Origin of the sequence: Nocardiopsis synnemataformans (genome assembly GCF_965343085.1) — a bacterium.
Classification (GTDB): domain Bacteria; phylum Actinomycetota; class Actinomycetes; order Streptosporangiales; family Streptosporangiaceae; genus Nocardiopsis; species Nocardiopsis alborubida.
The window spans coordinates 1-57,252 of sequence record NZ_CBDRFA010000009.1; the positions used below are offsets into that span (position 1 = coordinate 1).

At 73.1% G+C, this 57,252-nt stretch carries 49 protein-coding genes and 1 CRISPR repeat array; of the genes, 28 read left to right on the forward strand and 21 right to left on the reverse strand.

Annotated elements, in window-relative coordinates; genetic code table 11:
• Positions 1–76 precede the first annotated feature (76 nt).
• Positions 77–658, reverse strand: a complete 582-nt coding sequence (locus ACSIH6_RS06935) for a hypothetical protein (protein WP_435107395.1) — start codon at positions 656–658, stop codon at positions 77–79.
• 720 nt (positions 659–1,378) lie between these two features.
• The gene (locus ACSIH6_RS06940; protein WP_435107396.1) at positions 1,379–3,016 is read right to left on the reverse strand and encodes a BCCT family transporter; all 1,638 of its coding nucleotides are present in this window, start codon (positions 3,014–3,016) and stop codon (positions 1,379–1,381) included.
• Positions 3,017–3,251: 235 nt separating this feature from the next.
• On the opposite strand from ACSIH6_RS06940, the gene ACSIH6_RS06945 reads away from it, so the two are divergent.
• The 4 genes from ACSIH6_RS06945 (at position 3,252) to ACSIH6_RS06960 (ending at position 6,711) form a co-directional block, all read left to right on the forward strand.
• Complete coding sequence (locus ACSIH6_RS06945; RefSeq protein WP_435107397.1) at positions 3,252–4,154, forward strand: TetR/AcrR family transcriptional regulator; 903 nt, start codon at positions 3,252–3,254, stop codon at positions 4,152–4,154.
• A gap of 161 nt (positions 4,155–4,315) precedes the next feature.
• Entirely contained in the window at positions 4,316–5,215 is a 900-nt protein-coding gene (locus ACSIH6_RS06950; protein WP_435107398.1) for a beta-keto acid cleavage family enzyme, read from the forward strand.
• Between the two features lie 48 nt (positions 5,216–5,263).
• Positions 5,264–6,253, forward strand: a complete 990-nt coding sequence (locus ACSIH6_RS06955) for a 3-hydroxyacyl-CoA dehydrogenase NAD-binding domain-containing protein (protein ID WP_435107399.1) — start codon at positions 5,264–5,266, stop codon at positions 6,251–6,253.
• Entirely contained in the window at positions 6,250–6,711 is a 462-nt protein-coding gene (locus ACSIH6_RS06960; RefSeq protein ID WP_435107400.1) for a thioesterase family protein, read from the forward strand. The genes ACSIH6_RS06955 and ACSIH6_RS06960 overlap by 4 nt, the downstream gene beginning before the upstream one ends.
• Before the next feature lie 14 nt (positions 6,712–6,725).
• Here the strand turns inward: ACSIH6_RS06960 and ACSIH6_RS06965 are convergent, their stop codons facing one another.
• Entirely contained in the window at positions 6,726–7,598 is an 873-nt protein-coding gene (locus ACSIH6_RS06965) for an NmrA family NAD(P)-binding protein (RefSeq protein WP_435107401.1), read from the reverse strand.
• A gap of 199 nt (positions 7,599–7,797) precedes the next feature.
• Between ACSIH6_RS06965 and ACSIH6_RS06970 the strand changes: the two genes are divergently transcribed.
• Positions 7,798–8,397: a TetR/AcrR family transcriptional regulator gene (locus ACSIH6_RS06970; RefSeq protein WP_435107402.1), complete on the forward strand. Its 600-nt coding sequence runs from the start codon at positions 7,798–7,800 to the stop codon at positions 8,395–8,397.
• Between the two features lie 50 nt (positions 8,398–8,447).
• Here ACSIH6_RS06970 and ACSIH6_RS06975 read toward each other — a convergent pair whose 3' ends face one another.
• The 3 genes from ACSIH6_RS06975 to ACSIH6_RS06985 all read right to left on the reverse strand — a co-directional run bounded on the left by ACSIH6_RS06975 (position 8,448) and on the right by ACSIH6_RS06985 (position 9,961).
• Positions 8,448–9,065 carry a stage II sporulation protein M gene (locus ACSIH6_RS06975; protein ID WP_435107403.1) on the reverse strand — a complete coding sequence of 206 codons (618 nt, stop codon included), beginning with the start codon at positions 9,063–9,065 and terminating at the stop codon, positions 8,448–8,450.
• Between the two features lie 237 nt (positions 9,066–9,302).
• Positions 9,303–9,635 carry a hypothetical protein gene (locus tag ACSIH6_RS06980; protein WP_435107404.1) on the reverse strand — a complete coding sequence of 111 codons (333 nt, stop codon included), beginning with the start codon at positions 9,633–9,635 and terminating at the stop codon, positions 9,303–9,305.
• Complete coding sequence (locus ACSIH6_RS06985; RefSeq protein ID WP_435107405.1) at positions 9,632–9,961, reverse strand: hypothetical protein; 330 nt, start codon at positions 9,959–9,961, stop codon at positions 9,632–9,634. Before ACSIH6_RS06985 ends, ACSIH6_RS06980 begins: the two co-directional genes overlap by 4 nt.
• A 299-nt stretch (positions 9,962–10,260) precedes the next feature.
• Between ACSIH6_RS06985 and ACSIH6_RS06990 the strand changes: the two genes are divergently transcribed.
• Positions 10,261–11,001 (forward strand): helix-turn-helix domain-containing protein, encoded by a 741-nt coding sequence (locus ACSIH6_RS06990; RefSeq protein WP_435107406.1) that lies wholly within the window; start codon positions 10,261–10,263, stop codon positions 10,999–11,001.
• Positions 11,002–11,067: 66 nt separating this feature from the next.
• Here the strand turns inward: ACSIH6_RS06990 and ACSIH6_RS06995 are convergent, their stop codons facing one another.
• The 4 genes from ACSIH6_RS06995 to ACSIH6_RS07010 all read right to left on the reverse strand — a co-directional run bounded on the left by ACSIH6_RS06995 (position 11,068) and on the right by ACSIH6_RS07010 (position 14,810).
• Entirely contained in the window at positions 11,068–12,045 is a 978-nt protein-coding gene (locus ACSIH6_RS06995) for an arsenic resistance protein (RefSeq protein WP_435107407.1), read from the reverse strand.
• Positions 12,046–12,049: 4 nt separating this feature from the next.
• Positions 12,050–12,835: a MerR family transcriptional regulator gene (locus tag ACSIH6_RS07000; RefSeq protein ID WP_435107408.1), complete on the reverse strand. Its 786-nt coding sequence runs from the start codon at positions 12,833–12,835 to the stop codon at positions 12,050–12,052.
• Positions 12,836–12,917: 82 nt separating this feature from the next.
• Complete coding sequence (locus ACSIH6_RS07005; RefSeq protein WP_435107409.1) at positions 12,918–13,229, reverse strand: hypothetical protein; 312 nt, start codon at positions 13,227–13,229, stop codon at positions 12,918–12,920.
• 66 nt (positions 13,230–13,295) lie between these two features.
• Positions 13,296–14,810 (reverse strand): FAD-dependent oxidoreductase, encoded by a 1,515-nt coding sequence (locus ACSIH6_RS07010; protein WP_435107410.1) that lies wholly within the window; start codon positions 14,808–14,810, stop codon positions 13,296–13,298.
• A gap of 415 nt (positions 14,811–15,225) precedes the next feature.
• Positions 15,226–16,233: direct repeats of the CRISPR family, unit length 29 nt; unit sequence GTGCTCCCCGCGCACGCGGGGATGGTCCC.
• Positions 16,234–16,280: 47 nt separating this feature from the next.
• Here ACSIH6_RS07010 and ACSIH6_RS07015 point away from each other — a divergent pair.
• The 4 genes from ACSIH6_RS07015 to ACSIH6_RS07030 all read left to right on the forward strand — a co-directional run bounded on the left by ACSIH6_RS07015 (position 16,281) and on the right by ACSIH6_RS07030 (position 18,807).
• Complete coding sequence (locus tag ACSIH6_RS07015) at positions 16,281–17,234, forward strand: GNAT family N-acetyltransferase (protein WP_435107411.1); 954 nt, start codon at positions 16,281–16,283, stop codon at positions 17,232–17,234.
• A 94-nt stretch (positions 17,235–17,328) separates the two neighbouring features.
• Entirely contained in the window at positions 17,329–17,499 is a 171-nt protein-coding gene (locus ACSIH6_RS07020; RefSeq protein ID WP_435107412.1) for a hypothetical protein, read from the forward strand.
• A gap of 83 nt (positions 17,500–17,582) precedes the next feature.
• On the forward strand, positions 17,583–18,233 hold the full coding sequence (locus ACSIH6_RS07025) for a hypothetical protein (protein ID WP_435107413.1): 651 nt from the start codon (positions 17,583–17,585) through the stop codon (positions 18,231–18,233).
• Between the two features lie 112 nt (positions 18,234–18,345).
• Positions 18,346–18,807 carry a PPOX class F420-dependent oxidoreductase gene (locus ACSIH6_RS07030; protein ID WP_435107414.1) on the forward strand — a complete coding sequence of 154 codons (462 nt, stop codon included), beginning with the start codon at positions 18,346–18,348 and terminating at the stop codon, positions 18,805–18,807.
• Positions 18,808–18,894: 87 nt separating this feature from the next.
• Here the strand turns inward: ACSIH6_RS07030 and ACSIH6_RS07035 are convergent, their stop codons facing one another.
• The 6 genes from ACSIH6_RS07035 to mgrA form a co-directional block, all read right to left on the reverse strand.
• Positions 18,895–19,239 (reverse strand): hypothetical protein, encoded by a 345-nt coding sequence (locus tag ACSIH6_RS07035; RefSeq protein WP_435107415.1) that lies wholly within the window; start codon positions 19,237–19,239, stop codon positions 18,895–18,897.
• A gap of 32 nt (positions 19,240–19,271) precedes the next feature.
• Complete coding sequence (locus ACSIH6_RS07040; protein WP_435107416.1) at positions 19,272–19,676, reverse strand: four-helix bundle copper-binding protein; 405 nt, start codon at positions 19,674–19,676, stop codon at positions 19,272–19,274.
• A gap of 54 nt (positions 19,677–19,730) precedes the next feature.
• A complete protein-coding gene (locus ACSIH6_RS07045) occupies positions 19,731–21,239 on the reverse strand; it encodes a cytochrome P450 (protein ID WP_435107417.1) in 1,509 nt (502 codons plus the stop codon).
• A gap of 378 nt (positions 21,240–21,617) precedes the next feature.
• The gene (locus tag ACSIH6_RS07050; protein ID WP_435107418.1) at positions 21,618–23,642 is read right to left on the reverse strand and encodes a CocE/NonD family hydrolase; all 2,025 of its coding nucleotides are present in this window, start codon (positions 23,640–23,642) and stop codon (positions 21,618–21,620) included.
• Positions 23,643–23,657: 15 nt separating this feature from the next.
• Positions 23,658–24,974 carry an ATP-grasp domain-containing protein gene (locus ACSIH6_RS07055; protein ID WP_435107419.1) on the reverse strand — a complete coding sequence of 439 codons (1,317 nt, stop codon included), beginning with the start codon at positions 24,972–24,974 and terminating at the stop codon, positions 23,658–23,660.
• A gap of 328 nt (positions 24,975–25,302) precedes the next feature.
• Positions 25,303–26,301 (reverse strand): L-glyceraldehyde 3-phosphate reductase, encoded by a 999-nt coding sequence (gene mgrA / locus ACSIH6_RS07060; RefSeq protein WP_435107420.1) that lies wholly within the window; start codon positions 26,299–26,301, stop codon positions 25,303–25,305.
• A gap of 315 nt (positions 26,302–26,616) precedes the next feature.
• Here mgrA and ACSIH6_RS07065 point away from each other — a divergent pair, with 315 nt between their 5' ends.
• The 5 genes from ACSIH6_RS07065 (at position 26,617) to ACSIH6_RS07085 (ending at position 31,465) form a co-directional block, all read left to right on the forward strand.
• Positions 26,617–26,973, forward strand: a complete 357-nt coding sequence (locus ACSIH6_RS07065; protein ID WP_435107421.1) for a DUF8129 domain-containing protein — start codon at positions 26,617–26,619, stop codon at positions 26,971–26,973.
• A gap of 263 nt (positions 26,974–27,236) precedes the next feature.
• Complete coding sequence (locus ACSIH6_RS07070; RefSeq protein WP_435107422.1) at positions 27,237–28,469, forward strand: SDR family NAD(P)-dependent oxidoreductase; 1,233 nt, start codon at positions 27,237–27,239, stop codon at positions 28,467–28,469.
• A 55-nt stretch (positions 28,470–28,524) separates the two neighbouring features.
• Positions 28,525–29,490, forward strand: a complete 966-nt coding sequence (locus ACSIH6_RS07075) for a TIGR03557 family F420-dependent LLM class oxidoreductase (protein ID WP_435107423.1) — start codon at positions 28,525–28,527, stop codon at positions 29,488–29,490.
• Between the two features lie 121 nt (positions 29,491–29,611).
• On the forward strand, positions 29,612–29,791 hold the full coding sequence (locus ACSIH6_RS07080) for a hypothetical protein (RefSeq protein ID WP_082768219.1): 180 nt from the start codon (positions 29,612–29,614) through the stop codon (positions 29,789–29,791).
• A 360-nt stretch (positions 29,792–30,151) separates the two neighbouring features.
• Positions 30,152–31,465: a cellulase family glycosylhydrolase gene (locus tag ACSIH6_RS07085; RefSeq protein WP_435107424.1), complete on the forward strand. Its 1,314-nt coding sequence runs from the start codon at positions 30,152–30,154 to the stop codon at positions 31,463–31,465.
• A 72-nt stretch (positions 31,466–31,537) separates the two neighbouring features.
• Here the strand turns inward: ACSIH6_RS07085 and ACSIH6_RS07090 are convergent, their stop codons facing one another.
• The 3 genes from ACSIH6_RS07090 to ACSIH6_RS07100 form a co-directional block, all read right to left on the reverse strand.
• Entirely contained in the window at positions 31,538–34,030 is a 2,493-nt protein-coding gene (locus ACSIH6_RS07090) for an ATP-dependent Clp protease ATP-binding subunit (RefSeq protein WP_435107425.1), read from the reverse strand.
• A 221-nt stretch (positions 34,031–34,251) separates the two neighbouring features.
• Positions 34,252–35,772, reverse strand: a complete 1,521-nt coding sequence (locus tag ACSIH6_RS07095) for an MFS transporter (RefSeq protein ID WP_435107426.1) — start codon at positions 35,770–35,772, stop codon at positions 34,252–34,254.
• 149 nt (positions 35,773–35,921) lie between these two features.
• Positions 35,922–36,551 (reverse strand): NADPH-dependent FMN reductase, encoded by a 630-nt coding sequence (locus ACSIH6_RS07100; RefSeq protein WP_435107427.1) that lies wholly within the window; start codon positions 36,549–36,551, stop codon positions 35,922–35,924.
• A gap of 213 nt (positions 36,552–36,764) precedes the next feature.
• Between ACSIH6_RS07100 and ACSIH6_RS07105 the strand changes: the two genes are divergently transcribed.
• From ACSIH6_RS07105 to ACSIH6_RS07160, 12 genes are all read left to right on the forward strand, one after another.
• Positions 36,765–40,235 carry an AfsR/SARP family transcriptional regulator gene (locus ACSIH6_RS07105; RefSeq protein WP_435107428.1) on the forward strand — a complete coding sequence of 1,157 codons (3,471 nt, stop codon included), beginning with the start codon at positions 36,765–36,767 and terminating at the stop codon, positions 40,233–40,235.
• A 293-nt stretch (positions 40,236–40,528) separates the two neighbouring features.
• On the forward strand, positions 40,529–41,527 hold the full coding sequence (locus ACSIH6_RS07110) for a substrate-binding domain-containing protein (protein WP_435107429.1): 999 nt from the start codon (positions 40,529–40,531) through the stop codon (positions 41,525–41,527).
• A gap of 50 nt (positions 41,528–41,577) precedes the next feature.
• Positions 41,578–43,095 carry a sugar ABC transporter ATP-binding protein gene (locus ACSIH6_RS07115; RefSeq protein WP_435107430.1) on the forward strand — a complete coding sequence of 506 codons (1,518 nt, stop codon included), beginning with the start codon at positions 41,578–41,580 and terminating at the stop codon, positions 43,093–43,095.
• A 16-nt stretch (positions 43,096–43,111) separates the two neighbouring features.
• Positions 43,112–44,122, forward strand: coding sequence for an ABC transporter permease (locus ACSIH6_RS07120; protein WP_061079028.1), 1,011 nt, complete (start codon positions 43,112–43,114; stop codon positions 44,120–44,122).
• 26 nt (positions 44,123–44,148) lie between these two features.
• Complete coding sequence (locus ACSIH6_RS07125; RefSeq protein WP_435107431.1) at positions 44,149–45,240, forward strand: zinc-dependent alcohol dehydrogenase family protein; 1,092 nt, start codon at positions 44,149–44,151, stop codon at positions 45,238–45,240.
• Positions 45,237–46,493: a hypothetical protein gene (locus tag ACSIH6_RS07130; RefSeq protein WP_435107432.1), complete on the forward strand. Its 1,257-nt coding sequence runs from the start codon at positions 45,237–45,239 to the stop codon at positions 46,491–46,493. The genes ACSIH6_RS07125 and ACSIH6_RS07130 overlap by 4 nt, the downstream gene beginning before the upstream one ends.
• A gap of 134 nt (positions 46,494–46,627) precedes the next feature.
• Complete coding sequence (locus tag ACSIH6_RS07135) at positions 46,628–47,383, forward strand: SDR family NAD(P)-dependent oxidoreductase (RefSeq protein WP_435107433.1); 756 nt, start codon at positions 46,628–46,630, stop codon at positions 47,381–47,383.
• A gap of 25 nt (positions 47,384–47,408) precedes the next feature.
• Positions 47,409–48,140, forward strand: coding sequence for a FadR/GntR family transcriptional regulator (locus ACSIH6_RS07140; protein WP_435107434.1), 732 nt, complete (start codon positions 47,409–47,411; stop codon positions 48,138–48,140).
• Positions 48,137–49,282 (forward strand): galactonate dehydratase, encoded by a 1,146-nt coding sequence (gene dgoD / locus ACSIH6_RS07145; RefSeq protein ID WP_435107435.1) that lies wholly within the window; start codon positions 48,137–48,139, stop codon positions 49,280–49,282. The genes ACSIH6_RS07140 and dgoD overlap by 4 nt, the downstream gene beginning before the upstream one ends.
• 17 nt (positions 49,283–49,299) lie before the next feature.
• Positions 49,300–50,160, forward strand: a complete 861-nt coding sequence (locus tag ACSIH6_RS07150; protein ID WP_435107514.1) for an SMP-30/gluconolactonase/LRE family protein — start codon at positions 49,300–49,302, stop codon at positions 50,158–50,160.
• Positions 50,157–51,137 carry a sugar kinase gene (locus ACSIH6_RS07155; RefSeq protein WP_435107436.1) on the forward strand — a complete coding sequence of 327 codons (981 nt, stop codon included), beginning with the start codon at positions 50,157–50,159 and terminating at the stop codon, positions 51,135–51,137. Before ACSIH6_RS07150 ends, ACSIH6_RS07155 begins: the two co-directional genes overlap by 4 nt.
• The gene (locus tag ACSIH6_RS07160) at positions 51,130–51,726 is read left to right on the forward strand and encodes a bifunctional 4-hydroxy-2-oxoglutarate aldolase/2-dehydro-3-deoxy-phosphogluconate aldolase (RefSeq protein WP_150253504.1); all 597 of its coding nucleotides are present in this window, start codon (positions 51,130–51,132) and stop codon (positions 51,724–51,726) included. Before ACSIH6_RS07155 ends, ACSIH6_RS07160 begins: the two co-directional genes overlap by 8 nt.
• Before the next feature lie 136 nt (positions 51,727–51,862).
• Here ACSIH6_RS07160 and ACSIH6_RS07165 read toward each other — a convergent pair whose 3' ends face one another.
• Complete coding sequence (locus ACSIH6_RS07165; protein WP_435107437.1) at positions 51,863–52,834, reverse strand: aldo/keto reductase; 972 nt, start codon at positions 52,832–52,834, stop codon at positions 51,863–51,865.
• A 216-nt stretch (positions 52,835–53,050) separates the two neighbouring features.
• Here ACSIH6_RS07165 and ACSIH6_RS07170 point away from each other — a divergent pair, with 216 nt between their 5' ends.
• Complete coding sequence (locus ACSIH6_RS07170; RefSeq protein ID WP_435107438.1) at positions 53,051–55,636, forward strand: tetratricopeptide repeat protein; 2,586 nt, start codon at positions 53,051–53,053, stop codon at positions 55,634–55,636.
• Between the two features lie 48 nt (positions 55,637–55,684).
• On the opposite strand, the gene ACSIH6_RS07175 is transcribed toward ACSIH6_RS07170, so the two are convergent.
• Positions 55,685–56,944: a hypothetical protein gene (locus tag ACSIH6_RS07175; RefSeq protein WP_435107439.1), complete on the reverse strand. Its 1,260-nt coding sequence runs from the start codon at positions 56,942–56,944 to the stop codon at positions 55,685–55,687.
• Positions 56,945–57,252: the final 308 nt, after the last annotated feature.

Consider the following 57,252-nt stretch of genomic DNA (forward strand, 5'->3'; position numbering starts at 1 on the left):
CCCCCCCCCCCCCCCCCCCCCCCCCCCCCCCCCCTTCCCCCTGCCGTGCTCGGCGCACTCACCGACACACCGCGGACTACTGCTGGCGGGGATTCTGGTCCCAGGAGCCGTTCTGCGGCTGCTGCTGCCCGTGGACCTGCTGCGGATACTGCTGGGGCGGGTAGTAGCCCTGGTTCATCTGGTGGTGCGGGTGATAGGCCGCGTGCTGCTGCGCGTACTCCTGGTTGGCGGCCTGGTCGCGGACCGTGAAGAACCACTGGGACAGGGGCCGGTGCAGCAGGACCACTCCGGTGATGGCCAGCGGGAGCAGGAACAGCGCCCAGAGGACACTGGTCCCGCTGAACAGCATCAACGACTGTAGGACGATCTGAATGATGAGGACGACCTTGGTCATGGTCCGTGCCCAGGAACGGCCACGGGTGACCGGGACAGCTGTCACGGCCAGGAGCGCGCCGATGAGGGTGTGGGGCAGCGAGTAGCCGAACGCGTACCCCGGCTCGACGCCGAACATGGGCGCGGTGGTCATGTTGATGACGAGCACGGCCAACGAGATGGCAGCGGAGATCCAGAGCACCACGGCCAGGCCACGCACCGGTCCGGGAGCGCGGAGCTGTTCCGGGTAGGCGGTCGGGCCGGGTTGTGGAGGGTGGGGTTGCATGGAGGCCTTTTCGGTGGGGAGGAGGGACGGGCCGGAGAACGGCCGGGGGAGGAGCTCCGCCACGGTCGGCTCGTACCGTGCCCGGTAGGACCGAAATCGACGGGGACGGGACAGCCGAGGCGGAACCAGGACGTAGTTTAGTGGCCGTTCGGACACGCATCGTGTCGGATTGTCTGGCCACATGTGGCCGTGCGTGTTTCCCGGGCCGATACGTGTTGTCACTCGCCTTGCCGAATGCCTGTGTGTTTGCTCGGGCGAACTCCGAACTCCGAACAGCGCACAAAGACAAGGGGCCGTTGTTTTCCCGATGTGTCCGACGCGTGCGGTGCGGGAATGCGCCAACCCGGAGCCGAGGGTTCTCGAGGAGCTGTCGAGAACGCGGTACACGGACCCCGCAGGAGCAGTGGAGCCGATCAACGAAGCCCGCGTCGAGCCATGATGGATCGGCGCCCTTGGTCATGCCCGGTGCGGGTTTCCCGGCAGGAATTCCGCCGACGGGAGGCGGATTTCCGTCCGGTCAGCCCCTTCGTGTGGCAGCCGTACTCCGGGGGTGACGGAGGCTCTGGTGGGTGCGGGATCGCCTCCCGTCACAGGCCAGAGCCTCCGTCACGTCCGGGACGGAGGTGCGGGGCGGCTGCCGCCCCTGCTCCACCGACGGTCCCTCGGGCGCGGGCCCGCTACCGGAGCCGGACCGCTTCGCGTGTCACCACGTGCGAAGGGTCACCTCGCAGCCGCCGCCGGCGGGGACGGAGGCGTGTCCAGTTCCGGTTCCTCCCCTCGGTCGGGACCGGGACCAGGACCAGGACCGGGACTGGGCTCGGACCCGGGGCTCAAGGCGTCGAGGCGGTAGCTGTCGTGCTCGCGGAGCCAGCGCACGAGGGAGGCGGCGACCAGGCTCAGGATGATGATCAGCGGGAAGGCGGTCACGACCGACAGGGTCTGCAACGCGTCGGTGCCTCCGGCGGACATCACCGAGACCGACACCGCGGCGAGGACGAGGGCCCAGAGCACACGGTTGGCCCGCGAGGGCTCGACGTCGTTCGGCAGGTCACGGGAGGTGGCCGCGCCCATGATGTAGGACGCGGAGTCCAGCGTCGTGGCCAGGAAGATCAGCAGCAGGAGCAGGAACAGCGGGGTGATGACCCAGCTGAGCGGGAACGCCTCCAGCGTGGCGAAGATGGCCGGGACCGCGCCCTCGGACTCCAGGGTGTCGACGATGGGCGCCTCCCCCCGCAGTTCGAACGCCATGCTGGAGTTGCCGAGCAGCGCGAACGAGAGCCAGCAGCCCAGGCTTCCGAAGCCGCACATGCCGACGATGATCTGCCGGACGGTGCGGCCCTTGGAGATCTTGGCGCAGAACATGCCGACGAACGGTCCGTAGGAGATCCACCAGCCCCAGTAGAAGACCGTCCAGATCTCCTCGAAGCCGGATCCGCCGACGGGATCGGTGTAGGTGCTCATCCGGACGATGTTCTGGGCGAGCAGGCCGACGCTGTTGGTGAAGGTGTCGATGACGAAGACGGCCGGGCCCACCGCCAGGACCAGGACGCCCAGGGCGGCGGCCAGGTAGAGGTTGAGGTTGGCGAGGCGCTTCAGGCCGCGGTGCAGGCCCAGGGCGACGCTGCCCCCGAACAGCAGGGTCCACAGGCCGATGACGATGGTGTTGAGGGTGGCGCCCGGCTCGAATCCCAGCATGCGGGAGGCGCCCTCCGCGACGGTGGGCACGGCCAGGGCCAGTGAGGTCCCCGCCGCACCGATCATCCCGAGGATGAAGAAGACGTCGATCAGACGCCCCGGCCAGCGGTCGACGCGGTCGCCGAGCACTCCGCGGCAGGCCTCGCTGAGGCGCAGGCGGCGGATCCTGCGCACGTGGTAGGCGTAGGCGAGGGCGAGGGTCGGGACGCAGAAGACCGCCCAGGCGGTGGGGCCCCAGTGGAAGAGGGGGTAGGTGGCCGACCACTCGGCGGCCTCGGCGCTGTGCGGTTCGAGTTGGAACGGGGGATCCACGTGGTAGTGCGCCCACTCGATGATCCCCCAGTACATGAGGCCGCCGCCGATCGCGGCGGTGAAGATCATCGCGAGCCAGGTGGGGGTGGAGAACTCGGGGCGGTCGTCGGGACTGCCCATCCTGATGCGGCCGTACCTGCTGAAGACCAGCCAGACGAGCAGTACCGCGAGCCCGGCGACGAACCACATGTACACCCAGCCCAGATCGGACTGGAGCCAGGACAGGACGTCGCCGAGCAGGCGTTCACCCGTCCGCGGCGCGATCACGAACGGCGCGCTGAAGCCGATCACCATGATCAGCGCGGGCCAGAAGACTTTGTTGTCGATGTTCCAGCGGATGGCTCGGGTCACCTCCGGGGTCGAGGGCGTGGACTATCCAGTTACTACTGTGTTGCGCTTGACTAATCAACCAGTCAGAATCGCTTCACTGCTGTTCGCTCCCGCTGCTGACCGCTGTCGTTCTGGAGAAAAACGTGTGGTGGCAAGGGTTTGCTGAGCTTCGGCGCGATCGGAACGATGTCTCTGTAACGAAGTGGCAACCACGCCTGCGTTGCGAAAATCGCCACGGTGCTGTTACGTTCTCACCGTGAGCGACAACGTGGCCGACGAAGTGCGCGGCAGGGCCCGTGAGGCCATCCGCCGATCCGGTCTCTCCCAGCGGCAGTTCGCGACCAGACTCGGCATCGACCCCAGCAAACTCTCCAAGTCCCTGAACGGCACCCGGCGGTTCACCGCCCTGGAACTGGCCGCTGTCGCCGACGAGACCGGGGTGACGGTCAACTGGCTGCTCAACGGCAAGGACGACGCCGAGACGGTCTCGGCGGTGCCGCGCGACTCGTCGGCGGTGAGGCCGTCGTCCGCGAGCCTGGCGGACCACCCCACGGCCGCCCGGGAGCACAACCGCAGACTCCAGATCATCGAGGCCGCGTGGACCCTCATCGCCGAACACGGCTACCACTCGGTCCGCGTCGCCCAGATCGCCCAGGCCTGCGGGACGTCCAGCGCCACCGTCCACTACTACTTCCCGACCCTGCACGACCTCCTCGTGGAGGCGCTGCGCCACTCGGTGAAGCAGGCGTTCGACCGCCAGGTCGCGGGGCTGCACACCATCGAGGACCCCCACGAGCGCCTTCTCCAGCTCATCGAGCTCCAGCTCCCCGACTCGGAGCGCCTGCGGCTGGAGTGGTCGGTCTGGCTCCAGGTCTGGACGGCCGCGGCGCTGGACCCCGGGATGCGGGAGCTGCACGCCGACTCCTACCTGCGCTGGCACGAGACCATCGCCCGCACCCTGCGCGAGGGGAAGGAGGCCGGAGTCTTCGCCGACTTCGACGTCGAGGAGATGACCAGACGCCTCACCGCCCTCATCGACGGCATGGGCATCCAGGTCATGACCGGGATGCCCGGACGGTCCGTCGCCCACATGCGCAACACCCTGCGCTCGGTCATCGACAGCGACGTCCTGGGCAGCAGCGACGTCCCGGGGAACTGAGACAGCCAGCACCCGCCCCCGCCCGCCCCTTCCGGAGCCCTCTCCTCGGTTCCGCACGCCCCGAACGTGCCCCACCGACACCCGACACCCGACACCCGACACCCGACGGCCGCACGGCCAGATCCCGAAACGCCGCACACGCACGGAGACGGAGCCCCGCCTTGAGCGACACCATGAACCCCAAACCCATCCTGACCTGCGCCCTCACCGGCGCGGGGGACACCGTCGGCCGCAGCGAGCACGTCCCGGTGACGCCCAAACAGATCGCCGCCGCGGCGGTGGAGGCCGCCGAGGCCGGCGCCAGCGTGGTGCACATCCACGTCCGTGATCCCGAGACGGGCGCCCCCTCCCGCGACAACGCCCTCTACCGGGAGGTCGTCGACCGCATCCGCCAGACCGGTGTCGACATCGTCATCAACCTCACGGCGGGCATGGGCGGTGACCTGGTGATCGGCCAGGACGACCCGCTCAGGTTCGAGGAGGGCACCGACCTCGTCAACGGTCTGGACCGCCTGCCGCACGTGGAGGAACTGCTGCCCGACATCTGCACCCTGGACTGCGGCAGCCTGAACTTCGGGGACGGAAGCCAGGTGTACATCTCCACTCCGGACATGCTGCGCGCGGGCGCCAGGCGCATCCAGGAACTCGGGGTCCGCCCGGAGCTGGAGATCTTCGACACCGGTCAGCTGTGGTTCGCCAAGACGATGCACGCCGAGGGCCTCATCGACGACCCGTCGATGTTCCAGCTGTGCACGGGCATCCCCTACGGGGCGCCGTCGGACCCCGGCGTCCTCCAGTCGATGGTGAACCTGCTCCCGGCGGGCGCGCAGTGGGCGAGCTTCTCCATCGGCCGCAAGCAGATGCCGTGGGTGGCGCAGTCGGTGCTGCTCGGCGGGCACGCCCGGGTGGGTCTGGAGGACAACCTCTACCTCAGCCGCGGGGTGAAGGCCACCAACGGCCAGCTCACCGAGAAGGCCGTCGCCATCATCGAGCAGCTCGGCGCCCGGGTGGCCACACCGGACGAGGCCCGCGCCATGCTCCGGCTCCGCAGCGCGGCCTAGCCGCCGCCCCACGTCCCACACGAACCACCGACCAACTTACGGAGCACGATGACGGAGAACGCGAGAACCACCCCCGAGGCCGTGCGCACGGTCGCCTGCGTCGGAGCGGGTGTTATCGGGGGCGGCTGGGTGGCCCACTTCCTGGGCCGCGGCTACCGGGTGGTCGCCTGGGACCCCGCCCCGGACGCCGAGAGCAGGCTGCGCGGCCTGGTCTCCTCGGCCTGGCCCGCCCTGGAGGAGCTGGGCCTGGCCGCGGGGGCCGCCATGGCGAACCTGCGGGTCGTGGACACACTGGCCGAGGCCGTGGCCGACGCGGACTTCGTCCAGGAGAGCGCTCCGGAGCGACTCGACCTGAAGATCGACCTGCTGGCCGAGATCGACGCCGCCACCCCGGAGGGCGTGGTCATCGCCTCGTCCACCTCCGGCTACAGCATGAGCGAGATGCAGGTGGGGGCCCGGACGCCGGGACGGCTCGTCGTCGGCCACCCGTTCAACCCGCCCTACCTGGTGCCCCTGGTCGAGGTCGTCGGCGGCGAGCGCAGCGAGCGGTGGGCCGTCGACTGGGCCTCGGACTTCTACCGCGCCGCGGGCAAGTCGGTGATCAGCATGGATCGGGAGCTGCCGGGGTTCATCGGCAACCGGATCCAGGAGGCCGCCTGGCGCGAGGCCCTGCACATGGTCGCCGAGGGGGAGGCGACCGTCGAACAGATCGACCTGGCGATGACCAGCGGCCCCGGGTTGCGCTGGGCCTTCTTCGGCCCCTGCCTGACCTTCCACCTGGCGGGGGGAGAGGGCGGCATGGCGCACATGCTCGACCACTTCGGCCCGTCCCTGAAGTCCCCGTGGACCCGCCTCGACGCACCCGAACTCACCGCCGATCTGCGCGACCGCATGGTCGCGGGCACGGACGAGGTCGTGGCCGGGCGCTCCACCGCCGAACTGATCGCCCAGCGCGACCGCCGCCTGATCGCGGTGACCCGCGCGCTGGAGGAGGTCGAACGCGCGGAGGCCGCCGAGCGGGCGGGGGAGAACGCGTGAGCGCGACACTCACCCAGCGGCTGCGGCCCGAGTGGATCGACTACAACGGCCACCTCAGCGAGGCCTACTACGTCCTGGTCTTCGGGTTCGCGACGGACGCGCTGATGGACCGGGTCGGCCTGGACGCCGCCTACCGCGAACGGTCCGGCTGCTCGCTGTACACGGTGGAGGCGCACGTGCGGTACCTGCACGAGGTCGCCGCGGACGCCGAGGTCGAGGTCCGCACCCGGGTGATCGGTCCGGACACGGAGCGTTCGGACCGTCCCGGCGTCAGGAAGGCGCGGATCTGCCACGAGATGCGCGTCGGCGACGTCCTGGTGGCGACCGAGGAGCTGATGACGCTCCACGTCGACCAGGCGCTGGGCCGGGCGGTGCCCCTTCCCGAGGAGATCGCCGCGAACCTGGCGGCCCTCGCCGAGCCCGCACCCGACTACGTGGGCCGCGCCGTCGGCCGTTAGTCCGCTGTCGTCCGTTAGTCCGTCGTCGACCCGCGGGCGGCGAGGCGGTCCGAGAGCTGCTGGGCGGCACTGCGCGGTTCGCGGCCGAGGAGTTCGGCCAGCAGCGGGTCAGTCCGCGCGAAATGACCTGTGCGCGTGGCCTGGAACATGGTGAGCGTGAACCGGGCCGTCTGCTCCGGGACGCCGTTCGCGACCTGGTCGACGATCCACTGTTCGTCGTCGACGACGACGCGCCTGACGGTGCGGCCGGTGAGTTCGGAGGCGATTCCGGCGAAGTCGTCGATGGTGACGGCGTCGGCCGGAGTGAGGGTGACGGGGCCGTCGAAGGGGCGGTCACCGGCGATGATGACCGCGGCGGCCTCAGCGGCGTCGGCGCGATCGATCCACGCGACGGGGCCGTCCGCCGGGTGCGCCATCACTCCGGTCCGCCGCCACGGGCCGAGCAGCTGGTCGAGGTCGCCGAAGAAGCCGTTGCGCAGCGCGGTCCAGGCGACTCCCGAGTCGGCGAGGATCGCCTCGGTGGCGGCGTGGATGGCCAGGGGCGGGTACGGGCCGTCGGCGGCGGCGCCCTGCGTGCTGGTGTACAAGATCCGCTCGGCGCCCGCCTCGACCGCGGCTTCGATCGCCCTGCGGTGCTGGCCGACCACGTCGGAGCCGAGGTCGTTCGAGGAGACGAGCAGCACCTGCTCGGCACCGGCGAACGAGTCGCGCAGGGCGGCCGGGTCGTCGTAGGTGCCGTGGCGAACGCGCACGCCGCGGTCGGCGAAGTGCCGGGCCCGGGTGACGTCGCGCGCGCTGACGCCGACGCGGTGTGCCGGAACGCGCTGGAGAAGGTGCTCGACCGTGGCGCCGTTGAGGGCGCCGGTCGCTCCGGTGACGACGATCATGCTGGTGTCCCTTCCTGGGGTCTGTCGCACGTGGCCGGGCCTTGGGGCCTTGGGCGGTGACTGCCCGGTTCCCTCCGCGAGCCGGACAGCCACCCGTGCGTAAGTTGACCACCATGGTCAATTTCGCGGATGTCGGCGATCCTAGGTAAACTGACCCACCGAGTCAATTTCTGGTAGCGGTGGGGGACGGTGAGCGGCCATGACCAGTGCGGAGTCCTCGCGGCCTCGGCTGCGCGCCGACGCCCGGCGCAACGCCGAGCACATCCGCAGCGCCGCGATCGACGCCTTCCGGAACCGGGGCCTGGCCGTGCCGCTGGAAGAGGTCGCCAAGGCGGCCGGGGTGAGCAAGGCCACCGTCTTCAACCGGTTCGGCGGCCGGATCGGCCTCATCGAAGCCGTCATAGAAGAGCTCGTCGCGGCCGAGCTGTACGCCATCATCGACCGCACCCGCTCCATCGCCGACGCCGGGAAGCGGATGGGGTACTACATCACCGCGATCCGTGACCTCCAGTACCGCCAGCCCGCCGCCAACGACGTCCTGTTGCAGGAGTTCCCCCACTCGCGGCAGCTCATGGAGATCTGTCGGGCCGCGGGCGAGGCCAACGACGAACTCGTAGCGGCGGGCCGTGCCGTCGGCGCGCTGCGGTCCGACTTCACCGTGGACGACCTCCAGGCGCTGATCACCGACAACGCGCTCGCCCTCAAGCACGGGACCCGTCCGCACCGCGGGGACTACGACCGTCGCACCACCTTCCTCCTCGACGGAATCCACCGGGCCGGGGCCGCCGACCGCGGATAGGACGGCGGTCCGCTGACGGCGGACGCGGTGCGACACCTGACGCGTCGGGATCACCCCGCGACCAGCCGGGGGACGAGGTAGACGAGCTCGAAGGCCTCGTAGGCCGCGCCGACGACGAACAGCGCCAGCGCGGGCAGGCTCAGCCAGCCGATCTGCTGGAGGCCGTGGAGGTAGCCGCGACGGTGGTCGGGAGCGCCGACCGTCGCGGGGCGCAGCCAGGCCCTCCCGAGGAGGTAGGCGCCGAGCATGACCAGGGCGTAGGCCTGGAACTCGATGACGAGCGTCAGCGAGTGCGGGATCATGAGCGTGGCCGTGGTCGCGTCGACCGGGGCGAGGATCACGCCGGTCTCGTACGCCTTGTAGGCGAAGAGGGGGATACCGGCGAAGGGCACGATCATCGAGGGCAGCAGGATCCTCAGGATGACGACGGTCAGCACGTTGACCCCGAAGATGGTCAGGCCGAACAGCCAGGGGTTCGCGAGCAGCTCACCCACCAGGACGGCCGTCCCGTCCTCCTGCTGGGAGCCGACCTGGGCGGCGTTCAGTTCGGGGAAGGCCAGGGCCGCGCCCACGCCGACGAGGAACACGCCGTAGGCGATCGCGTTCATCACGAGGTAGGCGCGCAGGTTCGCGCGGATGATCCGGAAGGGCTTGCGAAGGTTTCGCACGTGTCTGTCTCCGTGTTCGAGAGGGCTGACGAGCCGCCGGGGCTCCCCGTACTCGGTGTTGCGCCGCCGCAACGCGCGCCCCGTCGCAGAGGCGCGCAAGCTCGGGGCGGTCACGCGGTGCGCGGTCACGCGGTCAGCGGCGCGGGCGCCGGGTCGCGTGTCGCATGCGGACCACCCTCACTCCAGACCATGGCCTCGGGGCAGGGTCAAGCTCGGGTGGTTCCGCCACGTCGGCGGTCAGCTGCTGCCGTCCAGCAGCGCGTTCCACCGCAGTCGCGTCGCCCGCTCCACGCTGGAGGTCGAGGCGCAGAGCCCGAGCGCGATGTTGAGCCACAGCGGCAGGTCGACGGGCGAGGCGAAGGTGCCGAAGCGCTCGGCTATCGGGGGCACGTGCGAGACCCCCTCGACGATCTGCGGGACGACGAGGACGACCGGCACGATCAGCAGGATCAGCGACACCGCTCTGACCAGGCGGCCCAACGCCGGGTGCTCGCGGTCGAGACGGGCGCGACGTCCCTCCGCCGAGCGTTCGTCCGGAACGAGCTGGCGCGCGTCGCCCTCGGCGGTCACGTAGTGGCAGCGCCTGAGCCCCCGAAGGCCGTGGACTCCACCTCGATCACCCCTCCCCGCACCGGGAAGACCGCTGGGAGGGTGGACTCCAGGTGGTGCCTGCCGTCCAGGTAGAGGTGGGCCCTGCCCTTGCCGTCCTCGGTCATGACCCGCTGCCAGTAGGGGACGTCGACGGTGTGGACCACGCGGCGCCCGTCGCCGTCGGTCAGGGGCAGGTGGAACAGGGCGCGGGAGAGCGGCTGCCACCAGCGGAAGCGCTTCAGCGGACGGCCGTTCCCGCTCCTGATCCGCTTCGCCGCCCTGCGCTGCCTGCGATCCTTGATCACTTCGGGCTCCCTGTCCGTTCGCGAAGGTCGGTAGCCGACCCGGCGCGGAACCGGAACCGCCGCATGCTCGTCGCCGCTGGGGGCGTACCTGGCCTGCGCGGTCGCGAACCGGTCACGATCGGCACTCGCCCCATTGCAGAGCCTGCCCCCGGGGCAGGGTCAAGCCTGGATCGCGCCGCGTCGGACACGGCGGGCGAACGGGAGACGCCGCTTGACCCTGCCCCCGGGGCAGGGTGTGGACTGTGGACAAGCGTGGGGTGTGGCGCTGCCCGCGGTCGCGGCGGAGGAGGAGGCATCGCGTGGCCTGGAGTACTCAGCAGCTCGCCGAGCTCGCCAACACGACGGTGAAGGCCGTCCGGTACTACCACAAGATCGGCCTGCTGGAGGTGCCGGAGCGAACGGCGAACGGATACAAGCAGTACCAGGTATCACACCTGGTCCGCCTGCTCCAGATCAGGCGGTTGAGCGATCTGGGAGTTCCGCTGTCGGAGGTGGAGTCGATGGGACGGGCGGACGAGGACCCGGACGAGGCGATCCGCGTGCTGGACAGGGAGCTGGAAGCGACGGTCGACCGGCTCAACCGCGTGCGGGCGGAGCTGGCCGTCATCCTGCGCCACCGCGCACCGGCCTACGTTCCCCCCGCGTTCGCTCCGGTCTCCCGTGAGCTCTCCGAGAGGCAGCGATCGTTGCTGATGGTCTACTCGACCGTTCTCAGCGAGGAGTCCGTCGAGGAGTTCCGCGCACTGATCAGCGAACCCGACGACACGGACGAGGAGTTCGAGGCCCTTCCCGCGGACGCGGACGACGCCGCGATCGACCGTCTCGCCGCGCGCATGCTGTCGGTCGTCCGCAGGGGGCGCGAGGAGAACCCGTGGTCGGCCGACCCCGCCGTCGACGCGCCGGGTGGCGCGGAGCACGCCGAACGGACGATGGCCGAGGCCATGGTGCAGTTGTACAACCCCGCGCAGCTCCGTGTGCTGAAACGTGTGAACGCCCTCCTCCAGGAGGAGGCTTCGGAGGCGGGCGAAGACGCGTCCTGACGCCTCCTGACGCGCTTCGGCCGGGAGCCCGAGGGGGCAGCGCTTGTCCCCGTGCCCCCGGCGGGCTCAGACCGGAGTGGACCCGCTCGAAGCGGGGCGCCGTCGCGCCCTCACCAGCTGGGCGAGCAGGGCCAGCACGGGCAGTTCCACCAGCGGCCCCACCACCAGCGCGACCGCGATCAGGGGCCGGTCGGGGAAGGCCGCGACCGCGATGGCCAGCGCGATGGGCGAGTTGCGGGCCGTGGTGGTCATGACCAGGGTGACCCCCTGGTCCGCCGGGAGGCGCAGCATCCGGGACAGGCCGGTGGCGACCAGGGGCAGCGCCACGAAGAAGACCGCCAACGGCGGCAGCAGGGCGAGCAGGTCGGCGCCGTGCTCCAGAACGGTGCGGGCCTGCCAGGCGAACATCGCCAGCACGGCCGTGTACAGCAGCGGCAGGACCAGGCGCCCGGCCGGAACGGTGACGAAGCGCTCGCGCCAGGCGGTGCCCCCCAACCGGTGCGAGGCCCAGCGCAGCGCCATCGCCAGTGCCAGGGGCACCACGAGGACGAGCAGGACCGACTCGGCCAGGGTGGCGGCGTCGACCATGGCGGCCTGCCCGCCCAACAGCAGCACGTACACCGGCAGCAGGACGAGCTGGAGGATCAGGTTGACCGGCAGCAGGGCGGCGGCGATGCCGGTGTGCCCGCGCGCCATGGCGGTGAAGACCAGGTACCAGTCCGTGCACGGGGTCACCAGCAGCAACAGCAGACCGATGCGCAGGTCCGGTTCGCCGTCCAACAGCCCGACGCCCAGAGCCCAGGCCAGGGCCGGGGTGAACACGAAGTTGAGCACCAGGCTGACGGCGACCAGGGCCTTGGCGCGCCTGACCTCGCCCACGTGTGCGGCGTCCATCTGCACGAACACGGCGGTGAGCATCACCAGCAGGGCGGGCAGCACCACGTGCCCGGCCGCCGGACCGATGGGCAGCAGCAGGCCCGCTGCCAGCCCTGCCACGGCGGCCAGGGCCACGAACAGGCTCTGGAGGCGTTCGGCGAGCGACATCGGTTCAGTTCTCCCCGGCGGGCTCGGGGTCCAGGGCACCGAGCAGACGGGCGGCCTGCCCGGCCGGGGAGTCGGGGTCGGGGCGATGGCCGGGGTGGATGCCCGCGTGCAGGTGCACCCGCTGCGGGGTGAAGTCGATGCGCAGGTCCAGGAAGGCGCAGCACTGCTGTTCGGCCGCGGCCAGCTCGGCGACCTGCCCGGCCCGTTCCAGGGGCAGGCTCCAGGAGCTGCCGTGGGTGCGCTGAGTGCGGGCGGCCTCGATCAGTAGCTCGCGCCAGGCGTCCAGGCGGCGTTCGTGGTCGCCTGTCTCCAGCAGGCAGGTGGCGCCGCTGGTCTGGGCCAGGGGCAGGGTGCGCGGGTGCGCCGCCTGGCTCGGCGGTGCCAGGTCGGCCAGGAAGGCGCATCCCGGATCGCAGGGGGCGTCGCGGTCGGGGAGCTGGTGCAGGCGGGTGTGGGCGGTGCGCAGCAGCGCCTGGAAGTCCGCCAGTTCGGCGGCTTGGGCGCGGGCCTGTTCCAGGCGTTGCTCCAGGCGCGGGCTCAGAGCGGCCTTGACGCGCGAGCAGGGGTGGGCCGCCCACAGGGCGGTGAGTTCGCCGATCTCCTCCAGGGCCAAGCCCAGGTGTTTGGCGGTGGTGATGAACGTGAGCCGGTCCAGGGCGCGCTCGTCGTAGAGGCGGTACCCGGCCGAGGACCGCTGCGCCGGGAGCAACCCGCGCTCCTCGTAGTAGCGCAGGGTGGTGGCCGCCACGCCGGAGCGTTCGGCCAGTTCGGAGACCCGCATCAACACCATGGGCACACGGTAGACCTTCGAGTCGACTCGAAGGTCAAGCCCGGGGCGTGCACGCGCCGTGGACGGCTCTGCCGCGCAGCGCTCATGCTTCTCCGTCGGTGGTCTCGGAGCGTGTGCTTCGGGAGGCTTCCTTCGGGGCCGGATCCTTCTCCTTGGATCCCCTCGGCCCACGCGAGCGGCTCCACTTCCAGGCACCCGCCACAAGCAGGGCGATCCCGACCGCGCCGAGGACGAACACGTCGATCCCCGTCCCGCCGACGGCGAAGAGCCACTCCTGGATCCGGTAACTCTGGTCGTCGAACGCCCCGATGCCGCCGAAGAGGGTCGCCGTTCCGTCATAGAGCAGGAACACGACGCCGATGGCGATGAACAACAGGCCGGACCGCGTGCTCATGGTGTGCACGCGCACGGGGCCGAGGGAGACGGTGCGTCCGCGCAGCCAGCGCCAGGGGAGCGCGCGTCAGGCGTCGTCGAGGTCGACGGTGGGCAGGGGCCTGACCGCTGGACCGTTGAGGACGCTGCCGTCGGTGTCGTAGCGGGAGCCGTGGCAGGGGCAGTCCCAGCTGGTCTCCGCCGCGTTCCAGGCCACTCGGCAGCCCAGGTGGGTGCAGTTCAGGCTGACGGCGTGGAGCCTGCCCTCCGCGTCGCGGTACGCGCCGACGGAGTCGCCGTCGACCTCGATGACTCCGCCCTGCCCCCGATCCAGGTGGCGGCCGTGGTGGGGGCGCAGTCGGCCCAGGTGTCCGCCGACCAGGTCCGCGCCGACCTTGAGGTTGTCCTTGACCAGTTGTCCCACGGCCTTGGCGTCACCGATCCGGGTCGCGTCGAACATCGGCAGCCAGGGGTTGTCACGGCCCCGCAGGATGTCGCTCAGCATGATGGCGGCGGCGGTGCCGTTGCTCAGGCCCCACTTGCTGAACCCCGTCGCCACCAGGATCCGGTCGTTCGTCGACGAACGACCGATGTAGGGCACCTGGTCGGTCGTGGTGTAGTCCTGGCCCGACCAGCGGTACTCCACCGCGTCCACGTCGAAGGTGGACCTGGTCCACTGCTCCAGGTCGTCCCACATCGCCTGCGTGTCCTGCCCGGTACCGGTCTCGTGGCCGTTGCCCACCACGACCAACCCGTTGGACCCGCGGTCCAGCCACGGCCGCGTGGACCTGCTGGGCGAGTCGACCGAGATCGCCATCTCCTGTGGTGCCGGGCCGAGGAGCCGGGCCGCCAGTCCGAAGGATCGGTAGGGGCGCGTCCTGGCGAAGTACCCCCCGATCATGTTGATCGGCAACAGCGTCGCCACCACCACGAGGTTCGCGCGGACCGTCGCGTCCGCGGTGCGCACCCGCACGGTGCCGTCCCGGTCCTCCTCCACGTCCAACACCCGGGTGTGCTCGAACACCCGCGCACCGGCCGCTGACAGCGCGTCGGCCAGACCGGCGACATACCGGCCCGCGTGGAAGTGCAGTTGGTGGTCGAACCGTACCGCCGCCTCGATATCGAAAGGCAGATCGGTCGTCTCCACCAGCGAGACCGGAAGGCGCAGGCGTTCGGCCGCGGCCACCTCCTCCTCCAGGGTCCGGCGCTGATCGGGGTCGCGGGTGTAGGCCAGGGCGGGTGCGCGGGTGAGGTCGCAGTCGATGCCGTATTCACCGGCCAGCTCAGCGACCAGTTCCACACCGGCCTGGTTGGCGTCGGCGTACACGCGGGCCCGATCCTGGCCGTACCGGTCGATCAGCCGCGCGTAGACCAGCCCGTGCTGGGAGGTGACCTTCCCGGTGGTCTGCCCTGTCGTGCCCTGTCCCAGGCGTCCGGCTTCCAGCACCGCGACGCTGCCAGCTCCGGCCCGCCGCGCCAGCAGTGCGGTGGTCAGCCCGACAAGGCCGCCTCCCACCACCGCGACATCGACCTCCACGTCCTGGTTCAGACGGGGAAACTCCGGTCGGTCCTCCACGACCGTCCACACACTCCTGTGCCGCATCCTTCGCCCTCCCGGTCAAGTCCACTGGTGCCGATGCCCTCATGGACCGGAGTCCGAGGCGCCCCCGTCAGCCCGGCGCCTCGACATGGACGCCATCGGTTCCCCTGGAGCTGACAGTGCCTACACCAGTACCCAACGTTCCCGGCCGTTACCGCCGGAGTCCCGGACAGGACACAACCCCAACGGTCCTGGTTGGTGCCAGAGCTGTTTGGTGTGTACCAGGAACTTTCCACAGGATTCGCGGAACGGACGGCGAAGAGGGAGAGTGGTCCGTAGTTTGGAACTTCCTGGCGTGGCAGTGCTTTGGTGCTCGGTGGGTTATTTGAGCCTGTTGGAATCTATGGTGCGTTTGTCTGTTTCTGAAGAAGTTGGAAAAACGACTGCTTGTCACCGGTAAGTTCGCAGGTCGTTGACTGTGCTCCCCGCGCACGCGGGGATGGTCCCTGTGCCCCCCACCCCAACCGAGGTCATCGCGTCGTGCTCCCCGCGCACGCGGGGATGGTCCCAACGCCACCGACACAGCCACCCTCCGACTGGGGTGCTCCCCGCGCACGCGGGGATGGTCCCCGCCCACGCGCACCGTTCCGGAGATAGCGGGGCGTGCTCCCCGCGCACGCGGGGATGGTCCCCTGCCCCGGGGTGTGCGCAGCGCGCGTAGCGAGTGCTCCCCGCGCACGCGGGGATGGTCCCCTCGGCCAGAACATCACACCCAGCCAGTTCAAGTGCTCCCCGCGCACGCGGGGATGGTCCCGCAACACCCTCGCGTTCGCCCTCGACGCCCTGGTGCTCCCCGCGCACGCGGGGATGGTCCCACCGAGCTGGGCCTGGCCATCGATCCCAGCAGGTGCTCCCCGCGCACGCGGGGATGGTCCCGCGTTGGTGCGGTCAGGTTCAGCCAGAGAGCCGTGCTCCCCGCGCACGCGGGGATGGTCCTCAGCGACGGACACCAGCAGCGGGGCGGCGTTCGTGCTCCCCACGCACGCGGGGATGGTCCCATGGCCGGACACTGGCCCGCCGAGTTCACCGGGTGCTCCCCGCGCACGCGGGGATGGTCCCGCGGGTAAGTCCTCCGCCGTCAAGGCAATGCTGGTGCTCCCCGCGCACGCGGGGATGGTCCCCCCGTTTGGCTGGACTTCGACGGGGATATCGCGTGCTCCCCGCGCACGCGGGGATGGTCCCGCGCGCACCCCCCAGTAGCGCGGACGTGGGAGGTGCTCCCCGCGCACGCGGGGATGGTCCCTCGCCGACGGCGGCGAGCTGGCCGCGCTCGGCGTGCTCTCCGCGCACGCGGGGATGGTCCCTTCGTCGTCAAGGACGGCATCGCCTACGAAATGTGCTCCCCGCGCACGCGGGGATGGTCCCAACGTGTCGTTCGGCGGGGACATGCCGTCCCGGTGCTCCCCGCGCACGCGGGGATGGCCCCGGAAAACTGCTCGACGGCTTCGCGGCGCCCTGACACAGTGGCGCATTATGACGAGTTCCGAACTGGTGAGCGCCGCGGACGTGCGGCTCATGCAGGGGCTGGCGCAGCGCGTCACCGCCACCCGTCCGGACCTGGTGAACAGCGACGCGTCGTTCGGCGAGCTGGCCTGGAACTGGGGCAGGGGGCACGCCAGCGACGGCGCGACCTGGCCGCGTCGCCTGTGGTTCTCCGGCGGGGAACTGGTGGCGTGGGGCTGGGCCCGCCTTCCGCGCCGGGTGAGGCTGAGCGACGGCTCCGTCAGGGAGGTCACCAGTGCCTACTTGATGTACCAGGTCCACCCCGACCACGCCGGGCTGGTCGACGAGGTGATCGACTGGTACGAGGCCACGGCGGCGGGCGTCGAACGCACGGTGATACCCAGCGCCGCCGACGGGTTCGCCCTGGAGCGGTGGGCGGCGCACGGCTATGAGACCGACCCGGACTCGCTCGGCGACAACGGGTCCTGGACCCAGCTCAACGAGCGCGACCTCACCGACGTGGAAGAGCCGGTGCTGCCGACCGGATTCCGGTTCCGCACCGCCGACGAGGCCGGACCTGAGGCCGCGGTCCGGGCCCATCTGGACGCCTGGGCCCCCTCGGCGTACACGGTCGAGGCCTACCAAGGGGTCCGGCGGGCGGCGGGGTACCGCGGCGACCTGCACGTCCTGGTGGAGGCGCCGGACGGAACGATGGCGTCCTCGACGATCATGTGGTTCGACGAGGCCAACAGGACCGTCGAGTTCGAGCCGGTCGGCACGCATCCGGACCACCGCCGTCTGGGACTGGGCAGGGCGATGCTCCTGCACGGGATGCGTCTGGCGCGGGCCGCCGGGGCCACCCACGCGACGGTCGCCTGCCTGGGCGCGCCGGGGCACCCCCAGGCGCGCGGGCTGTACCACAGCGTCGGGTTCCGGATGCTCACGCGGGACGCGCCGCTCATCAGGACCACGACCGCGGAGTGACATCCGTGTGACTTCTGAGGCACAAGACAGGTGTGTGATCCCTGGTGGCTCGGGGTAGGGGCGGGCCAGTAATCCGACAGGGAGGAGGCCGGACATGAGCGTTCCGGAGGAGTCGAGGCCCAAGACCACGGACACCGACCAGGTCGTCGACGCCGACCACAGCGACGACGCCCGCGAGCCGGACACCCGAGGGGAGCTGGAGGCCGAGCTCCAGGACAGGATGGAGGAGCAGGACCTCAACCGCGAGGACTTCGGTACGGAATGAACCGGCTACGGTCCCGGGGACGCACCGCCCGACGGCGGCCCCGGGACCGGCGTGTCCGCGCGGCGACCGGGTAGGCCGACCGCATGAGCGACCCCTCCGCGCACACCGCTCCCGAACCCCGTGACCCCCTCACCCGTCTCCGCCTCCGTGCCAACCGGAGCGAACGCAGCAGGAAGATCTTCTACGGTCTCTACCAGGGCCTTTCCTTCGGCTGCGTCATGGGCTTCGCCCGTTTCCTGCTGAGCGGGTCCGACCCGTGGATCTCGCTCCTGTACGGGACCCTCATCGGCACGCTCTTCGGCTCGTCCATGGCCCTGTTCGTCACTCCGCCGCGTCCGCGGGTGTCTCAGGACCCGGCGGTGCAGGCCGCCGTCTCCCCGGAAACCCTGCGTGCCGCCACGGACCGGCTGATCGTCGGCCGACCCGGCACCGACCCCGAAGCCAACCGTGTGGCCGCCCTCCAGGCCGAACAGGTGCTCAACGCTCCCTCCGTGAAGATCCCGGTGGCGGTGGCGGCCCTCATCGCGGCCGTCTGCTCCCTGGGCGCCCTCGCACTGCCCTCCGGTGAGGCAATGGACTTTCCGCGCGCCCTGCTGGGGACGGTAGCCCTCGCCTGTGTCCTGATGCCGTGCCTCCTGCTCCCGGCGCGGCTCCTCCACCGGCGGCGCAGCAGGGAGTTCCTGGCATTCCACACTCCGCCCGGACGGGACCGTTCCGACTCCGGCCGCGACTGACCCCAGGCCCCCGGTGCAGCGCGTCGGCTCCGACCGCCCCCGCCCGCGGGCGGATACGCTGTCCCGGTCCGCGCGAGGCGCGCGCGGACCCGCGAGCAGCGAAAGCGAGACGATGAGCCCTTCGATCGCCACCAACACCCGGGTCGACCTCGACGGCCTGCTGGAGTTCGTGCGTCCCCGCCACCACGCGCTCCTCATCACCCGCCGCGCGGACGGTGAGCCCCAGGCCTCCCCGGTGACCTGCGGCGTCGACACCCAGGGCCGGATCGTGGTCTCCACCTACCCCAAGCGCGCCAAGACCCGCAACGCCCGGCGCGACCCCCGGGTCAGCGTCCTGGTCCTGTCCGACGACTTCGACGGCGCCTGGGTCCAGGTCGACGGCGAGGCCGAGGTCATCGACGGGGAGGACGCGGTCGAGCCCCTGGTCGAGTACTTCCGCGTGATCTCCGGCGAGCACCCCGACTGGGACGAGTACCGCCAGGCCATGCGCCGCCAGGGCAAGTCCCTCGTCCGTGTCACCCCGAAGCGGTGGGGTCCGGTCGCCACCGGCGGCTTCCCCGCCGACCGGGTCTGAGCCCGGCCGCCGATCGCGGTCTCAGCCCAGGACGGAATTCCGCCGACCGGGTCCGAGCCCACCCGCCCAGCCGCCGCGGCGCCCGGGTCACCGCCCCGCGGGCGGCGGCCGCCAGTCGTCGTCCGGAGGCGAAGCCCCGCGGTCGGGCGGGTCCCCTCCCTCGGGCGGCGGCTTCCAGTCCTCACCGGACGAGGTGTCCGCGGTCCCCTCCCCGGGCCGGGCGGTTCCCAGGCCGGGGATGCTGCCCCTGTCCCAACCGGTCGGGTAGCGCCTGCCCTCCGGCCGCTCCTTCCAGTAGTCCGGCGAGCGCACGGCCTCCTGCTTGCGGATCGTGTCCCTGCGGATGATCCACAGCACGAGGAAGATCACCCCGATCGGGATGACGAGGGCCATCAGGATCCCGAACAGCCCGCCGAGTGTCGGCCACTCCATCGCCTTCCTCCTTCAGCTGGGGGCACGGCCCCTCACAGGGCCGCGAGAAGTTCACGGCACGCGCACTCGCAGCGGCGGCACGCCTCGGCGCACACCCAGCAGTGCTCGTGCTGAGCGGCGTGCCGGTCGCACTCCTCGCCGCACAGGCGGCAGGCCTCCGCGCACGCCTTCACCAGAACCCGGACGAGGGTGTCGTCCTCCCCGGTCCGGCGGGAGAGCACCCGCTGGGTCGACTCGCACACGTCGGCGCAGTCCATGTCCAGGCGAACGCACGCGACCAGTTCGGCCACCGCCCGCTCGCCCAGGCAGGCGTCCGCGCACAGCACACACGCCTGCGCGCACGCGCCACAGGCCTCGATGCAGGACCGCACCTTCTCCTCGACACCGTCGCCCCGGCGGTCGGGGCGGGTGTCCAGCATCTGTTCGACGACGCTCATATCTCCTCCTCGAACGTTTCCGGTCCGGACCCAGGGCGGATCCGGACCGGGACCTCAGAACGAGAACCGCAGTGCGAAGTGGTTCAGCGAGGCGGGAAGGCCCGACGCGGGCAGCGGGCCGCCCGCGTCCACGCGGGTCAGGTCCCGGCCCCGGAGCAGGGCGCGCAGGTACAGCGACACCGTCAGCGGCACCAGGTCGCGCGCCGCGCACCCGGCGGGGCCGTAGCTGAAGGGCACGATCCCCGGCTCCGCCTCGGCGCGCCCGTCGAGCCAGATCTCCGGCTCGAACGCGTCCGCGTACGGAAGCCGTGAGGAGTCCCGGTGGAAGTAGGAGCTCGCGATGAGGAAGGCCGTTCCCGCCTCGAACACCTCCTCCCGCCAGGCCGTCTCCCGCGTGCTCTCCCGGATCACCATGAGCGTGGTCGGCCACAGCCGCACCGACTCGAGCATCGTCGCCCGCAGCAGCGGCAGGTCGAGTCCCTCGCGGCCGTCGGCCTCCTCGCGGGCCGCGTGGGCGCCGGGACTGAGCGAGGTCAGCAGCGCCAGGGACCGGAACGCGGCGATGGCGGCCGCGTCGAACGCGAACAGCCAGTGCGCCACCTGGTCCTCCGGCCGCACGTCCGCGCCGTGGCCGTTCCCGGTGGAGGCCGACGCGCCGCCCTCTCCGCGGCCGCCCCCGTCATGGAGGTCTCCGCCGTGACCGCCTCCGCCGCTGTGGGGGCACCCGGCGGGCGACTCCGCGGCCGCCGCTCCCGCGACCAGGCGGGCGGCGAGGCTGCCCGGTTCGGCGCGTTCGACGTTGGCGCGCACCCGCCCGAGGAACTCCTCCCTCGCCGCGTGATCGGCGGGAGCGGCGTAGGCCCAGTTCGCGCGCGAGCGCAGGACGTGCAGGAGTTCGGTCGTGCGGCGGTCCTCCGCGGCGAACGAGCCGAAGACCACGCGCCGGGCCATGGCGTGGAAGGAGTCGGCGAACCTGCGCCAGTCCAGCACCTCCCCGCCCCGCAGGGCCAGCCTGAGCGCCAGCGCCTCGTCGTCCGCCTGCCCGGCGATGACGTCCCCGTCGGGGTGGATCGTCTGACCCGGCACCAGGGCGGCGACGTTGGCCGCGCGCCGCCCGGGCCGTGCGTCGTGGTCGGAGATCAGCACCCCGTGCGGTTGGAAGTGGGAGAGCGCGCCGCGCTTCTCCATGCCGCCGGGGGAGAAGGGTTCGGGCGTCTCCCGCAGGAGACGGCCCACGTCCTTCGCGGACAGGACCAGGGCGAGTCGCCGCCCCGCCAGGCGCAGCGGCAGCGGGTCGTCGCCGTGGCGCTCGCGCAGACCGCGCAGGAGCGAGACCGCCCTGCGGTCGGCGTCCAGACCGGCGACCAGTCCCGTCATCAGCGGTCGGCGCACGATCACGCCCCGCGCCAGGTTGGGCAGCACGACCGAGGAGAGCACGCGTGCCGTCTCCGCCGCGGTGGGGCGGCGCGCCTCCCGCCGGAGTTCCGCTTCCGGACGGGGCCTCGCGTCCTGTGGCGGGTGCGCTCCCTGTAGCCGGTGTGCCTCCTGGTGTTCTGTGGGCATCGAGACCGTCCCCCTCGATCGGTTCGCTCCGGTGGGTCGCTGTTCCCGGCTCCGGCCTCCCATGCGCCCCGTGAGCCCCGGTCCGGGTCCCTCACTCCGTCCCCTGCCCCGGTCCGGGCGTGTCCGAACAGGGGCGTACGGGACTTCTGTGGCTTTCGGGGTTGCCGTGCGTTGTCCGGTTCTCTCGCTCCCGAGGTCGGGTGCGTCCTGCCTTCACAGGGCCGAGGCGCCTTTGCGCACGCGGGCATCCCCGCTCAGACGCCTGGCCAGCACGGCGGTCTGCGAGGTGCCTCCGCACGCGCGGGCGCCCCGGCCCTCATCGGACCGGGGCGCCCTCCGTCCCCCGGCCGCGAACGGCCGCGGGTCACCGGCCGCGGGTCACAGGTGGTCGCGGGGCAGAGTCTCGGTCCACTGCCGGGAGAAGACCCGCTCGTCGTTCTCGAAGGCGTCCAGCGTCGCGTACACCCGGAACTCGGTCTCGGTGCACTCCATCGACGTGTGGGTCTCGGTCCGGGTCCGCCACCCGTCCCGCGCGAAGCGCATCGTCCACGTCGACTCACCGCGCGCGGACGTGAAGTCGCCCGCCACGGACTCGTAGTACTCGTAGGCGCGCCGCCCGACGTCCAGGTCGATGTCGTCGAAGTGCAGGATGCCGCCGTCCTTGACGATCTCCAGAGCCGACCGGGTGTCCACCAGGTCCCTGTAGACGGTCCAGCTGTGCTCCGGCTTCTCCCGGCGCGTCGTGGAGATCTCCGGCGCCGACTCCGGCTCCCCGAAGGGCTGCGGTTTCGGCTCGTCGGCGTCCGAGCGCGGACGCACCGGCAGCAGCAGCCTGCTGTGCTCCGGGTGCACGGTCAGCAGGGCGGGCTTGGGCGGCGGCCAGGCCAGCGGCCAGTAGGAGGTGGACAGCGACAGCCGGATGCGGTGCCCCACCGGGAACGCCTGCGCGACACCGTTCATCGTCACCCTCACCCGGTAGATCTCGCCCGGTTCGAGCTTCTCGGGGTGTTCGTGGCTGTCGCGGTGGGTGAGGTTGAGCAGCCCGTAGGTCACCCGCGTGGCGCTGCCGTCCGGCGCGACGTCCACCAGCCTGGCGGCGACCATGGCCACCGGTTCGGTGACCGACACGTCCAGCTCCACCTCGGCGGCGCCCAGGATCTCCACGTCCTCGGACAGGACGTCGCTGTCGAAGACCAGGGAACCGCCGTCCTCCTCTCGCTGGTCGTAGGGCAGGTCCGGCGGGGCGTTGTAGGAGGCCCACTTGCCCGCGAACTGGCCCACCGTCAGCGGCGACCGCACGGTCAGCGACTCCGAGTGCACCTCCTCACCGGGGCGGCCGATCCGGTACCTGGCCAGCGGGTAGCCGCGGTACTCCACGCTCGGCGAGGGCCACTCGGCCTCGCGCACCCACCGGCCGGGGCGCTCGGTGTAGGCGGTGGAGGGAGGCACGCTGTCCTGCATCCACGCCCACAGGGACGGGCCCTCGTCGACACCGTTCTCCCTGCCCTTGAGCCAGCGGTCCAGCCAGCGCACGACCTCCTGGAGGTAGCCGATCGCCGGGCCGGGGCTGCCCATGTGCGGGTAGCGGTGCGACCAGGGGCCGATCAGCCCCCGGCTGGGCGCCTCCAGGTTCTGGAGCAGCCGGAAGACGGCGTTGGAGTAGCCGTCCGCCCACCCGCTGGAGGCCAGGACCGGGCACCGCACCTTGGCGTAGTTCTGGCTCACCGACGCGTGCCGCCAGTAGTCGTCGCGCCGCTGGTGGCGCAGCCACTCCAGGACCCACGGTTCGGTGGCCTCCAGCCGCTCGTGCCACATCCGCCGCCATGCGTCGCCGACGGTCACCGGGTCCGGCGGGCAGGTGCCCGCGGAGAACATCGTCCCCGCCTCGGCGAGGTTGTCCGACAGCAGGCAGCCGCCCATGTAGTGGAAGTCGTCGCCGTACCGGTCGTCGGTGAAGGAGCTGATGACGATCGCGCCCAGGCTCGGGGGCTGGCGGGCCGCCACCTGGAGCGCGGCGAACCCTCCCCAGGACAGCCCCATCATGCTGGTCTGGCCGTCGCACCAGGGCTGCTCGGCCAGCCAGGCCAGGACCTCCTCGGCGTCCTGCTGTTCGCGCTCCAGGTACTCGTCGGTGAGCACGCCCTCGGAGTCGCCGGTGCCCCGCATGTCCACACGGACGCAGGCGTAGCCGTGCCCGGCGATGTAGGGGTGGTGCATGGAGTCGCGCACCGACGTCAGGTCGCGTCTGCGGTAGGGGATGTACTCCAGGACCGCCGGGACGGGGGACACGTCGGAGGAGGTCGCCCGCCACACCCTGGCGGCCAGGTGCACACCGTCCGACATCGGTATCCACAGGTGCTCGTCCTCGTGGACGGCGTTGGGCAGGTTGTTGACCACGTGCATGGACCGGGGCCCCTCCTAGTGTTCGGCCAGTTTGTCCTTCGAGCCGTCTTCCTCTTCGAACTCGAACCCGAGCTCCTCCACGCACCGCTCGTACTTGGCGCGCATCTCGGTCTCGCCCTCGGCGCCGATGGTGATCTTGGCGAGCTCGTAGCTGTAGCTGTCCTGGGCGTTCATGTCCGAGAGCCGCTCGCCCTGCTTGGGCACGATCTCGATCGTCACGCCGGGCAGGGACTCCTCCAGCGCGGCCACCTCCTCAGCGGTGGGCACGCGCGCGGCGACACCGTCCTCGAAGCGGCGGTAGTACCACTCCGCGGCCACCTGGTAGTCGCCCCGGGCGCCCTCGTCCAGGGCGGGGTCCTGGCCGAAGCCCAGCCGCAGCATGCGCTCGTGGTTGGCGACCCCGTCCACCAGTTCGAAGAGCTCGGCGTGGGACTGGGAGTGGCGCGTGTTCACCTCCAGCAGGCCCAGGTTCCCCTCCACGGGGTCGTAGAAGAACTCGACGCTGAACGTGGAGTTGTCCATCCCGACCCGCTGGATGACCTTGACGGCGACCTCCGCCATCCACCGGGACACGTGCTCGGGGAGGCCGGAGGGGTACTGGTGCTTGAGGAACACCGAGCTGCCCGGGTAGTCGACCGAGTCCAGGGCGCCGTAGACCACGACCTCGCCCTTGTACACGTAGCCCTCGACGGCCGCCTGCACGCCCTGCATCGCGGCCTCGGCCAGGCAGGTGCGCCCGCCCACGGAGGAGATCTCGGGGGGCAGGTCCACCATGTCCAGGATCTGCTCGAAGGGGCGGCCGATGCGGTCGATCCCGTCGCGGAGCAGGGACACCGCCTCCTGGAACCCCTCGTCGTCGTTGACCTTGTAGGCCAGCTCGGAGGAGGCCGACTTCACCGGCTTGAGCCACATCGGGTAGGTCGGGCTCTCGGGGGGCCGCGGGTTGTCCTCGGACAGCTCGACGAGGCCGAAGGCGGGGTACTCGTCGATGACCTTCCGCTGTTCCAGCCTGCTCCAGTACTTGTGCTCACACTTGACGAAGGACTCGAGGGTGGCCGAGGGGAGGCCGCGCCGGGAGCACAGGATGGGCACGAACAGGGTCACCGGGAAGTCCCAGTAGCCCACGATCGCGTCGACGCTCCCGTCGAAGTCGTCCAGGATCCTCTCCGCCTTGGCCAGTAATTCCTGGATGTCGACCTCGCCGACCTGGAGTTCGTCCAGGTTCAGCAGCTGGTGGAACTCGCAGTGCTGACCCGTGGGGGTTCTGCGCAGGATCTCCAGGTTGTGCTCGTCCAGGCCGACCACGAACACGTTCTTCACGGCTACCTGCACCGCCTTCCTCTTCTGGGCTCCTCGGAGCGGGGATGCGTACGCATGCGCCTAACCCGTGGCGGGTGCCCCAAACGCTGGCGTGTCACGCCTCACGCCGCGGAAGTGCTGGTCGTCGCACCGGGACGGTGCGCGGCGCGGCGCGGCACGCGCGGGCCCCGCCGCGGACGGTCGGAGGTCCGCGGCGGGGCCGGTGGCGCACCAGGGGTCAGTGGGGTGGCAGCGCCGTCAGCGTGCGGCCCGGTGCCCCGTGACCCGCCTGGGACCCTCCTGCCAGCGCACGGTGGGGCATGCGTGACCGCGGCCCGGGCGAGGGCGGGCGGGCCTGCCGTCAGCGCGTGCGGGGGGCGTACCGGTCGATCTCGGCGAGCTCCTCGGCGTCGAACTCCAGGTTGGCGGCCGCGGCCACGTTGTCCTCCAGCTGCGCGACGCTGCTCGCGCCGATCACCGCGGAGGTCACCCGGTCGCCGCGCAGCACCCAGGCCAGCGCCATCTGGGCCAGCGACTGCCCGCGCCGCCGGGCGACCGCGTCGAGCCCGCGCACCCGCTCCAGCACCTCCTCGGTGATGCCCTCGGCGTTCAGGAACGGGCTGCTCCCGGCCGCCCGTGAACCCTCCGGCACACCGTGGAGGTAGCGGTCGGTCAGCAGCCCCTGAGCCAGCGGGGAGTAGGCGATGGAGCCCGCGCCGACCTCGTCGAGCACGTCGAGCAGTCCGTCCTCCACCCACCGGTTGAACATCGAGTAGGAGGGCTGGTGGATGAGCATCGGCGTGCCCAGGTCGCGCAGGATCGCCGCGGCCTCGCGCGTCTGCCCGGGGGAGTAGTTGGACACGCCCGCGTACAGGGCCTTGCCCTGGCGCACCGCCGTGTCCAGCGCGCCCATGGACTCCTCCAGCGGGGTGTCGGGGTCGGGCCGGTGGTGGTAGAACACGTCCACGTACTCCAGGCCCATGCGCTCCAGGCTCTGGTCCAGGCTGGACAGCAGGTACTTGCGCGAGCCCCACTCGCCGTAGGGGCCGGGCCACATCAGGTACCCGGCCTTGGTCGAGACCACGACCTCGTCGCGGTAGCGGCGCAGGTCCTGGGCCATGACCCGCCCGAAGTTCTCCTCCGCGGAGCCGGGCGGGGGACCGTAGTTGTTGGCCAGGTCGAAGTGGGTCACGCCCAGGTCGAACGCGCGCAGCAGGATGGCGCGCTGGTCCTCGATGCCGCGCTCGTGGCCGAAGTTGTGCCACAGCCCCAGGGACAGGGCGGGCAGTCGCAGGCCGCTGCGGCCGCACCGCCGGTAGGGCATCGTCTCGTACCGCTCGGGGGCGGCGACGTAGGTCATGGAATCTCTCCCTCGTGTGGCTGTGCGCCCGGCCGTTCCGCGCGGGCGGGTCGACCGGCGTGCGGAGAGTACAGCGCGCGGGGGAGGCGCATCCACAGCGCCCCCGCACCGGCGGTTCGGAGCCGTCCCGTGCCGTGTTGACCATGACCGTCCCCCCTCCTCTCGCACGGGCGCGAAGGAAGCCCGCCTTCGGTGGCCGGAGCCCCTCTCCGGTACCGAACGGCCGTGGCCACCTGCGGTTTCGCGTTCGGTCTCACGGGTAGCCGTACGCCTGTCACCCCGGTTCCGTACAGACAGAAGAGGGAGTGAACGTCGATGCAGCACGAGACCCAGCCCCCGATCGAGGGCTACGAGGGCCTTCCGCTGGGGACGCTCCAGCACCGTGTCCGCTCGCTCGACGCCGACCAGATGCGCCAGCTCATCGGCTACGAGTCCGACCACGCCAACCGGATCAACGTCCTGGAGATCCTGGAGCACCGCCTGATCGAACTGGAACAGGGCGCCGAACCCTCCGGGGGCTCACAGGACTTCCAGCCCGAGCGCCCCGGTCCGCCCACCGGCGGCTCACCGGTGAGCGAGGACACCGCCGCTCCCGCGTTCAGCCCGCCGCCGCAGGGTGTCCCCAACCAGCCCGCCAAGCCCAAGGGCGACTATCGGCCCGGCGGCCAGTGAGGCGGTCCCCGGCCCCGCCGGGACACGGGACACCGGACCGCGGCACCCGTGTCCGCGGCGGCGTCCGCGGTCCCCGCCACCGCTGACGGGGACCGGCCCGGGGACGTGGACCGGAGCGCGGCCACCGGCCGTTTTCGCTCCGCCGCCTCGGGTAGCCGTACACCCACATCCCCCCGGAACGCTCTTCTCCGACGCACAGGGAGTGACATGGCGCTGGCATCCACCGCGGGCCCGGCCCGCGGCCACGGCGGACGGGGCGGCCGGTGATCCGCGGCAGGGCGCCCCTGGTCCTGGCCGGTGCGGGCTGGGCGGCGTCCCGACTCAGGGACAGACGTGACCGGTGGGACGAACCCGAACCGCGGCGGCGCCGCCGACGCGGCGGGACGGTCCCCTGGATGGTGGCCGGTGCGGCCCTGGGCCTGGGCGCCGCGGCGTTGGCCGACGCACGGCGGCCCGCCCTCCTGGACGGCAGGGTCGCGCTCATCACCGGCGGCTCCCGCGGGCTCGGACTCCAACTGGCCCGCGAGTTCGGCCAGCGCGGCGCGTCCGTCGTGATCTGCGCCCGCGAACAGGACGAAATCGACCGGGCGGTGGCCGACCTGGAGGAGCGGGGCGTGCGGGCGCGCGGCGTCCGGTGCGACATCCGCGACCCCGAGTGCGCCGAGGGCCTGGTCGAGGAGGCCATCGCGGCCTTCGGCCACCTGGACTTCGTCGTCAACAACGCGGGCATCATCCAGGTCGGGCCGCACGAGACGCTCTCGGAGAGCCACTTCCGCGACGCCATGGAGACGATGTTCTGGGCGCCGCTGCGCATCTCCCGGGCCGCGATCGGCCCGCTGGAGCGCACCCGCGGCTCCCTGGTCACCATCACTTCCATCGGCGGCCACCTGAGCGTGCCGCACCTGCTGCCCTACTCCTGCGCCAAGTTCGCCGAGGTCGGCCTCTCCGAGGGGCTGGGGGCCGAGGTCGCGCGCCGGGGAGTGCGGGTCACCACCGTGGTCCCGGGCCTGATGCGCACCGGCTCCCACAAGGCCGCCGTCTTCTCCGGCGACCCCGAACACGAGTACACCTGGTTCTCCCTGGGCGCCGGGCTGCCCCTGGTCTCGGTGAGCGCGGAGCGCGCGGCCCGCCGGATCGTGGAGGCGGCCGCGCGGGGGCGCAGCTACCTGGTGCTCACGCCACTGGCCCGGGCGGCCATCGCCGCCCGGGGACTGTGCCCCTCCTTCGTCCAGGGCGCCATGCGCGTCATGGACCGGGTCCTGCCGGACCCGGGCGGACCGGTGGAGCGCAGACCCGGACGTGAGGCGGACGACACCGTGGTCAACCGGGTGCTCAAGCTGCCCACGGCGCTCAACGAGCGCGCGGGCGGGCGCCTCAACCAGAGGGACGACGAGGGCGGCGGCGCGTCCGGAGGCCGGGAGCAGGGCGCGGACGGATCGGAAGGGCCCGGGCCGGACGGGCCGGGGCCGGACGGGCCGCGCGAGCCCGGACGGTGAGCGGAGGCCGCCGCAGCGAACGGTGACCGGCGATCGCGAATCGGGGGATCACGACGTGACGCGTTTCGGATACTTTCTCGCCAGCGAGGAGCACGGGCCGCAGGAACTGGTTCGCCAGGCGCGGGCCGCCGAGGAGGCCGGGTTCGACTCCCTGTGGATCTCCGACCACTACCACCCCTGGCTGGACGCGCAGGGGCAGAGCCCCTTCGTGTGGTCGGTGGTCGGCGCCATCGGGCAGGTGACGTCCCTGCCGGTCACCACGGCGGTGACCTGCCCGACCACGCGCGTGCACCCGGCGGTGGTCGCGCAGGCCGCGGCGACCGCCGCCGCGATGGTCCGGGGCGGGTTCACCCTGGGGGTGGGCACCGGCGAGGCGCTCAACGAGCACATCCTCGGCCAGCCCTGGCCGCCCGCGGCCAGGCGCCTGGAGATGCTGGAGGAGGCCATGGAGGTGATGCGCAAGCTGTGGACCGGCAAGCTCGTCACCCACCGGGGCCGCCACTACGAGGTGGACACCGCGCGCCTGTACACGCTGCCGGAGGAGCCGCCGGGGATCTACATGTCGGCGTTCGGCCCCAAGGCCACCGGGTTGGCGGCCAGGGAGGCCGACGGCCTGATCCAGGTGGCGCCCAGCGACGAGACGGTCGAGAACTTCCGCGCCGAGGGCGGCGACGGCAAGCCCGTCCAGGGCGGGCTCAAGGTCTGCTGGGCCCCGAGCGAGGCCGAGGCCCGGCGCGTGGCGCACGAGCGCTGGCCCAACGAGGCGCTGACGGGCGAGGCGCCCCAGCTGCTGCCGCTGCCGCGCCACTTCGAGCAGCTCACCCAGGGCCTGGTCACGGAGGACATGGTGGCGGAGGAGATCGCCTGCGGGCCCGACCCGGAGGTGCACGTGGCGGCGATCCGCCCGTACCTGGAGGCCGGTGTGGACGAGGTCTACGTCTGCCAGGTGGGCGACGACCAGGACGGCTTCTTCGCGTTCTACGCGGAGGAGGTTCTGCCCCGGCTCCGGGCCGGGGCCTGACGAGCGGCGCGGTGCGCGGGCGGCAGAGCCCGCGGGCCGCGCCCGTGAGGAGGCCGGGGCCTGACGAGCGGCGCGGTGCGCGGGCGGCAGAGCCCGCGGGCCGCGCCCGTGAGGAGGACACATGCACACCCGTACCCGTGACGGCACCCTGCGCGAACCGGATCCGATGCCGCCGGACCCGTTCCCTCCGACCCCGATGCCGCCTCCCTCCCCGCCCGAGCCCGTGCCCGAGCCGGAACCGCCCGGCCCGGTACCGGTCCCCGAACCGCCGGGTCCGGAGCCCCAGCCCGAACCCGCCTGAGACGCCCGCCGGACCTTGGAGCGGGTAGGTCGTGTTCCTTGGACCATTTCGGGCTCGCGACCACCGGGCTGCCTCTCGCCGCGCCGGTTTCGCCTGAGAGGCCAATCAGGCTGACCTGAGCGAACCGTCTTGCGAGAGATCGCCCGGACGCCCGGAGCGCACGCGTGCGCGGACGGAACCGTGGCCGGATCGGCGGTGACGGCGCGAAGCCCCGGCGCACGCGTGCACGGAAGTGAATCCGTTGCGTCAGGGGGATTGTCCCGTGCGTGATGACCGGCCTAGGTTGCACGGGAAAGACTCCTTCCGGTGCGGACCGCCCAGCCGGGCGGCGCCGGGCCGTCATCCGCTGGAGGAACCACAGTGGCGCAACCCCCCACCCCCGCCCGACGGCGTCCCGCCCCGATCCGCACCGCCCTCGCGGGCGCGCTCCTGCTCGCACCCCTCGCGCTCGTCGCCGCACAGGCCCCGGCCGCGGCCTCTCCGGCCGCTCCGGCCGCCCCCGCCTCCGCGGTGACCGAGGCACCGGCCCAGGCCGCCAGCCCCGTCGAGGCCCACGGCCAGCTGCGGGTCTGCGGCCTCAAGCTCTGCGACGAGGGCGGCGACACCGTCCAGCTCACCGGGATGAGCTCCCACGGCCTCCAGTGGTACGGCGACTGCCTCACCGGCGGGTCCCTGGACGCGCTCGCCCACGACTGGAACGCCGATGTCATGCGCGTGTCCATGTACATCCAGGAGGGCGGCTACGAGACCGACCCGCGCGGCTTCACCGACCGGGTCCACGAGCTCATCGAGGAGGGCACCGCGCGCGGCATGTACGTCATCGTCGACTGGCACATGCTCACGCCCGGCGACCCGAACCACAACACCGACATGGCGCGCACCTTCTTCTCGGAGATCGCCTCCGTCCACGCGGACAAGGACAACGTCCTCTACGAGATCGCCAACGAGCCCCACGGGGTCTCCTGGGACGCGATCCGCGGCTACGCGGAGGAGATCATCCCGGTCGTGCGCGCCGGGGACCCCGAGGCCGTCGTGCTCGTCGGCACCCGCGGCTGGTCCTCCCTCGGCCTGTCCGAGAGCTCCGACCACACCGAGATCACCGCGGACCCGGTCGACGCCGACAACATCATGTACGTCTTCCACTTCTACGCCGCCACGCACGGCGACTTCCACCGGGAGGGCCTGCGGGCCGCGGCGCGGGACCTGCCGCTGTTCGTCACCGAGTTCGGCACCCAGGAGGCCACCGGCGACGGACCCAACGACTTCGCCTCGGCCCAGGCCTACCTCGACCTCCTGGCCGAGGAGCAGATCAGCTGGGTGAACTGGAACTTCTCCGACGACTTCCGCTCCGGCGCGGTGTTCGAGCCCGGCACCTGCGCCGCCGACGGTCCCTGGACCGGAACCGAGTCGCTCAAGCCCGCGGGGGAGTGGATCCGCGACCGCATCCGTGAGAGCGGGGTCGCCCCGACCGACCCGACCGACCCCACCGATCCGACGGACCCGACCGATCCGGACGGATGCGAGACCCAGGCCTGGTCCTCGGGCGAGGTGTACACCGGCGGCGACCAGGTCAGCCACGGCGGACGCCTGTACCGCGCCCAGTGGTGGACGCAGGGGGAGGAGCCCGGGACCACGGGTGAGTGGGGCGTCTGGAGGGACCACGGGTTCTGCTGACCGTGACGCGCGGGGCGGGCCGGGAGGCCCGCCCCCGCGCACCCGAACCAACCGGGCACGGCGGAGCCGCCTTCAGTACGACTGCACCGTGGAGATGCGCAGCTCCCCCTGATCGTCCACGTCCACCAGGACGTGGTCGCCCGCCACGACCTGCTGGTCCAGCACCATGCGCGACAGCCTGTTGCCCACGTTGCGCTGGATGGTGCGCGCCAGCGGCCGGGCGCCGTAGGTGGGCTGGTAGCCGCGCTCGGACAGCCACCCCACCGCCTCGTCGGTGAACCGCACGGTGATGTCCTGCGCCTTGAGCCGCTCCTCGGTGCGCTCCAGCAGCAACCGGGTGATCCGGCCCAGCTGCTCCTCACCGAGCTGCTTGAAGACGATGACCTCGTCGATGCGGTTGATGAACTCGGGGCGGAACTCCTCGCGCAGCCGCCGCATCACCCGCTGCTCGGTGTCGGGGTCCATCTGGCCGTCGGCGGTGAAGCCCATCGGCGCGCCGCCGGTGATCACCTCCGACCCCAGGTTGCTGGTCATGATGACCACCGTGTTGCGAAAGTCCACCGTCCGGCCCTGCCCGTCGGTCAGGCGGCCGTCGTCCAGCAGCTGGAGCAGCAGGTTGAACACGTCCGGGTGGGCCTTCTCCACCTCGTCCAGCAGCAGTACCGAGTACGGGTGGCGGCGCACCGCCTCGGTGAGCTGGCCCGCCTCCTCGTAGCCCACGAACCCCGGAGGCGCCCCGGTCAGGCGGCTGGCGGTGTGGCGCTCCTGGAACTCGCTCATGTCGACGCGGACCATGGAGTCCTCGGACCCGAACAGGGCCTCGGCCAGCGCCCGCGCCAGCTCCGTCTTGCCCACGCCGGTCGGGCCCAGGAACAGGAAGCTGCCCACCGGCCGGTCGGGGTCGCCCAGACCGGCCCGCGAGCGGCGGATCGCCTCCGAGACGGCCGTGACCGCCTCGTCCTGGCCGATCACCCGCTCGTGCAGCACCTCCTCCAGGTTGACCAGCCGGTCCCGCTCCTCCTGGGTCAGCTGGGAGACCGGGATGCCGGTGCTGCGGGAGACCACCTCGGCGATGTCGGCGCTGGTCACCTCGGGGACCGACGAACCGGTTCCGCGCGCCTGGTGGATCGAGCCCCTGGCGGTGGCGATCTCGTCGCGCAGCGCCGAGGCGCGCTCGTAGTCCTCCTGCTGGACCGCCTTCTCCTTCTCCTCCTCCAGGCCCTTGAGCCTGCCCTCCAGCTCACGCAGCCCGGAGCTGGAGGACTTCAGGCGCAGGCGCACCCGCGCGCCCGCCTGGTCGATGAGGTCGATGGCCTTGTCGGGGAGGAATCGGTCGGTGACGTAGCGGTCCGACAGCTCGGCCGCCGCCACCAGGCTCTCGTCGGCGAACCGCACCTGGTGGTGGGCCTCGTAGCGGTCGCGCAGCCCGCGCAGGATCTCGACGGTGTCCTCCACCGAGGGCTCGGACACCTGGATCGGCTGGAAACGGCGCTCCAGGGCCGCGTCCTTCTCGATGTTCTTGCGGTACTCGTCCACGGTGGTCGCGCCGATGATGTGCAGCTCGCCGCGGGCCAGCGCGGGCTTGAGCATGTTCCCGGCGTTCATGGACCCCTCGGCGGCACCGGCGCCGACGATGGTGTGGATCTCGTCGATGAAGACGAGCAGCTGGTCGGACTGGGCGCGGATCTCGTCCACGATGGCGTTCAGGCGCTCCTCGAAGTCGCCCCGGTAGCGCGTGCCCGCCACCACCCCGGCCAGGTCGAGCTGGACCAGGCGGCGCCCGAGCAGGGTCTCGGGGACGTCCTCGTCGAAGATGCGCTGGGCGATGCCCTCCACGATCGCGGTCTTGCCCACGCCCGGGTCGCCGATGAGCACCGGGTTGTTCTTGCGCCGCCGGGCGAGCACCTCGATGCACTGCTCGACCTCGTCGTCGCGTCCGACCACCGGGTCCAGGCGGCCCTCCCGGGCCAGCACGGTCATGTCGGTGCCGTACTCGTCCAGGGTCGGGGTGGCGGAGGGCTCGCCCTCACCGTGGTCGGCGGAGGGCGGCGCCCCGGCGGCCTTCTGTAGTGACTGCGGAGTGACCCCCGAGCCGCGCAGGAGCTGGCCGACGGCGCTGTCGGTGTTGACCGCCAGCGCGAAGAGCAGGTGCTCGGGCGTGATGCTGGAGCTGTCCGTGGCACGTGCGATCTGGAGGGCGTCGAGGAGGGTGCGCTTGGCGGCGGGGGTGAGCCGTGCGGAGCCGCGCACCGACCTCGGGGTCTGCGACACCGCCTGGTCGATCACGTCGATGATCTGCTGGGTGTCGGAGCCGCTGTTCTGCACCATCTCCCGTGTGGGCGGGTAGCGCAGCAGCGCCCACAGCAGGTGGACCGCGTCGACGTCGGCGCTACCGGCCTCCAGGGCGCGGCGCACCGCGGCGTCGGCCACCTGCTGGGCCTCGGGGCTCATCAGCTTGGACAGGTCCACGCGGCGGACCGGTCCCCGGGCCCCCAGGAAGCGCGCCAGGAACTCGTCGAAGGATCCCGGGTCGCTGCCGCGATCGTCGGGAAGGTCGTGTGTCATGTCGTCTCGTCCCCCGTGCGTGCGGTAGTGGCTTGTTCACTCTAAGTGAGCGCTCGGAGTTTGTTCGGTAACGGTCGTCGGCGTGGGGACCGAACGCGCGCGAGGGCGGCCGGCCCGTACCCCCGCTGCGCCGGACGAGCCCACCGGGGGCCGCGCCGGGCCAGCTTGTCCTCCGTCCCGCCCGCTACCCGGCCCGGCGCGGGGGTAACACCGGGCGCCGGTCAGCCGGGGCGGTGCCGCCACAGTCGCACCGACACCACGACGATCGTGCAGGCCAGCACCACAGCGCCGACCACGGAGGCCGTCTGGAGCGCGGTGCCCAGCGCCGTCTCGGCGGCCTCGCGCAGCGCGGCCCCCACCGCGCCGCCCAGGTCACCGGCGACCGCCGCGGCGGTACCGACGCCCTCACCCGCCGTCTCGGCCGCGTCCGCGGGGACACCGGCGGGCACGGAGCCCTCCAGGGCGCCCCGGTACACCGCCATCCCCAGTCCGCCCAGCAGTGCCAGGCTCAGCGTCTGCCCCATGCCCGAGGCCACGTCCACCACGGCCGAGGCCGTCGCCGTCCGTTCCTGCGGCGCGGCGGACAGTGCCACCTGGCTGCCCAGCGTCATCGCCGGGCCGCCGCCGAGGGAGAGCAGGACGGTACCGGTGACCAGTCCCCACAGGGATCCGGGACCGGCGGACGCCGCCATGGTCACCAGTCCGACGAGGGCGACGGGCATCGACAGCGCCAGCACCTGCCCCGCGGTCGACCACCGCAGCAGCAGCGGGGTGAGCATGGTGCCCGCCAGGCCCGCCACGGCGGGAAGGACCAGCAGCAGCCCCACCAGCCCCGGCGACACCTCCAGGGCGGACTGGAGGAACTGTACGACGAACAGGTTCGGGCCGCCCGCGACCAGCAGCATCAGCAGGGACAGGGACACCGCCGCGCCGAACCCCCGCGCGGAGAACAGGCCCGGGGGCAGCAGCGGGTCGTCCAGCCGCCGCTGGCGGCGCCAGAACAGCCAGCCCAGCGCCAGACCCCCGGCCACGGCGGCCAGCAGCGGCGGCTCCGGCCCCCGCGAGACGACTTCCTGGAGCCCGAAGACGGCTAGGACCAGGGCGGCCGTGGACAACAGGACACTCGCGGGGTCCAGCCGCCGCGTACCCGGATCGCGGAACTCCGGCAGCAGGAACGGCAGGGTCACCAGCGCGAACAGGGCCACGGGCACGTTCACCAGGAACACCGATCCCCACCAGAGGAACTCCAGCAGCAGGCCGCCCAGCGGCGGGCCCAGCGCCATCCCCACCGAGAACGCGCTCAGGTACAGCGCCACGGCGGTGGCGAACTGTCGGGGGTCGGGGAACATCTGCCGCAGCAGTGCCAGCGCGGACGGTGAGATCACCGCCACGGACGCGCCCAGCACGGCACGGGCCGCGATGAGCGTCACGGGGTCGGGGGCGAAGGCGGCCGCGGCGGAGGCGGCCGCGTACACGGCCAGGCCGGTCAGGAGCAGCAGGCGCCGCCCCACCCGGTCGCCCAGGCGGCCCATGGTCAGCACCAGTCCGGCGCCCAGTAGCTCACCCACGTGCAGGATCCACAGCGACTGGGCGGCCGAGGGCAGCAGGTCGGCGCCGATCCGGGGCAGCGCCAGGTAGAGCACCGACACGTCGTTGGCCATCATGAACACGGGCAGGGTCAGGATGGACAGCCCGAGCCACTCGCGCCACGTGGCGCGGCGGTGCGGGGCCTGGATGGTCATGGTTCTCCGTGGGTTGTCGGGCGGCTCGGACGGGTCGGCCGCAGGCGTGGGGTTCTCCGTCTCCGGCGACGGCGGGGGAGCCACCGTCCGCCCCTCCCCGGACCCTCGCTCCGGGAAAGGGGAAGGGGAAGGGGACGGCGGGGCGGACGTCAGGACGGGTAGGGGACGGCCTCACGGTGGGCGCGCAGCGCCCGCGCCCACCAGGTGAGCTCGTCGAGCATGCCCGCGGCCGCCCCCTCGGCGGCCTTGGGCTCGGAGGGCCAGCCGCCGTCGGCGTCGAACCGGTCCCAGAAGTCGGCGAAGGACACCGAGTCGCGCACCGTGACGGCACGCAGTTCGGCGAAGACCTGACGTAGCTGCTCCACCGCCCTCAGGCCGCCCGAGACGCCGCCGTAGGACACGAAGCCGACCGGCTTGGCCCGCCACTCACCGACGAACCAGTCGATCGCGGTCTTGAGCGGGGCCGGGAAGCTGTGGTTGTACTCGGGGGTGACGACGACGAAGGCGTCGGCGGCGGCCAGGCGCGGCGCCAGCGCCGCCACCGCGGCCGGGAGTTCCCCCTCCACCAGGCGGTCGGGCAGGCGGTCCTCGGCCAGGTCGACCACGTCGGTTTCGACGCCGTCGTATTGGCGGGCGCGGTCCTGGAACCACGCGGCGGCGGTCGGACCGAAACGGCCCTCCCTGGTGCTGCCGACGATGACGCACACGCGGACGGGCGCGTCACCAGACGCGGTGGTGGGGACGGTGGCGGCGGCGCTGGCGGTCGTGTCGGCGGACACGGGGATCACTCTCCCTCGGAGTCGGTGTGTCGGTGGCTCCCACGCTCGCTCGCCCCGCACTCGGTCCGGCCCCGCCCCGCACTCGGTCCGGCCCCGGTCCGCACTCGGTCCGGCCCCGTCGGGCCCCGGTCAGCTCCGACCGGGGCTTTCGCACGTGGCCCGCACCCGGTCCGCTCCTGTCCGGGGGCTGCCGCGCTCGGCTACGGTGAGGCCATGCGCTTCGGTGTCCTGGGTCCCGTCCGCGCGTTCACGGACGGTGGCCGGGCCGTGCCGATCCCCGAGCGCAAGGCCCGCGTCCTGCTGGCAGCCCTGCTCGCCCACCGGGGCTGGCCGGTGTCGGCGGACCGGCTCGTGGAGTGGCTGTGGGCGGACGGGCCCCGGCCCGGCAGTCCCGAGCGCGCCCTGCAACGCAAGGTGTGGGCCCTGCGCCGGGCCCTGGAGGAGGCCGAACCCGGGGCCCGCGACCTGGTCCGCCACCGCCCGCCCGGCTACCTCCTCGACGTGCCCCCCGCGTCCGTGGACGCCGAGCGCTTCCGACTGCTGGCGGACACGGCGCCGGACGCCGGTGGCCCCCGCGAACGGGTCCGGCTGCTCACCGAGGCGTTGGAGCTGTGGCGCGGCCCCGCCTACGCCGACGTGGCCGACGAGGAGTTCGCCCGGCCGGTGGCCGCACGGCTGGAGGAGCGCCGCCTGGGCGCCCTGGAGGAACACGCACTAGCCCGGCTCCACCTGGGCGAGTACCGCGGGGTGGCCGGACCGCTGGGCGCCCTGGTGGCCGAGCACCCCCTGCGCGAGCGGTTGGTGGCCGCGTACATGCGGGCCCTGTACGAGGGAGGGCGCCAGGCCGAGGCCCTGGCCGCGCACACGGCCCTGTCCGGACGTCTGCGGGAGGAGCTGGGGGTGGACCCTGGCCCCGAGGTGGCCGAGCTGCACGGCCGCATCCTCCGGCACCGGCTGACGTCCCCGTCCTCTGGGAGGGGGAACGCCTCCGTGCTCGGCACCTCGGAGGAGCCCGTTCCTGGAACAGCAAGCGCGCCTGGAACACCGGACGAGTCTCTTTCCGCGACGGGGAACGTGTCTGGTACGCCGGGGGAGTCGTTCCCGCAGACGGGGAGCGTTCACGGAACACCCGGGGAACCTGTTCCCGGAACGGAGACCGCACCCGGAGCCCCGGTGGGGCCGCCCGCCGGTGCCGTCCCGGCGCCCGCGGTCACCGGCCGCACCTTCCCGCCCCTGCCGCTCACCGCGCTCGTCGGCCGCGAGGAGGAGCAGCGGCGGGTGGCACGGCTGCTGACCGAGGTCCGCCTGGTCACCCTCACCGGAATCGGCGGGGTCGGCAAGACCCGCCTGGCCCTCGCGCTCACGCATGAGCTCGCCCCCGGCTTCGGCGGCGGAGCGCACATGGTCGAGTTCGCCGCCCAGCGGGCCGTACCGGACGCCTCCGCGTCCGAACCGGACCCCGTCACGGCCCTGGCCCGGGCACTCGGGGTCCGCGACGGCGGCGGGGCGGACCCCTTGCGCCACGTGCTGGGCGCGCTGGAGGGGCGGCACGCCCTACTCGTCCTGGACAACTGCGAGCACCTCGCGGACGAGGTCGCCGACCTGGTCGGGGCCCTGCTCGGCCGCCTGCCGGACCTGCGCGTCCTGGCCACCAGCCGCGAACCCCTCGGCGTGCCCGGCGAGGTCCTGTTCGGCGTCGAACCCCTGCCGGTGCCCTCCGCCGACACCCCCGCCGAACGCGTCGGCGCCTCCAGCGCGGTGCGCCTGTTCGCCGAACGCGCCGCCGCCTCCGCGCCCGGGTTCGCCCTGACCCCGGACAACGCCGCCGACGTCGCCCTGCTGTGCCGCCGCCTCGACGGCATCCCCCTGGCCCTGGAGTTGGCCGCCACCCGCGTGCGCGCCCTCGGCGTCACCGGTGTGCTCTCCCGCCTGGACGACCGCTTCCGCCTGCTGTCCACCGCACGGCGCCACCTGCCCCCGCGCCAGCGGACCCTGCGAGCCATGATCGACTGGAGCTGGGAACTGCTCGACGAGCGCGAGCGCGTCCTGCTGCGCCGCCTCGCCGTGTTCACCGGCGGGTGCGCCACCGAGGACGTCGAGGCCGTCTGCTCCGGCGACGGCATCGACGCCGTCGACGTCGTGGACCTGCTCACGAGGCTGGTCGACAGCTCCCTCGTGGTGGCCGTGGACGACCCGCTCACCGGCCGCCGCCACCGGCTCCTGGAGTCCATCGCCGACTACGCCTGCCAGCGCCTGTCCGAGGCCGGGGAGGCGTACGGCCTGCGCGGGCGCCACCTGGACCACTACACCGCCCTGGCCCGTCACTACGCGGGACGGATACTGGGCCCCTCCCAGGGGGAGGCGCTCCGACGCCTGGACACCGAGGCGCCCAACCTGCGCGCGGCCCTGGACGAGGCGGTCGGGCGCGGAGCGGAGGGGCACGCCGCCCGCCTCGTCAACTCCCTGGGCTGGTACTGGTACATGCGCGGCCGCTACCGGGAGGGCCACCGCCTCGCCGGACGCGTCCGGGACGCGGTGCGCGGATCCGCCTCCACGGAGACGGCCATGGCCGGGGCGACCGCCGCGGTGTTCGAGATCCTCGCCGGGGCCGGGAACGACCACACCGCCCTGGCCCACACCACGCTCAAGACCTTCGACGACCTGCCCGGGACGCCCGACGACACCGAACTCGAACGCGCCCGCGCAGCCTGGATGATCGGGTTCGTGCTCTACAACCGGGGAGACCGGGCCGTCAGCGAGGACCTCGTCACCCAGGCGCTGGCCGTCTTCCGCGAGCGCGACGACCGCTGGGGGCTGGCCGCGTCCCTGACCGCACGGGCCTCGCACTCCCTGGGACGCGGGAACCTGGTCGAGGTGGGCGCCCGGGGGAGGGAGGCCCTCGCGCTCTTCCGCGGCCTCGGCGACCGCTGGGGCCAGATGAACGCCCTGACCGTCCTGGCGGTACCGGCCGAGGTCACCGGCCGCCTCGCCGACGCGGCCCGCTTCCGCCGGGAGGCCCTGGGCATGGCCGAGGAGCTGGAGCTGTGGTCCGAGGCCGCCGGGGCGGTGGCCGGGCTGGGCCGGATCGCCCTGCTGGAGGGCGACCTCGACCGCGCCGACGAGCTCCACCGGCGGGCGCTGGACCTGGTACGGGGGCAGGGGGACGTACCGGGGGAGCAGTACGCCCAGCTCGGACTGGGGCTCAGCGCGCGGCGCCGGGGAAGGCTGGAGGAGGCCGAGCGGCACGTGCGCCCGATAGCGCAGTGGTCGGCCCGGGTGGGCTGGCTGCCGGGCGCCGCCCTGGCCCTGGCCGAACTGGGCTTCTCGGCGGAGCTGCGGGGCGATGCGGTCGAGGCGCTGCGCCTGCACAGGGAGGGGCTGGCCGCGGCCCGCGGCAGCGGCGACCCGCGCGCCCTGGCGCTCGCGCTGGAGGGAGTGGCCGCCGCGCACACGCTCACCGGCCGCCACGGCGTCGCCGCCGGACTCCTCGGCACCGCCGAGGCCCTGCGCGAGGGGGCGGGTGCGCCGATGCCCGCCGGTGAACGGGGCGACGTGGACCGCGCGGCGGCGCGCGCACGGGCGGTTCTGGGCGAGGCGGAGTTCGGGCGCGCGTTCGCCCGGGGACGGGCGCGCCCGCCCGCCGACCTCTTCGACGGCGAGGACCCGCACCACGACCTGGCCTGAGAACCGAACACGCTCCCGACGGGGGACGTGCGCGGCCCGGTTCCCGTGCCTCCGACGCGGCACGTGTGTCCCCTGCCCGCCCCGCTCCCGTGGGGCCGTGCCCGTCTCCGCGCCCTCCTCCGTGCCGCCGCACCGCCGTGTCCGCAGGGGCTGCGGTGTGTCCTGCGGCACCCGAAAAATAATTAATTACTATTTATTCTTGACGTTACCTGAGTCACTCTGGCATGCTCTCCAGCAGTTGAGGAAGGCGTCCGCGCAGGTGAGTGCGTACGCCCTACGCCAAGGAGGACCTCATGGGCAGACGACCGCCGCGCCCCCCGGGCCGCGCGCTCGCCGCTCTCACCGCCGCCCTGTGCGTGCTGCTGCTCGCCGGATGCGGCGCCAGGCTCGGCGAGGACGGCCGCATCGGCGTCGTCTACATGGACGCGCAGGGCTTCTACGCGGGAGTCCGCGAGGGCATGCAGAACTACGCCGAGGACTCCGGACGCGAGCTCCAGCTCCTGGAGCTCAACGCCCGCGGCGACGCCTCGGAGGAGAGCACCTTCGTGGACGTCGTCTCCTCGGCCGACGTCGACGCGCTGGTGCTGTCCCCGGTCTCGGCCACCGCCTCGGTGCCCGCCGTGCGCCTGGCGCACGAGAGCGGGGTCCCGGTGATCTGCTACAACACCTGCATCGAGGACGAGGCCGCCAGGGAGTACGTGACCTCCTACATCCTGGGCGACCCCCACGAGTTCGGGCGCCTGCTGGGCGACGCGGCCGCGGACCACTTCGAGGACGAGGGCGTGGAGGACCCCCAGATCGCCGTCCTCAACTGCGAGTTCGTCGAGGTCTGCGTGCAGCGACGCGAGGGCTTCGAGGAGGCGCTCTTCGACCGCCTGCCCGACGCCGAGATCGTCGCCAACCAGGAGGGCGCCACCATCGACGAGGCCGTCAACGTGGGCGAGCGCCTGCTCACCGCCCACCCCGACCTCGACGCCTTCTACGGGGAGGCGGGCGGCGCCACCATGGGCGCGGTCCGCGCCGTGACCAACCGGGGCCTGGCCGGGGAGGTCGTGGTCTTCGGCAGCGACATGTCCACGGACGCGGCCCGCGCGCTGGCCGACCACCGCGTCCTCAAGGCCAACGTCGACATCTCCGGGATCGCGGTCGGACTGCTGGCCGGGGAGACGGTCGAGCGCGTCATCGCGGGCGAGGAGCCCGAGGAGTTCGTCACCGAGGCGCCCATCGACCTCTACACCACGCCCGAGGACGGCGAGGAGTGGCTGGAGGAGCACCCGGACGGCGTCCCCTAACCCGGGCGCCGCAGCACGCCCGCCCCCTTCGTCCCACCTGTGGAGTACCCATGAGCGACACCTCCGCCGCGCCCCCGCCCGACACCGACGTCGTGGCCCGCGTCCGCGGCGCGACCAAGAGCTATCCCGGCGTCCGAGCGCTGGACCGCGCCGACTTCGAGATCCGCGCCGGAGAGGTCCGCGCGCTGCTCGGACGCAACGGCGCCGGAAAGTCCACCCTGATCCGCCTGCTGTCCGGCGTGGAGGCGCCCGACGAGGGCGAGATCGAGATCGGCGGCCAGCCGCTCGGCCAGGGCGGCATCCGCCGGGCGACCAGGCTCGGCGTGGGCACCGTCTACCAGGAGCTCAGCCTGGTCCCGGAGCTGTCGGCGGCCGAGAACCTCTACCTCGGCACCTGGCCCAAGGCCGCGGGGCGCATCGACTACGGCCGGATCAGGGCCGGGGCCGAGGAGGTCTTCGCCGAACTCGGCGTCGCCATCTCCCCCGACACCCGGGTCGGCGAACTGCCCCTGGCCCAGCAGCAGCTCGTGGAGATCGCGCGGGCCTTCCGCGCCCGACCGCGGCTGCTCATCCTCGACGAGCCCACCAGCGCGCTCGCCGCCGGTGAGGCCGAGACCGTCCTCAAGGCCGTCGAGCGCGTCGCCTCCCGCGGCGTCGGCGTCATCTACGTCAGCCACCGCCTGGACGAGATCCGCCGGGTCGCCGACACGGTCACGGTCATGCGCGACGGCGCCGTCGTGGAGACGACCCCGGTCCGGGGCGCCACCACCCGGCACATCGTCTCCCTCATGCTCGGACACGGCGAGACGAACGAGGACAGGCCCGTGCGCCGCACGGCCGCCTCCGGAACGCCGCTGCTGTCGGTCCGCGACCTGGCGGTGCCGCCCAAGGTCGACGGCGTCTCCTTCGACCTGCGCCCCGGCGAGGTCCTGGGCCTGGGCGGCCTCATGGGCTCGGGGCGGACCGAGATCCTGCGCGCGCTGGCGGGCTTCACCCCCTCCCGGGGGACCGTGGAGGTGGACGGCTCGCCGGTGGCCCGACCCACCCCCCGCGCGATGAAGCGCCTGGGCGTGGGCATCACCCCCGAGGACCGCAAGGGAGAGGGCGTCGTCCCCCTCCTGGGCGTCTCCGAGAACATGGTCATGACCTGGTTCGGCGGCGCCTCCAAGGCGGGGACCGTGCTCCCCTCCCGCGTCTCGGGCATCGGCCGGGGCCTCATCGACCGGCTCTCGATCAAGGCCGCCGCGACCGACACCCCCATCGTCAACCTCAGCGGCGGCAACCAGCAGAAGGCCGTCATCGGCCGCTGGCTGCACGCCGGAAGCCGCATCCTCCTGCTGGACGAGCCCACCCGGGGCGTGGACGTCGAGGCCAAGGCCCAGATCTACGCCATCGTGCGCGAGCTGGCCGAGCAGGGGGCCGCGGTCCTCTTCGTCTCCAGCGAACTGGAGGAACTGCCGCTCGTGTGCGACCGCGTGCTCGCCCTGCGCGGAGGACGGCTGCAAGGCGAGTTCACCGGCGACGACATCACCCTGGACAACATCATGGCCGCCGCGATGGCGGCGTGAACGGCGAGGTAGACCAATGACCACCACCACGAAGGTCACCGGCGAGGCGGTCCCCGCCCGCGGCGACCTCATCGGCCGCTACGGCCACCGCCTCAACGAGATCGGCCTCCTGGCCGCCATCCTGATCCTCTACGTCGTCCTCGGACTCTCCGCCTCCGGGTTCCTGAGCCTGGACAACCAGCTCGGCCTGCTGCGCAACGCCGCCACGATCGGCATCGCGGCCTGGGGCGTCACCCTGGTGATCATCGCCGGGGAGATCGACATCAGCATCGGCCCGGCCGTCGCCTTCGCCTCGGTCATCGTGGCCAAGGGCGCCACCGAGTGGAACCTGGGCGTGATCGGCGCCATCATGCTCACCCTGGCCATGGGGGTGCTGTGGGGCGCCCTCGCCGGGTGGCTCCGGGCCCGGTTCAACGTGCCCTCCTTCATCACCACGCTGGGGTTGTGGAGCGTCCTGGGCGGCCTGGCGCTGTACATGACCGACGCACTCCCCGTGCCGCTGCCCCAGAGCGGCCTGCTCGACGTGCTCGGCGGCTCCGTCCTGGGCATCCCGACCGCCGCGCTGGTCATGCTCGTGCTCTTCGCGGTCTTCGCCTACGTCGCCAAGTACACCGCCTACGGCCGCTCCGTCTACGCCACCGGCGGCAACGCCGCGGCCGCGCAGCTGGCCGGGCTCAACGTGGCCCGGGTGCGCGTCCTGCTGTTCGCCACCACCGGCCTGCTCTCGGCCATCACCGGCGTGCTGCTCGCCGCCCGCCTGGGCTCGGGCAACGGCGGCGCCGCGGCGGGGCTGGAGTTCGACGTGATCGCCGCCGTGGTCATCGGCGGTACCGCCCTGGCCGGTGGACGCGGCTCGCTCGGCGGTACCTTCCTCGGGGTCGTCTTCATCACGGTCATCGCCAACGGCCTGGTGCTGCTCGGCGTCAACTCCTTCTTCCAGGACGTGGTGCGCGGCCTCATCATCGTGGGGGCCGTCCTGATCAACGTCGTCATCAGCAGGCGCAGCGCGGCCAACCGCCTCGCCTAGCCGTTCCGAACGGGGGAAACACAGCCATGAACACAACGGACGCCGCCACCGCACTCCCCGAGACCATGCGCGGGGTGCGCCTGCCCGGGGACTCGACCGCGGTCCTGGACACCCTGCCCGTGCCCGAGCCGGGCCCCGGACAGGTGCTGATCCGGGTCGGCGCCTCGGGCATCTGCGGCAGCGACATCGGATTCATCTACCACGAGCACAAGACGCACCGGGGGGTCGACGGCCCCGCCTACCAGGGCGTCGTCGCGGGCCACGAGCCCTCGGGGACGGTCGTGCAGGCCGGACCGGGGTGCCGCAGGTTCGGCCCCGGCGACCGGGTCATCGTCTACCACATCGCCGGGTGCGGGCTGTGCGACAACTGCCGCCGCGGCTTCATGATCAGCTGCACGGACCCCTCCCGGGCGGCCTACGGCTGGCAGCGCGACGGGGGCCACGCCGAGTACCTGCTGGCGGAGGAGGCCACCTGCGTCCCCCTGCCCGACGAGCTGTCCTTCGTGGACGGCGCGCTCATCGCCTGCGGGTTCGGCACCGCCTACGAGGGGCTGCGGCGCATCGGGGTCAACGGCGACGGCGACCTGCTCGTCGTGGGCCTGGGCCCGGTGGGGCTGGCGGCCGGGATGATCGGCCGGGGCATGGGCGCGGCCCGCGTGATCGGGGTCGAGCCCAACGAGCGGCGCCGCGAGTGGGCCGCCACCCTGGACGTCTTCGACGCCTTGGCCTCGCCGGAGGAGGCGGCCGGGGAGATCGCCCGGGTCACCTCCGGCAGGGGCGCGGCCACGGCCGTCGACTGCTCCGGGTCGCGCGCGGGCCGCTCCCTGGCCCTGGAGGGCGCGGCCGAGTGGGGACGCGTCTCCCTGGTCGGCGAGGGCGGCACCCTGGAGACCGAGGTGTCGGACACCCTCCTGCACAAGCAGCTCACCCTGTACGCCTCCTGGGTGACCTCGCTGCCCGCCATGGCGGAGCTGTCGGTGAACCTGGTGCGGTGGGGCCTGTCCCCGGAGCGGGTGGTCTCCGACCGCTTCGACCTCGCCGAGGCCGACGCCGCCTACCGCCTGGCCGCGGGCGAGAGCCGGGGCAAGGTGTGCCTGGTCAACGGAGCCGCGCGGTGAGCCGCCCCGTCGAGGTGCGGCGCGAGGCCTCCGGTGCGCACGAACTCGTGGTCCTGGACAACGGCGTGCTGCGGCTGACCGCCGCTCCCGCCCTGGGCGGGCGGCTCCTGTCCGTGCGCCACCACGGCCGCGAGCACCTGTACCGCAACCCCCGCCTGCTGGGGGAGGACCTCCAGCCGGTGGAGGGCGTGGTGCTCGGGCCGGTGGACGGACCCATGAGCGCGTGGAACAACGTCGGCGGCGACAAGACCTGGCCCGCGCCCCAGGGGTGGGACGGCCCCGAGGAGTGGGCCGGGCCACCCGACCCGGTCCTGGACTCGGGCCCCTACACCGCCGAGGCCGAGACCGGACCCGACGGCTCCGCCGTGCTCACCCTCACCAGCGGGGACGACCCCCGCTCGGGGCTGCGGCTCGTCCGCCGCCTGACCCTGGCGCCGGACAGCGCCGCCTACCGGCTGGACCTGGAGGCGGTCAACGTCTCCGGCACCGCGCGCCGGTGGGCGCTGTGGAACGTCACCCAGCTCGACGGCGGGCCCGGCGGGTCCGACGGGTCCCGTGGGCAGCAGGACGGGCAGGACGGGGCCCGCGGGGTCTACGTGGGCGTGAGCGGCCCGGGACCGCACACCGTGCCGCTCGTCGCGGGCAACGGCCGCCCCCGGGTGGTCGACCACACGCCCTTCGTCGTGCGGGTCCCCCTCCAGGACGTGGTCGGCAAGGTCGGCTTCCCCACGGCCTCCGGGTGGCTGGCCGACGTGGGCGCCGGGGGCACCCTCACCCAGCGCTTCGCCGTGCACGAGGGCGCCGAGTACCCGGACGGCGGCTCCAGGGCCGAGGTGTGGCTCGAATGCCCCGTGGACCGACCGCTGGAGCACCTGGGCGGGCTGTGCCCGGTCGACCGCGTCACCGAGGTCGAGGCGCTGGGGCCGCTCACCGACCTCGCACCGGGACAGGCCACGGCCCTCAGCGTCGAGTTCGGCTTCGGCTCGGGCACGGGGCCGGTGGCCGAGGTGACCCCCGACGGCTTCTGGAGCGAGGAGCCCCGCTGGGGCGCGCGCGAGCCGGGAGGGCGGCGCCTGGCCGGTGTCTTCACGTCCACGCGTCCGGGCACGCTGGTCCACCCCGCGTCCGGCCGTACGGTGGCGCGGACCCGACCCGGAGAACCGGCGCGCTTCGACGCCCTGGTCCCCGACACCGACACCGGGCCCGACACGGACACCGTGCCCGCCGTCGTGTTCGCGCCGGAGGAGAACTGAGCCCCGGCGCCCCGGCAGGGGGAGGGCGTCCACAGGAGACGCGAGGACGCGCGGGCGGGCCGCCCTCCGGCGCGGCCCCGCAGAGCAACGACCGTCCCCGGCCGGGCCGGGGACGCGGCAGAGGACGGAGCGACATGACACACACCAGGCACCACGGAGTCACCGCCGTGGTCACCGGCGCGGCCCGGGGCATCGGGGAGGCCACCGCCCGCCGCCTGGCCGCCGAGGGCGCCTCGGTGGTGCTGACCGACCTGTCCCCGCGCCTGGAGGAGGCCGCCGAACGCATCCGCGCGGAGGGCGGACGCGCCCTGGCGGTGCGGGCCGACGTGAGCGACGAGGCCTCCTGGAACGGGGTCGTGGCGGCGGCCCGGGACGCCTTCGGACCGGTGGGCGTCCTGGTCTCCAACGCCTACACCTTCGAGCAGGCGCCCGCCCACGAGACCACGCTCGGCTCCTGGGAGCGCCAGCTCGCCGTCAACCTCACGGGGGCGTTCCTGGGGGTGCGCGCCTGCCTGGACGACCTCTCCGCCAGCGGCGGCAGCGTCGTCATCACCTCCTCGGTCCACGCCTGGTTCGGGCTCCCCGGCCGACCGGCCTACGCCACCACCAAGGGCGGGCTCACCGCCCTGACCCGTCAGCTCGCCGTCGAGTACGGGCCGCGCGTACGCGTCAACTGCGTGCTGCCCGGCCCCATCCTCACCGCGGCCTGGGAGGACGTGGGCGAGGAGGACCGTCGCGACAGCGTCGCGCAGACCGCCGCGGGCCGCTTCGGCGACCCCGACGAGGTCGCCTCCGTCATCTCCTTCCTCGCCTCCGCGGAGGCCTCCTACGTCACCGGCACGAGCCTGCCGGTCGACGGAGGGTGGAGTATCTACAAGGCGTCGTCGTGACGGGACGCCCGGAACGGAGGAAGTGATGGCGGCCTACTCGGGGCGCGGTGTGCACGGCCAGACGGTGCGGTTGCTGGGAGAACGCGTGCTCTCCGGACGGATCGGCGAGGGGGAGACGATCGACCTGGCCGCGCTCAGCGGCGAGCTCGACCTGAGCCTCACCGCGATCCGCGAGGCGATCAAGGTCCTGGCGGCCAAGGGGCTGGTCGGCTCACGGCAGAAGAAGGGGACCTTCGTGCGCCCCCGCGGCGACTGGAACCTGCTCGACCCCGACGTGGTCCGGTGGCGGATCGCCGCGGGTGCGGGCGACGTCTTCTTCGGCGAGCTGGCCGAGCTGCGCGACGCCCTCGAACCCGCCGCGGCGCGCCTGGCCGCGCGGCGCCGCACCGACGCCGACGTCGCCGAACTGCGCGCGGCGCTCGCCGACATCGCCGACTCCGGCCACGGCCCGGCCGAGGAGGCCGCGCGGGCCGACCTGCGCTGGCACCGCGCGCTGCTGGCGGCCACGCACAACGAGCTGTTCACCCGCACCGACGTCTTCTTCGCCGCGGGCCTCTCCGAACGCGACCGCCTGGTCCACGGAGGCGCCCACGACGACCCGGTGCCCACCCACGGCGCGGTCACCGAGGCCGTCGCCGCGGGCGACCCCCGCGCCGCCGAGTCCGCCATGCGCTCCCTGCTGGAGCAGGCCAGGGAAGACCTCCTCCGCGTCACCGAGGACGACGCGGCCGTAGACGATCTGGAGAGACCGCAGTGAGAATCACCCGTATCGAGACCTTCCTGGTCCCGCCCCGGTGGCTGATGTGCCGGGTGGAGACCGACGACGGCGTCGTGGGCTGGGGCGAGCCCGTGGTGGAGGGGCGCGCGGAGACCGTGCGCGCCGCGGTCGAGGAGCTGTCCGAACTCCTCCTGGGCCAGGACCCCGCCCCCATCGAGTACCACTGGCAGCGCCTCACCAAGGCCGCGTTCTACCGGGGCGGGCCGGTGCTGTCCAGTGCGGTCGCGGGGCTCGACCAGGCGCTGTGGGACATCGCGGGCAAGCGCCTGGGCGTCCCCGTGCACCAGCTCCTCGGCGGCCCCGTCCGCGACCGGGTGCGCGTGTACGGCTGGGTCGGCGGTGACGACCCGGCCGAGCTGTCGGACGCGGTCGCGGCCCGCGTGGAGTCCGGGCTCACCGCCGTGAAGATGAACGCCTCCGGGGTGATGGGGCGCTCGGCCACCGTGCGCGAGATCGACGGCGTCGTGGAGCGCCTGGCCGGGGTGCGCGACGTGCTCGGCCCGGACCGGGACGTGGCCGTGGACTTCCACGGCCGCTTCAACGCCGCCACCGCCCGCAGGGTCCTGCCCCTGCTGGAGCCCCTGCGCCCCATGTTCGTGGAGGAGCCGGTCCTGCCCGAGTACGGGCACCTGCTCGGGGACGTCGTGCGGTGCAGCCCGGTGCCCATCGCCACCGGGGAGCGCCTGTTCAGCCGGTCCGAGTTCCTGCCCGCGCTCCAGGCGGGGGTCGCGGTCGTCCAGCCCGACCTCTCCCACGCGGGCGGGATCTCCGAGGTGCGCAGGATCGCCTCCCTCGCCGAGACCTACGACGCCCTGCTGGCCCCGCACTGCCCGCTCGGCCCGGTGGCCCTGGCCGCGAGCCTCCAGGTCGCCTTCGCCACGCCCAACTTCCTCATCCAGGAACAGAGCATCGGCATCCACTACAACCGGGACGCCGAACTGCTCGACTACGTCCTGGACACCGACGTCTTCGCCTTCCCCGACGGTCACATCCGCCGCCCCGAGGCCCCGGGGCTGGGCGTGAGCGTGGACGAGGACGCCGTGCGCGCGGCGGACCGCGTCGGCCACCGCTGGAGGCCGCCGGTGTGGAGCCACCAGGACGGATCCTTCGCGGAGTGGTGAGGAGGGAAGTGACGCGCATGCTGTGCGAACCGTGGAGCACGGACCGCTTCGAACTGGGGGAGGGGCTGCGCCGGCGGGGCCGTGACCTGCTCATGGTGGACATCCTCACCGGCCGCCTCCTCAGGCTCGACCCCCGCGTCCCGGGCCCGGCCGAGGTGATCGCCGACCTCGACGTCCCCCTGGGCGCGGTCGCCCCCGTCCGGGGCAGGCCGGGGGCGTTCGTCGCGGCGGCGGGCACGGGGGTGGCGCTGCTGGCCGAGGACGGCGCGCCGGAGTGGCTGGCCAGACCCGAGGACGGCGCGGCCACGCCGATGCGGATGAACGACGGCTGCTGCGACCCGAGCGGGAGGTTCTGGGCCGGGTCGATGGCCTACGACGGCACCTCCGGGGCCGGTGCGCTCTACCGCGCCGACCCCGAGGGCCGCGTCACCCGGGTCCTGGAGGGCTACACCGTCCCCAACGGCCCCGCCTTCACCGCCGACGGCACCCGCATGTACCTCGCCGACAGCGCCGAGGGCCGGATCGACGCCTACGAGATCTCCCGCGACGGCACCCCCGGGGCGCGAACTGTCTTCGCCCGGGTCGGGGACGGAAGCCCCGACGGGATGCAGGTCGACGCCGAGGGACACCTGTGGGTCGCGGTCTGGGGCGCAGGGAGGGTGCACCGCTACGACCCCGACGGCACCCTGGAGCGCGTGGTGGACCTGCCCGCCGCCCAGCCCACCAGCGTGTGCGTCGTCGACGCCCCCGATCCCCGGCTGTTCGTCACCTCCGCCGCGATCGGCCTCGACCGCCCCGGGCCCGGCGACGGCGCCCTCTTCTCGGTGCCCGTGGACGTCTCCGCCCCGGCGGCCCAGACCTTCGGAGGAAACCCGTGACACCCCAGGTCACCTGTGTCGGCGAGACCATGCTGCTGCTCACCGCGGCCGAGCCGGTCCCCCTGGACGGCGCCCCGCTCCTGTCCATGGGCACCGCGGGCGCGGAGTCCAACGTCGCGTGCGCCCTTGCCGCCCTCGGGCACCGGGCCGCCTGGCTCAGCAGCGTGGGCGACGACCCCTTCGGACGGGTCGTCACCCGGAGCCTGCGCGAACGCGGCGTGGACGTGTCCGGAGTGCGGACCGACCCCGACCGGCCCACCGGCCTGCTGGTCAAGGACCCCTCGCCCTCGGGCAGCGCGGTCCACTACTACCGCGCGGGGTCGGCCGCCTCGGCCCTCGGGCCCGAACTGGTCGGGCACCCCCACGTCCGGGCGGCCCAGGCGGTGCACCTGTCGGGCGTCACCCCGGCGCTCTCGCCCGGCTGCGACGCCCTCGCCGAGCGCCTGCTGACCGATCCGGGCCTGACGGTGAGCTTCGACGTCAACCACCGGCCCCGCCTCTGGAAGGAGGGGCAGGCGGCCCCCCGCCTGCTGGAACTGGCCCGGCTCGCCGACGTCGTCCTCGTCGGCAGGGACGAGGCCGAGGAGCTGTGGGGCGTCCCCACCGCCCGCGACGTCCGCGCGCTCCTGCCCGACGTGGACCGCCTCGTGGTCAAGGACGCCGAGCACGGCGCCACCGAGTTCCGCGGCGAGAGCGAGGAGTACGTGCCCGCGCCAGTGGTGGAGGTCGTCGACCCGGTGGGAGCCGGGGACGCCTTCGCCGCCGGATACCTGGCCGGAGGGCTGCGCGGCCTCGACGGGCGGGGGCGCCTGCGGCTGGGGCACCTGTGCGCGGGGCGCGTCCTGCGCGTGATGGGCGACCTCGCCGACCCGCCCTCGGCGCGGCAGGTGGACGAACTGCTCAGGGTCCCCGACGACCGGTGGACCGACCAGGCTTCGGCGGCCGTGGCCGCAGTGAGAGGAGACGGACATGAGTGACCAGGGACTGGACGGACTGTTCGGGGGGCACCGCGTGCTGGCGATCCTGCGGGGCATGCCCGTGGACACCACGGTCGAACTGGCCGAGCGCGCGTGGGACCTGGGCGTCACCGCGGTCGAGGTGCCCGCACGCGACGCCCTCGGCCTGGAGGCGCTGCGCGCGACCGTCAGGGCCGGGGCCGAGCGCGGCCACCCCGTGGGCGCGGGCACGGTGATCTCCCCCGAGCAGGTGCGCGCCGTGGCCGGGGCCGGTGCCGCCTTCACCGTCGCGCCGGGCTTCGACGCGGAGGTCATGGCCGCCTCGGAGGCGGAGGGGATGCCCCACCTGCCCGGCGTGGCCACTCCCAGCGACGTCCAGGGCGTGATCAGGGCGGGCGGCCGCTGGGTGAAGGCCTTCCCCGCCACGTCGCTCGGCACGGCGTGGTTCCGCGCCATGCACGGGCCCTTCCCCGAGGTGCGGATCGTGGCCACCGGCGGCATGGACGCCCGCAACGCACGCGAGTACCTCGACGCGGGGGCGCGGATGGTGGCGGTCGGCTCGGCGCTGGCCGACCCCGAGCAGATCCCCCTCCTCGCCGAACTCGTCTGAACGCGCCCGGGGAGCGGTTCAGACCCTGGGCACCCGGGTTCTCGGGCTCCTGGGAGCCCGCAGGCCCGGGGACCTCAGGGCGCGTCTGGTGGATGCTGTCCGTCGCGCGGCAGGGCACGTGCCCGCCGGACACGCCTCAGTCGCCCTCGGGCGGCTCCGGGTCGGTGGCCCTGGTCAGCAGGGCCGCGGACTCCTCGTCCAACCGCAGGTGGTTGGCGGGCAGGAGGTCGGCCAGCTGGCCGGTGTCGCGTGCGCTGGCCAGCACCGAGGCCACGGACGGCCGGTCCGCCAGCCACGCCAGCGCCACGGCCGCCGGGGAGGCCCCGCAGCGCCCGGCGACCGTGTCCAGGGCGTCGAGCACCCGCCGCCCGCGTGGTTCGTCCAGGTAGGCGCGGGCCTTTCCGGCGCGTGGGCTGTCCACGTCGGCCGAGCCCGGCCGGTACTTGCCGGTGAGGAAGCCGCGGGCCAGGCCGAAGTAGGGCAGCAGCGCCAGGCCGCGCTGGCGCGCCAGCGGCACCAGGTCCGCCTCGATCCCGCGTTCCACCAGGTTGTACAGGGGCTGCACGCACACCGGGGCGTGCAGTCCCCGCTCCTCGCACACGTCCAGCCACGCCCGGATCCGGCCGGGCTTGTGGTTGGACAACCCCACGTGGCGCACCACGCCCTCGTCCACCAGCTCGGAGAAGGCCTCGGCGCTCTCGGCCAGCGGCGTCTCGGCGTCGTCGAAGTGCGCGTAGTACAGGTCGATGGTCTCCACGCCCAGCCGTTCGAGCGAGGCCTTCGCGGCTGCCTTGACGTTGGACGCGGACAGGCCGCGGAAGTCGGGGTGCTCGCTGACCTTCGTGGCGATCACCATGTCCGAGGGGCGTCCGCGCGAGGCGAGCCAGCGGCCGATGACCGTCTCGGACTCGCCTCCCTGGTGCCCCTCGACCCACGCGGAGTAGGAGTCGGCGGTGTCGAGGAAGTTCCCGCCCGCCGCGGTGTAGGCGTCCAGGATCTGGAAGGAGGTGTGCTCGTCCGCGGTCCAGCCGAAGACGTTCCCGCCCAGGCACAGGGGGGACACGCGCAGGGGCGACTCTCCCAGTTGGCGAAGCCGTACGTGGTTCATGCTCACCCTGCCTTCCGTCGAGTGGTGGATGCGCCGACAGGCTAGACCCGCGGGTGCCGGAAACCGGTGTTTCCTCCCTTCTCGGGGTGTCACGCCGGGGCGGGGCCGGACGGCCGTGGCCGGAACCGGTCACCTTCCGGTCGCGGAACCGGGTCGTCCGCGGGCCGCTGGGTAGGCTTCCCGTGCCCCAGCAGTGACGCGGCCGTGAGGTGACCCTTGAGTGACGACAGGCGTGACGACGAACGGTCCGCGGGCACCCGCAGCACCGCGGGGGGCGTCTCCGGCCACGGAGCGCTGCTCCAGGGCCGGGACTTCTCGTTCACCGTCCTCCAGGGCGGGGCGCCGGACGGGAGCGGGGCCGGGGCCCGTCCGTGCTACGCGGTCCCCGCCCCGCCGCTGTTCGTCAACCGCGGCCGCCAGCTGGCCCGGGCCCGCGCCTTCCTCGCCGACGGCGGCGCCCACGCCCGGGTGCTGGTCGTCCAGGCCTCGCACCGGGGCGGCGGGGCCAGCGCCTTCGGACTCAAGGCCCTGCACGACTCCTACTCCGAGGATCCCCACCGCTTTCCCGGCGGCTACTTCTTCGCCGACGTCGAGCGCGACGGGGTCATGGAGTCCGTCAACGAGATCCTGCGCTGGTCCGAGGTCCCCGAGGAGGAGATCCCGGCCGCCCAGGACCGGCGGCGCCAGCGGCTGCGCGGCGAGTTCGCCCGGCGCGGCGCGGTCGCCGTCATGGTCGACGGCCCCAGCTCGGTGAACGACGTCCTGCCCTTCGTCGCCACCAGCCCGGGAAGCCTGACCCTGGTGGCCACCGCGCACGACCTCGACCTCGGTGAGGCCCTGCCCCACGTCCACGACGAGGTGGTCGAGCTCGACGCGCTGGACGAGGAGCACTCCGCCGAACTGCTGTGCGCGAAGGCGCGCCTGGTCCCCGGGGGCGAGGACGAGCGCGCGGCGGTGGCCGCTCTGGTCCGGCTCGCCGGAGGAAGGCCCGAGCTGCTGCTGCGCTACGGGCGCAGGCTCTCCCGGGCCCGCCGCCGGATGGGCGGGCTGGCGGCGCTGGAGGCCGTGTACCGGGAGGCGGCCGGGGAGGAGACCCTCCCCGGGGACTCTCCCGGTCCGGGGCCGCGCGGTCCCGAGGGGGAGTGGGACCGGCCCCGGCCGGTCGGGGCGGGGAACGACGCCGTTCCGGGGCGGCCGCCCGGTGGCGGAACTTCCGGCAGGGGGACGGAAACCGGGCACGGGGGTTCGTCCGGGGGCGGAACCTTCCACTGGGGGCCGTCCACCGACGGAATCCTCGGCGGGGGATCGGGGACCGGGGCCGGAGGTTCGTCCGGGGGTGGAGCCGGAGCCGGAGCCGTCCACGGGTGGATGCACAACGCGGAGTCGGTTCCGGGCGCACCGTCCGACGAGGACTCCGAGGACTCCGTGGGCCCTGTGGAGCCCGTGACCGCGGTGGCTCCCGAGGGCCTGGCCGTCGCACTGGCCTGCCACCCCGACACCGACTTCGGGGAGGCTCTCGCCGTGCGGCTGGCCCGCCTCGGGCCTCCGGCGGAGTGGGGGTCAACGCGGGCGCCCGCGACGGCGGGCACCGTTCGGACCGCGGGAGGGACCGGCGTCGAAGCCGCGACCGAAGCGGCCGTCGATGCCGACGCGGCGCGGGAGGCGCTGGCCGCGCTGGTCGAGGAGGAGGTCCTGACCGTGTCCGGGGAGGGCTCCGGGAGCCGCCACCGGTTCCTCTCCGCGCGCGTCCGGCAGGCCTGCGCCGCGCGGGCGCTCGACCGGGACCGGATCTTCCGGGAGGTGCTCACCCACTACTTCGAACGGGCGGCGGCGGCCCACCGGCTGCTGCTGCCCGGACGCTGGCTCCAGGCCGAACTCGACGGGCGGTCGGCCTTCCCTGCGGGCGCCGCCACCGCGCACGCCTTCGCGGACCGGGAGTCCGCCCGCGCCTTCCTGGACGCCGACCGCGCCGCCCTGCGGGCCACCGTCATCCAGGCGGCCGTGCGCGGCGAGTACGAGCGCGCCGCCGAACTGTGCGAGCACCTGTGGGCCCTGTGGTTCACCTCCGGCCGCTTCGCCGACGTGGTCGACACCCACACCGAACTCCTGAACCAGACCCTGGGCACCCACCGCCTGTCCCCGGCCCGGCTCTCCCGGCTGTGCGTGCAGCGCTCCATCGCCTACCGGCGCGACGACAGCCCCGCGCGGGCCCGAGAGGACGCCGAACGGGCCCTGGACCTGGCCCGCGCCGTCGCGCCGCCGCAGCCGCTGGTGCTGCTCACCGCGCTGGAGGCGGTCGGCGACGTGGCTCTGCGCGACGGCGGGACCGACGAGGCGGCCGCCCGCTTCGCGGAGGCGCTGGAGGTCGCCGGGGACGCGGGGGACCCGCGCGCGGTCCGCAACGCGCTGCGCAAGCTCGGCGGGGTGCGGCTGGAGCAGGGCAGGGACGAGGAGGCCGAGGAGCTGCTGGTCCGGGCGCTGGACCTGGCCGCCGGGGACCCGGTGGACGACCTCCAGAACCGGGCGCGGCTCGGCGCGGCCCTGGGCGACCTGCTGCTGCGGCGCGGCCGCCGGGACGAGGCCCTCGACCGGTGGGCGCGGGCCGCCGAACTGCACGGGCGCCTCGGTGACCACCGCAGGGTCGGCGACATGCACCTCAGGCGCGCCGAGGCCCTGGAACCGGTCGACGGCGCCGCCGCGCACGCCGCGCTGGAGGAGGCCCTGGCCGGGTACGAGGCGGCCGAGGACCGGCGACAGGCCGAGCGGGTGCGTGCCCGCCTGGAGACGTGGCCTGGGGAGTGAGGGCCACGAACCCCGCCGTCGACCGCGTCGGAACGGGAACGCCGTGCCTCAGGGAAGCTCCCGCACCACCCGGACCCGGACGGCGCGGTCGCCCACCAGGACGGTGATCCCGGAGCCGTCGGCGGGGCCGCTCCCGGCGGCCTGACCGGCCTGACCGCGGAAGTCGCGCCGCAGCCGCCAGAACGCCGAGGCGAACACCTCCGGGTCCACCCCCCGCGCGTCCCCCTCGGGGGAGAGCCGGTGGCGGCGGCCCGCCCGGTCGCCGACCAGGCAGTCGCCGCCGTCCACGGCGGCGGCCAAGCGGGCGCCGGGGTGGGCGGCCAGGGCGTCGGCGATCCGCCGCCACGGGTCGCTCCGGTCCGGCCCGCACACGACGATGTCCGCGGCGTCGCGCCAGCGGGTCTGGGGTTCGTCGGCGTGCGTCACCGTGTGCGGTCGGCGCAGGGACAGCCGACCGGTGACCGCCGGTTCGGCCGGGTGGCGGGCCACCCGGATGCCGCCGTCCTCCTCCTCGGCGGTGGCCAGGAGCGGGGCGCAGTCGGCCGCGTCGGGCCATCCGCGCCGGAAGGGGACCGGCGGGTCGGGCGGGGTCACCCGCACCCCGTGGACGGGTTCGGCCAGGCCGAGAACGCGATAGAACGCGGACCGCAGAATCGCGCCGGACCTCCCGGGAGCGGAGGTGAGCATTTCCGTGGTCTCCGCGAACCTTTCCGCGGTGTGTTTCTCCGCGTCCCCGACGATCTGGGGAAGGAGCGGTTCGTCCGGGCGCAGAAGGGTCGCGGTCCTCCCGAAAGCGGCGATAGGGGAGTCGCTGGCCATTTCGTGGTGGGGAAAGGCGCCCAGAACGGTGTGGGTGCCCAGTGCGGCGCCGTAGAAGGTGACCGAGCCGTGGTCGCCCACGACGTGGTCGGCCGCGACGAGGGCCGCCTGCCAGCCCTGCCGGGGAGGCAGGACGCGCAGCCCGGCGCGTTCGGCGTCGGCGAGCCAGGCGCGCACCTGCCAGGGCCCGTGGCCGTGCCAGACGTTGGGGTGCAGGGCCAGCGCCACCCGGTACTCGTCCACCGGGAGTTCCTCCAGGAGGCGGACGGGCAGGTCGGGCCAGCGGCCGAGTAGGGAGGTCGGGCCCCAGGTGGAGCTGATCAGGACGAGTCTGCGCCGACCGGTCTCCAGGTGGTCGCGGTAGCGCTCACGCCAGGGGAGCCCGGCCAGGACGCGGTCGTAGGTGGGGTCCCCGGCGACGACGGCCGCGCCCACCGCCTCGGGGCAGGCGGCGCCCAACCGGTCGAGCTGCTCGGAGTGGGAGAGCACCAGGGTCTGGGGGACGAGTGCGCCGTCGCGCAGCAGGGTCTGGCGGGAGAGGCCGAAGACCGCCTCGTCCTTTTCCGGTGTTTCCCCTGGGGTCGCGCCCGCGGTTTCCGGTTTCCGGTTTCCGGTTTCCGGTTTCCGGTTTCCGGTTTCCGGTTTCCGGTTTCCGGTTTCCGGTTTCCGGTTTCCGGTTTCACCAGCTTATTATATCCGGCCCCGTGGGAGAACACCACCATGGGAGCTTTGATTCTGTGCAGGTCGTCGCCGTAACTCGCGGAGAGGGCAAGGTCGAACTCCTCCTCCACGGCCTG

Bases quoted from the DNA above. Each gene is read 5' to 3' on its own strand.
- ACSIH6_RS06935 (WP_435107395.1), bottom strand. From the start codon at position 658: ATGCAACCCCACCCTCCACAACCCGGCCCGACCGCCTACCCGGAACAG.
- ACSIH6_RS06955 (WP_435107399.1), top strand. From the start codon at position 5,264: ATGACGGAGAACGCGAGAACCACCCCCGAGGCCGTGCGCACGGTCGCC.
- ACSIH6_RS06965 (WP_435107401.1), bottom strand. From the start codon at position 7,598: ATGATCGTCGTCACCGGAGCGACCGGCGCCCTCAACGGCGCCACGGTC.
- ACSIH6_RS06970 (WP_435107402.1), top strand. From the start codon at position 7,798: ATGACCAGTGCGGAGTCCTCGCGGCCTCGGCTGCGCGCCGACGCCCGG.
- ACSIH6_RS06995 (WP_435107407.1), bottom strand. From the start codon at position 12,045: ATGTCGCTCGCCGAACGCCTCCAGAGCCTGTTCGTGGCCCTGGCCGCC.
- ACSIH6_RS07000 (WP_435107408.1), bottom strand. From the start codon at position 12,835: ATGGTGTTGATGCGGGTCTCCGAACTGGCCGAACGCTCCGGCGTGGCG.
- ACSIH6_RS07005 (WP_435107409.1), bottom strand. From the start codon at position 13,229: ATGAGCACGCGGTCCGGCCTGTTGTTCATCGCCATCGGCGTCGTGTTC.
- ACSIH6_RS07010 (WP_435107410.1), bottom strand. From the start codon at position 14,810: ATGCGGCACAGGAGTGTGTGGACGGTCGTGGAGGACCGACCGGAGTTT.
- ACSIH6_RS07015 (WP_435107411.1), top strand. From the start codon at position 16,281: ATGACGAGTTCCGAACTGGTGAGCGCCGCGGACGTGCGGCTCATGCAG.
- ACSIH6_RS07020 (WP_435107412.1), top strand. From the start codon at position 17,329: ATGAGCGTTCCGGAGGAGTCGAGGCCCAAGACCACGGACACCGACCAG.
- ACSIH6_RS07025 (WP_435107413.1), top strand. From the start codon at position 17,583: ATGAGCGACCCCTCCGCGCACACCGCTCCCGAACCCCGTGACCCCCTC.
- ACSIH6_RS07030 (WP_435107414.1), top strand. From the start codon at position 18,346: ATGAGCCCTTCGATCGCCACCAACACCCGGGTCGACCTCGACGGCCTG.
- ACSIH6_RS07035 (WP_435107415.1), bottom strand. From the start codon at position 19,239: ATGGAGTGGCCGACACTCGGCGGGCTGTTCGGGATCCTGATGGCCCTC.
- ACSIH6_RS07040 (WP_435107416.1), bottom strand. From the start codon at position 19,676: ATGAGCGTCGTCGAACAGATGCTGGACACCCGCCCCGACCGCCGGGGC.
- ACSIH6_RS07045 (WP_435107417.1), bottom strand. From the start codon at position 21,239: ATGCCCACAGAACACCAGGAGGCACACCGGCTACAGGGAGCGCACCCG.
- ACSIH6_RS07050 (WP_435107418.1), bottom strand. From the start codon at position 23,642: ATGCACGTGGTCAACAACCTGCCCAACGCCGTCCACGAGGACGAGCAC.
- mgrA (WP_435107420.1), bottom strand. From the start codon at position 26,301: ATGACCTACGTCGCCGCCCCCGAGCGGTACGAGACGATGCCCTACCGG.
- ACSIH6_RS07065 (WP_435107421.1), top strand. From the start codon at position 26,617: ATGCAGCACGAGACCCAGCCCCCGATCGAGGGCTACGAGGGCCTTCCG.
- ACSIH6_RS07080 (WP_082768219.1), top strand. From the start codon at position 29,612: ATGCACACCCGTACCCGTGACGGCACCCTGCGCGAACCGGATCCGATG.
- ACSIH6_RS07090 (WP_435107425.1), bottom strand. From the start codon at position 34,030: ATGACACACGACCTTCCCGACGATCGCGGCAGCGACCCGGGATCCTTC.
- ACSIH6_RS07095 (WP_435107426.1), bottom strand. From the start codon at position 35,772: ATGACCATCCAGGCCCCGCACCGCCGCGCCACGTGGCGCGAGTGGCTC.
- ACSIH6_RS07105 (WP_435107428.1), top strand. From the start codon at position 36,765: ATGCGCTTCGGTGTCCTGGGTCCCGTCCGCGCGTTCACGGACGGTGGC.
- ACSIH6_RS07110 (WP_435107429.1), top strand. From the start codon at position 40,529: ATGGGCAGACGACCGCCGCGCCCCCCGGGCCGCGCGCTCGCCGCTCTC.
- ACSIH6_RS07115 (WP_435107430.1), top strand. From the start codon at position 41,578: ATGAGCGACACCTCCGCCGCGCCCCCGCCCGACACCGACGTCGTGGCC.
- ACSIH6_RS07120 (WP_061079028.1), top strand. From the start codon at position 43,112: ATGACCACCACCACGAAGGTCACCGGCGAGGCGGTCCCCGCCCGCGGC.
- ACSIH6_RS07125 (WP_435107431.1), top strand. From the start codon at position 44,149: ATGAACACAACGGACGCCGCCACCGCACTCCCCGAGACCATGCGCGGG.
- ACSIH6_RS07135 (WP_435107433.1), top strand. From the start codon at position 46,628: ATGACACACACCAGGCACCACGGAGTCACCGCCGTGGTCACCGGCGCG.
- ACSIH6_RS07140 (WP_435107434.1), top strand. From the start codon at position 47,409: ATGGCGGCCTACTCGGGGCGCGGTGTGCACGGCCAGACGGTGCGGTTG.
- ACSIH6_RS07150 (WP_435107514.1), top strand. From the start codon at position 49,300: ATGCTGTGCGAACCGTGGAGCACGGACCGCTTCGAACTGGGGGAGGGG.
- ACSIH6_RS07160 (WP_150253504.1), top strand. From the start codon at position 51,130: ATGAGTGACCAGGGACTGGACGGACTGTTCGGGGGGCACCGCGTGCTG.
- ACSIH6_RS07165 (WP_435107437.1), bottom strand. From the start codon at position 52,834: ATGAACCACGTACGGCTTCGCCAACTGGGAGAGTCGCCCCTGCGCGTG.